56 protein-coding genes, 2 tRNA genes and 1 other RNA gene (1 of these 59 only partly in view) are annotated in these 55,410 nt (G+C 64.8%); 29 read left to right on the top strand and 30 right to left on the bottom strand.

The genetic code is table 11. The features are described 5' to 3' along the window. On the bottom strand, positions 1-561 hold the 5' portion of the coding sequence (locus tag B2P87_RS00625; RefSeq protein WP_141890723.1) for a pirin family protein. The gene continues 372 nt to the left of window position 1, outside the view; the window shows 561 of its 933 coding nt (coding positions 1-561); it begins with the start codon at positions 559-561; the stop codon falls past the left edge of the window. A gap of 84 nt (positions 562-645) precedes the next feature. Next, positions 646-1,248, bottom strand: coding sequence for a LysE/ArgO family amino acid transporter (locus B2P87_RS00620; RefSeq protein ID WP_141890724.1), 603 nt, complete (start codon positions 1,246-1,248; stop codon positions 646-648). Between the two features lie 89 nt (positions 1,249-1,337). Here B2P87_RS00620 and B2P87_RS00615 point away from each other — a divergent pair, with 89 nt between their 5' ends. Continuing rightward, positions 1,338-2,222 (top strand): LysR family transcriptional regulator ArgP, encoded by an 885-nt coding sequence (locus B2P87_RS00615; protein ID WP_141890725.1) that lies wholly within the window; start codon positions 1,338-1,340, stop codon positions 2,220-2,222. Positions 2,223-2,323: 101 nt separating this feature from the next. Next, on the top strand, positions 2,324-3,172 hold the full coding sequence (locus tag B2P87_RS00610) for a hypothetical protein (RefSeq protein WP_141890726.1): 849 nt from the start codon (positions 2,324-2,326) through the stop codon (positions 3,170-3,172). 133 nt (positions 3,173-3,305) lie between these two features. On the opposite strand, the gene B2P87_RS00605 is transcribed toward B2P87_RS00610, so the two are convergent. After that, positions 3,306-4,046 (bottom strand): YebC/PmpR family DNA-binding transcriptional regulator, encoded by a 741-nt coding sequence (locus tag B2P87_RS00605; RefSeq protein ID WP_141890727.1) that lies wholly within the window; start codon positions 4,044-4,046, stop codon positions 3,306-3,308. Between the two features lie 123 nt (positions 4,047-4,169). Here B2P87_RS00605 and B2P87_RS00600 point away from each other — a divergent pair, with 123 nt between their 5' ends. Next, positions 4,170-5,945, top strand: coding sequence for an SLC13 family permease (locus B2P87_RS00600; RefSeq protein ID WP_141890728.1), 1,776 nt, complete (start codon positions 4,170-4,172; stop codon positions 5,943-5,945). 290 nt (positions 5,946-6,235) lie between these two features. On the opposite strand, the gene B2P87_RS00595 is transcribed toward B2P87_RS00600, so the two are convergent. The 4 genes from B2P87_RS00595 to mgtE all read right to left on the bottom strand — a co-directional run bounded on the left by B2P87_RS00595 (position 6,236) and on the right by mgtE (position 11,117). Then, a complete protein-coding gene (locus B2P87_RS00595) occupies positions 6,236-8,014 on the bottom strand; it encodes an SLC13 family permease (RefSeq protein WP_058285811.1) in 1,779 nt (592 codons plus the stop codon). A 213-nt stretch (positions 8,015-8,227) separates the two neighbouring features. Next, complete coding sequence (locus B2P87_RS00590; protein WP_058285812.1) at positions 8,228-9,040, bottom strand: TIGR00282 family metallophosphoesterase; 813 nt, start codon at positions 9,038-9,040, stop codon at positions 8,228-8,230. A 115-nt stretch (positions 9,041-9,155) separates the two neighbouring features. Further along, the gene (locus B2P87_RS00585; RefSeq protein ID WP_141890729.1) at positions 9,156-9,719 is read right to left on the bottom strand and encodes a 5-formyltetrahydrofolate cyclo-ligase; all 564 of its coding nucleotides are present in this window, start codon (positions 9,717-9,719) and stop codon (positions 9,156-9,158) included. Between the two features lie 9 nt (positions 9,720-9,728). Then, positions 9,729-11,117, bottom strand: a complete 1,389-nt coding sequence (gene mgtE / locus B2P87_RS00580) for a magnesium transporter (protein WP_141890730.1) — start codon at positions 11,115-11,117, stop codon at positions 9,729-9,731. Between the two features lie 146 nt (positions 11,118-11,263). Between mgtE and guaD the strand changes: the two genes are divergently transcribed. Then, positions 11,264-12,559 carry a guanine deaminase gene (guaD, locus tag B2P87_RS00575; protein WP_141890731.1) on the top strand — a complete coding sequence of 432 codons (1,296 nt, stop codon included), beginning with the start codon at positions 11,264-11,266 and terminating at the stop codon, positions 12,557-12,559. A 10-nt stretch (positions 12,560-12,569) separates the two neighbouring features. Here guaD and B2P87_RS00570 read toward each other — a convergent pair whose 3' ends face one another. The 4 genes from B2P87_RS00570 to B2P87_RS00555 all read right to left on the bottom strand — a co-directional run bounded on the left by B2P87_RS00570 (position 12,570) and on the right by B2P87_RS00555 (position 15,731). Then, positions 12,570-13,010 carry a CAP domain-containing protein gene (locus tag B2P87_RS00570; protein WP_141890732.1) on the bottom strand — a complete coding sequence of 147 codons (441 nt, stop codon included), beginning with the start codon at positions 13,008-13,010 and terminating at the stop codon, positions 12,570-12,572. 4 nt (positions 13,011-13,014) lie between these two features. Continuing rightward, the gene (locus B2P87_RS00565) at positions 13,015-14,352 is read right to left on the bottom strand and encodes an 8-oxoguanine deaminase (protein ID WP_141890733.1); all 1,338 of its coding nucleotides are present in this window, start codon (positions 14,350-14,352) and stop codon (positions 13,015-13,017) included. A 118-nt stretch (positions 14,353-14,470) separates the two neighbouring features. After that, positions 14,471-15,262 (bottom strand): histidinol-phosphatase, encoded by a 792-nt coding sequence (gene hisN / locus B2P87_RS00560; protein ID WP_141890734.1) that lies wholly within the window; start codon positions 15,260-15,262, stop codon positions 14,471-14,473. A gap of 97 nt (positions 15,263-15,359) precedes the next feature. Then, positions 15,360-15,731, bottom strand: a complete 372-nt coding sequence (locus B2P87_RS00555; RefSeq protein WP_058285819.1) for a helix-turn-helix domain-containing protein — start codon at positions 15,729-15,731, stop codon at positions 15,360-15,362. A 352-nt stretch (positions 15,732-16,083) separates the two neighbouring features. Here B2P87_RS00555 and B2P87_RS00550 point away from each other — a divergent pair, with 352 nt between their 5' ends. Further along, positions 16,084-17,052 (top strand): NADPH:quinone oxidoreductase family protein, encoded by a 969-nt coding sequence (locus tag B2P87_RS00550; RefSeq protein WP_141890735.1) that lies wholly within the window; start codon positions 16,084-16,086, stop codon positions 17,050-17,052. 247 nt (positions 17,053-17,299) lie between these two features. On the opposite strand, the gene B2P87_RS00545 is transcribed toward B2P87_RS00550, so the two are convergent. Beyond that, entirely contained in the window at positions 17,300-18,181 is an 882-nt protein-coding gene (locus tag B2P87_RS00545; RefSeq protein ID WP_141890736.1) for a LysR family transcriptional regulator, read from the bottom strand. Between the two features lie 126 nt (positions 18,182-18,307). Here B2P87_RS00545 and B2P87_RS00540 point away from each other — a divergent pair, with 126 nt between their 5' ends. The 3 genes from B2P87_RS00540 to B2P87_RS00530 all read left to right on the top strand — a co-directional run bounded on the left by B2P87_RS00540 (position 18,308) and on the right by B2P87_RS00530 (position 20,062). Further along, on the top strand, positions 18,308-18,529 hold the full coding sequence (locus tag B2P87_RS00540) for a DUF1127 domain-containing protein (protein WP_141890737.1): 222 nt from the start codon (positions 18,308-18,310) through the stop codon (positions 18,527-18,529). A 196-nt stretch (positions 18,530-18,725) separates the two neighbouring features. Continuing rightward, entirely contained in the window at positions 18,726-19,502 is a 777-nt protein-coding gene (locus tag B2P87_RS00535; protein WP_141890738.1) for a Bax inhibitor-1/YccA family protein, read from the top strand. Positions 19,503-19,588: 86 nt separating this feature from the next. Beyond that, complete coding sequence (locus B2P87_RS00530; protein ID WP_141890739.1) at positions 19,589-20,062, top strand: GNAT family N-acetyltransferase; 474 nt, start codon at positions 19,589-19,591, stop codon at positions 20,060-20,062. Positions 20,063-20,090: 28 nt separating this feature from the next. Here the strand turns inward: B2P87_RS00530 and B2P87_RS00525 are convergent, their stop codons facing one another. The 7 genes from B2P87_RS00525 to gatC all read right to left on the bottom strand — a co-directional run bounded on the left by B2P87_RS00525 (position 20,091) and on the right by gatC (position 24,933). Further along, positions 20,091-20,516: a hypothetical protein gene (locus B2P87_RS00525; protein WP_141890740.1), complete on the bottom strand. Its 426-nt coding sequence runs from the start codon at positions 20,514-20,516 to the stop codon at positions 20,091-20,093. Between the two features lie 218 nt (positions 20,517-20,734). Next, positions 20,735-20,902: a 50S ribosomal protein L33 gene (gene rpmG / locus B2P87_RS00520; RefSeq protein WP_008554190.1), complete on the bottom strand. Its 168-nt coding sequence runs from the start codon at positions 20,900-20,902 to the stop codon at positions 20,735-20,737. A gap of 119 nt (positions 20,903-21,021) precedes the next feature. Beyond that, positions 21,022-21,456, bottom strand: an RNA gene (gene rnpB / locus B2P87_RS00515) — RNase P RNA component class A. Between the two features lie 192 nt (positions 21,457-21,648). Then, positions 21,649-22,344 carry an N-acetylmuramoyl-L-alanine amidase gene (locus B2P87_RS00510; protein ID WP_141890741.1) on the bottom strand — a complete coding sequence of 232 codons (696 nt, stop codon included), beginning with the start codon at positions 22,342-22,344 and terminating at the stop codon, positions 21,649-21,651. Then, positions 22,344-23,111, bottom strand: coding sequence for an excalibur calcium-binding domain-containing protein (locus tag B2P87_RS00505; RefSeq protein ID WP_141890742.1), 768 nt, complete (start codon positions 23,109-23,111; stop codon positions 22,344-22,346). Before B2P87_RS00505 ends, B2P87_RS00510 begins: the two co-directional genes overlap by 1 nt. Before the next feature lie 41 nt (positions 23,112-23,152). Next, entirely contained in the window at positions 23,153-24,640 is a 1,488-nt protein-coding gene (gatA, locus tag B2P87_RS00500; RefSeq protein ID WP_141890743.1) for an Asp-tRNA(Asn)/Glu-tRNA(Gln) amidotransferase subunit GatA, read from the bottom strand. 5 nt (positions 24,641-24,645) lie between these two features. After that, positions 24,646-24,933 (bottom strand): Asp-tRNA(Asn)/Glu-tRNA(Gln) amidotransferase subunit GatC, encoded by a 288-nt coding sequence (gatC, locus tag B2P87_RS00495; protein ID WP_008553297.1) that lies wholly within the window; start codon positions 24,931-24,933, stop codon positions 24,646-24,648. Between the two features lie 186 nt (positions 24,934-25,119). Between gatC and B2P87_RS00490 the strand changes: the two genes are divergently transcribed. Continuing rightward, the gene (locus B2P87_RS00490; RefSeq protein ID WP_141890744.1) at positions 25,120-25,812 is read left to right on the top strand and encodes a metal-dependent hydrolase; all 693 of its coding nucleotides are present in this window, start codon (positions 25,120-25,122) and stop codon (positions 25,810-25,812) included. A 105-nt stretch (positions 25,813-25,917) separates the two neighbouring features. Here the strand turns inward: B2P87_RS00490 and B2P87_RS00485 are convergent, their stop codons facing one another. From B2P87_RS00485 to B2P87_RS00465, 5 genes are all read right to left on the bottom strand, one after another. Further along, the gene (locus tag B2P87_RS00485) at positions 25,918-26,541 is read right to left on the bottom strand and encodes a DNA-3-methyladenine glycosylase I (protein ID WP_141890745.1); all 624 of its coding nucleotides are present in this window, start codon (positions 26,539-26,541) and stop codon (positions 25,918-25,920) included. Beyond that, entirely contained in the window at positions 26,538-26,831 is a 294-nt protein-coding gene (locus B2P87_RS00480; protein WP_141890746.1) for a YciI family protein, read from the bottom strand. Before B2P87_RS00480 ends, B2P87_RS00485 begins: the two co-directional genes overlap by 4 nt. A 21-nt stretch (positions 26,832-26,852) precedes the next feature. After that, positions 26,853-27,434 carry a TetR/AcrR family transcriptional regulator gene (locus B2P87_RS00475; RefSeq protein ID WP_141890747.1) on the bottom strand — a complete coding sequence of 194 codons (582 nt, stop codon included), beginning with the start codon at positions 27,432-27,434 and terminating at the stop codon, positions 26,853-26,855. Positions 27,435-27,510: 76 nt separating this feature from the next. Further along, complete coding sequence (locus B2P87_RS00470) at positions 27,511-28,335, bottom strand: aminoglycoside phosphotransferase family protein (protein WP_167510254.1); 825 nt, start codon at positions 28,333-28,335, stop codon at positions 27,511-27,513. Then, the gene (locus B2P87_RS00465; protein ID WP_141890749.1) at positions 28,319-28,789 is read right to left on the bottom strand and encodes a nucleoside deaminase; all 471 of its coding nucleotides are present in this window, start codon (positions 28,787-28,789) and stop codon (positions 28,319-28,321) included. The genes B2P87_RS00470 and B2P87_RS00465 overlap by 17 nt, the downstream gene beginning before the upstream one ends. A 62-nt stretch (positions 28,790-28,851) precedes the next feature. Here B2P87_RS00465 and B2P87_RS00460 point away from each other — a divergent pair, with 62 nt between their 5' ends. The 6 genes from B2P87_RS00460 (at position 28,852) to B2P87_RS00435 (ending at position 35,576) form a co-directional block, all read left to right on the top strand. Continuing rightward, a complete protein-coding gene (locus B2P87_RS00460; protein WP_244940719.1) occupies positions 28,852-29,931 on the top strand; it encodes a pseudouridine synthase in 1,080 nt (359 codons plus the stop codon). A 174-nt stretch (positions 29,932-30,105) separates the two neighbouring features. Continuing rightward, positions 30,106-30,999, top strand: a complete 894-nt coding sequence (locus B2P87_RS00455; protein ID WP_141890751.1) for a 5-bromo-4-chloroindolyl phosphate hydrolysis family protein — start codon at positions 30,106-30,108, stop codon at positions 30,997-30,999. Positions 31,000-31,017: 18 nt separating this feature from the next. Beyond that, a complete protein-coding gene (locus tag B2P87_RS00450) occupies positions 31,018-32,208 on the top strand; it encodes a toxic anion resistance protein (protein WP_141890752.1) in 1,191 nt (396 codons plus the stop codon). A 53-nt stretch (positions 32,209-32,261) separates the two neighbouring features. Further along, positions 32,262-33,155: a DUF2927 domain-containing protein gene (locus B2P87_RS00445; protein WP_167510285.1), complete on the top strand. Its 894-nt coding sequence runs from the start codon at positions 32,262-32,264 to the stop codon at positions 33,153-33,155. Between the two features lie 26 nt (positions 33,156-33,181). After that, complete coding sequence (locus tag B2P87_RS00440; RefSeq protein WP_141890754.1) at positions 33,182-34,366, top strand: SPFH domain-containing protein; 1,185 nt, start codon at positions 33,182-33,184, stop codon at positions 34,364-34,366. A gap of 88 nt (positions 34,367-34,454) precedes the next feature. After that, entirely contained in the window at positions 34,455-35,576 is a 1,122-nt protein-coding gene (locus B2P87_RS00435) for a TFIIB-type zinc finger domain-containing protein (protein ID WP_141892088.1), read from the top strand. A gap of 104 nt (positions 35,577-35,680) precedes the next feature. Here the strand turns inward: B2P87_RS00435 and B2P87_RS00430 are convergent, their stop codons facing one another. Next, entirely contained in the window at positions 35,681-36,100 is a 420-nt protein-coding gene (locus tag B2P87_RS00430) for an Hsp20/alpha crystallin family protein (RefSeq protein WP_058285839.1), read from the bottom strand. 130 nt (positions 36,101-36,230) lie between these two features. Between B2P87_RS00430 and B2P87_RS00425 the strand changes: the two genes are divergently transcribed. From B2P87_RS00425 to B2P87_RS00380, 10 genes are all read left to right on the top strand, one after another. After that, complete coding sequence (locus B2P87_RS00425; protein ID WP_141892089.1) at positions 36,231-36,911, top strand: nitroreductase; 681 nt, start codon at positions 36,231-36,233, stop codon at positions 36,909-36,911. Positions 36,912-36,933: 22 nt separating this feature from the next. Beyond that, positions 36,934-37,380 carry a D-aminoacyl-tRNA deacylase gene (gene dtd / locus B2P87_RS00420; RefSeq protein ID WP_141890755.1) on the top strand — a complete coding sequence of 149 codons (447 nt, stop codon included), beginning with the start codon at positions 36,934-36,936 and terminating at the stop codon, positions 37,378-37,380. A 405-nt stretch (positions 37,381-37,785) separates the two neighbouring features. Then, entirely contained in the window at positions 37,786-39,369 is a 1,584-nt protein-coding gene (locus B2P87_RS00415; RefSeq protein WP_058285841.1) for an ABC transporter substrate-binding protein, read from the top strand. Continuing rightward, positions 39,370-40,326, top strand: coding sequence for an ABC transporter permease (locus tag B2P87_RS00410; protein WP_058285842.1), 957 nt, complete (start codon positions 39,370-39,372; stop codon positions 40,324-40,326). It begins immediately after the preceding gene. Then, the gene (locus tag B2P87_RS00405) at positions 40,323-41,138 is read left to right on the top strand and encodes an ABC transporter permease (protein WP_058285843.1); all 816 of its coding nucleotides are present in this window, start codon (positions 40,323-40,325) and stop codon (positions 41,136-41,138) included. The genes B2P87_RS00410 and B2P87_RS00405 overlap by 4 nt, the downstream gene beginning before the upstream one ends. Beyond that, positions 41,135-42,772: an ABC transporter ATP-binding protein gene (locus B2P87_RS00400; RefSeq protein ID WP_058285844.1), complete on the top strand. Its 1,638-nt coding sequence runs from the start codon at positions 41,135-41,137 to the stop codon at positions 42,770-42,772. The genes B2P87_RS00405 and B2P87_RS00400 overlap by 4 nt, the downstream gene beginning before the upstream one ends. 215 nt (positions 42,773-42,987) lie before the next feature. Beyond that, positions 42,988-43,629 carry a DUF1326 domain-containing protein gene (locus B2P87_RS00395; protein ID WP_141890756.1) on the top strand — a complete coding sequence of 214 codons (642 nt, stop codon included), beginning with the start codon at positions 42,988-42,990 and terminating at the stop codon, positions 43,627-43,629. Then, complete coding sequence (locus B2P87_RS00390; protein ID WP_244940721.1) at positions 43,613-44,461, top strand: DUF2182 domain-containing protein; 849 nt, start codon at positions 43,613-43,615, stop codon at positions 44,459-44,461. Before B2P87_RS00395 ends, B2P87_RS00390 begins: the two co-directional genes overlap by 17 nt. A 133-nt stretch (positions 44,462-44,594) precedes the next feature. Beyond that, entirely contained in the window at positions 44,595-45,431 is an 837-nt protein-coding gene (locus B2P87_RS00385) for an alkaline phosphatase family protein (RefSeq protein ID WP_141890757.1), read from the top strand. Positions 45,432-45,500: 69 nt separating this feature from the next. Next, positions 45,501-46,058, top strand: coding sequence for a DUF4453 domain-containing protein (locus tag B2P87_RS00380; protein ID WP_141890758.1), 558 nt, complete (start codon positions 45,501-45,503; stop codon positions 46,056-46,058). 6 nt (positions 46,059-46,064) lie between these two features. Here the strand turns inward: B2P87_RS00380 and B2P87_RS00375 are convergent, their stop codons facing one another. From B2P87_RS00375 to B2P87_RS00360, 4 genes are all read right to left on the bottom strand, one after another. Next, positions 46,065-46,991, bottom strand: a complete 927-nt coding sequence (locus B2P87_RS00375; protein WP_141890759.1) for an alpha/beta hydrolase — start codon at positions 46,989-46,991, stop codon at positions 46,065-46,067. 120 nt (positions 46,992-47,111) lie between these two features. After that, positions 47,112-49,007: an acyl-CoA synthetase gene (locus B2P87_RS00370; RefSeq protein WP_141890760.1), complete on the bottom strand. Its 1,896-nt coding sequence runs from the start codon at positions 49,005-49,007 to the stop codon at positions 47,112-47,114. Between the two features lie 211 nt (positions 49,008-49,218). Further along, positions 49,219-51,018 carry an ABC transporter transmembrane domain-containing protein gene (locus B2P87_RS00365; protein WP_141890761.1) on the bottom strand — a complete coding sequence of 600 codons (1,800 nt, stop codon included), beginning with the start codon at positions 51,016-51,018 and terminating at the stop codon, positions 49,219-49,221. A gap of 196 nt (positions 51,019-51,214) precedes the next feature. Next, positions 51,215-51,288 (bottom strand) — tRNA-Gly (locus B2P87_RS00360). Between the two features lie 174 nt (positions 51,289-51,462). Here B2P87_RS00360 and B2P87_RS00355 point away from each other — a divergent pair. From B2P87_RS00355 to B2P87_RS00340, 4 genes are all read left to right on the top strand, one after another. Next, a complete protein-coding gene (locus B2P87_RS00355; protein ID WP_141890762.1) occupies positions 51,463-52,170 on the top strand; it encodes a CbiX/SirB N-terminal domain-containing protein in 708 nt (235 codons plus the stop codon). Between the two features lie 124 nt (positions 52,171-52,294). Then, positions 52,295-52,368: transfer RNA gene (locus B2P87_RS00350), tRNA-Cys, on the top strand. A gap of 223 nt (positions 52,369-52,591) precedes the next feature. Beyond that, positions 52,592-53,284, top strand: a complete 693-nt coding sequence (locus tag B2P87_RS00345; RefSeq protein WP_141890763.1) for a hypothetical protein — start codon at positions 52,592-52,594, stop codon at positions 53,282-53,284. A gap of 29 nt (positions 53,285-53,313) precedes the next feature. Next, on the top strand, positions 53,314-54,699 hold the full coding sequence (locus B2P87_RS00340; protein WP_208764489.1) for a hypothetical protein: 1,386 nt from the start codon (positions 53,314-53,316) through the stop codon (positions 54,697-54,699). Between the two features lie 2 nt (positions 54,700-54,701). Here the strand turns inward: B2P87_RS00340 and B2P87_RS00335 are convergent, their stop codons facing one another. Further along, the gene (locus tag B2P87_RS00335) at positions 54,702-55,262 is read right to left on the bottom strand and encodes a hypothetical protein (protein ID WP_141890764.1); all 561 of its coding nucleotides are present in this window, start codon (positions 55,260-55,262) and stop codon (positions 54,702-54,704) included. Positions 55,263-55,410: the final 148 nt, after the last annotated feature.

Below are 55,410 nucleotides of genomic sequence, written 5' to 3'. Positions count from 1 at the left end.
ATAAAGGGTTGCCGGCGCCTTCTCTCCCCAAGCGGTGCCGAGGATCAGACGGGCGGCCTTGCCCTCGCCCTCCAGCAGCGGCAGTGCCTCCTTGCCGTGGTGTTCAAAGCTTGCGGGCGCATCCTCGTGGCTTTCGGGTAGCGCGATCCAGGTCTGGATGCCAAACAGGCTGCTGGCCCCTTTTCGGGTCGCGGCGGAGGTGCGCTCGGAATGGGTGACGCCCTCGCCCGCCACCATCCAGTTCACCTCGCCCGGGTAGATCATCTGGTGGGTGCCCAGGGAATCGCGGTGTTCGAACTCGCCCTCGTAGAGGTAGGTAACTGTGCCGAGGCCGATATGCGGGTGCGGGCGCACGTCGATGCCCTGGCCGGTCAAAAACTCCGCCGGTCCGGCCTGGTCGAAGAAGATGAAGGGCCCGACCATCTGGCGGCGCGGCGCAGGCAGCGCGCGGCGGACCTCGAAGCCGCCGATGTCGCGGGCGCGCGGGATGATCACCGTTTCGATCGCGTCGAGACCGCCCGCATCGGGGCATTGCGGTTCCAGTGCCGGGTTCCAGCTCATCCTTCCCTCCTGTCGGTGGCTACAGGGAAAAGGTAGCGCAATTCCGCGCAGGCGTTAGGGCGAGACGCGCACAGGCGCTGTTCGTCACATCAGGAGCAGCTTTACCGCAATGGCCCACATGGTCAGGCCGACAACGGCGTCCAGCACCTGCCAGGCGCGCGGGCGGGCAAAGACCGGAGCCAGCAGGCTGGCACCATAGCCGAGCGTGAAGAAGAAGGTGAAGCTGGCGATTGTGGCGCCGGCGGCAAAGACCAGGGGCTGCGGATACTGGGCGGAGATTGAGCCGAGGAGCACCACCGTGTCGAGGTAGACATGCGGGTTCAGCCAGGTGAGCGCCAGCACGGTGGCCAGCACCGGCAGCAGCGCTGCGCCTGCGCCCTCCTGCGCTGCTTCCAGCTTCTCCCCGCCCTGCCAGGCGGCCCGCAGGGCGCGGGCGCCGTACCAGATCAGGAAGGCCGCACCGCCCCAGCGCATCGCCTGCTCGAACCACGGTACCGCCAGCGCCAGGGAGCCGAACCCGAAGACGCCCGCGGTGATCAGCACCGCGTCGGAGCCCGCGCAGGTGAGGCAGATCCAGAACACATGCTGGCGCCGCAGCCCCTGCCGCAGGACAAAGGCATTCTGGGCGCCGATCGCCATGATCAGGCTGAGGCCAAGGGCAAATCCGGCGAGCAGGCTGGGGGGCATCGGTGTCTCCATTCATGTGCTGGTGTTTGACTAAAACCTCGCTCGGGATTAATCCAGTTAAAGAGGTTTAAGTCAGATTAGAGTTGCTAATGCAGATGGATCCCAGCCAGCTGGCAGCGCTGAGCGCGGTCTTGCGCCTCGGCGCGTTTGAGGCGGCGGCGCATGCGCTGTCGGTGACGCCTTCGGCCATATCCCAGCGGATCAAGGCGCTGGAGGACCGCACCGGCACCGCGCTGGTGCTGCGGGGATCGCCCTGCACCGGCACCGCGGCGGGGCTGCGGATCGCCAAACATGCCGAAGATATCGGCCTCTTGGAGGCGCAGCTGGCGCGCGAGCTTTCGCTGGAGGCGGACCAGGGCCCGGTGCGGCTGCGGATTGCGGTCAATGCCGACAGCCTGGCGAGCTGGTTCATCGGGGCGATGGCGGCGGTGGAGGGGGTGCTGTTCGACCTGCTGGTGGATGATCAGGACCACAGCGCGGAGTGGCTGAAACGGGGCGAGGTCTCTGCTGCGGTGACTGCCAGTTCCAAGCCGGTGACCGGGTTCGAAGCCTATCCGCTGGGCACGCTGGATTACGCGGCGACTGCCAGCCCGGCGTTCATGGCGCGCTGGTTTGCACAGGGGGTAACGCCCGAGGCTGCTGCAAAAGCGCCCTGTATGATCTTCAACGCAAAAGACAATCTGCAGCGGCTGTGGCTGGAGCGCAATGTGGCGCCCGGCCTGTCGCCGCCCGCCCATTTCCTGCCGTCGACCCAGGCGTTCATCGACGCTGCCGCGGCGGGTCTGGGATGGGGCATGAACCCGCTGCCGATGGTGGCGGAGGACATCCGCAGCGGCCGGCTGGTGCCGCTGATTGCGGGCAGCACGCTGCCGGTGCCGCTGACCTGGCAAGTGGCGCGGGTAATGGCGCCCGCCCTTGCCGAAGTCACCCGCGCCGTGCAGAAATCGGCAAGACAGTATCTGACGCAAAACTAGCCTGCCGCGCCGGAAAGGGCCGCGATGTTTTCTGAAGGCAAACCGCTGCCCGTCCTGCAGCTGGCGCCTGCCCCGGCCAAGGCGGCGGCAGGGCTGAACGGATGAGCGCCCTGCCCCCGTCTCTGCCGCGCAGCCTGGCGCTGCAGGTGGTGCTGCCGCGGGGCTGTCTGGTGCTGGGATGGCTGGCGCTGAACCAATGGGTGCGGCTGCCGGTGCCGCTGGCCTTTGTGCTGATGGCGGCGGACGGGCTGTTTCTGCTGTGGCAGGCCCGGGCGTTTCAGCTGAGCGCCGATGCGCATGTGCGCAGCACCGGGGCTATGATGGCGGTCTGGGGCGGTTATCTGGTGCTGCTGTTTGCAGGGTTTGCGGCGGTGATCCTGTGGTGGGACGCGCTGCTGATTGCCCGGGCGGTGGAGGCGCCCGCCTATGCCGAGCAGCGGCGGCTGGAGCGCGAGGCCCAGTACAGCCTGAGCGTATCCGAAGACGGGCTGGTGCTGGTGTTTGACGGCGAAATCACCCATGGGCTGACCCGGCGGATGGAGGCGCTGCTGGCCGCCGCGCCGGAGGTGCGCCGGGTGCGGCTGGCGGGGCCTGGCGGGCTGATCTACGAGGCCCGCGGCGCGGCAAAGCTGATCCGGCGGCATCAATTGGATACCGAGGCCGCGGCGCTGTGCGCCTCTGCCTGCACGCTGATGTTTGCCGCCGGGCGCACGCGCCGCCTGGCCGCCGGCGGGCAACTGGGGTTTCATAGCTATGCACTGATGTTCGAAGGCGGGCTGCCGCAGGTGGATCTGCTGAAGGAACAACGGAAGGACCTGGCCTTTTTCCGGCAGCAGGGCATCCGCGCGGCATTTGCACGCGAGATCTTTGCCGTTGGCAACGGGGCGCTGTGGATCCCGTCACGCCCCGAGCTGCGGGCGGCCGGGGTGCTCACAGGCGAGGCGTTCTGAGGGGGCGCGCCCTCGTCCCCTTGGGCCTCACACCCGGGGACATTTACAGCCCCAAGAAGCGGTCTTGCGGGGCTGAGCTACGAAAAAGGCCCGCCGGGATGGCGGGCCTTGATGGATCGCGCAGGGCGGCGGCTTAAAGCTGCGCCATGACCTCGTCGGAGGCCTCGAAGTTGGTGGTGACGCGCTGCACGTCGTCGTCGTCTTCCAGCGCATCGACCAGCTTCATCAGCTTCTGCATGCCGTCCAGGTCCAGCTCGGTGGTGGTGGTCGGTTTCCACACCAGCTTGGTCGACTCGGATTCGCCCAGCTCCGCTTCCAGAGCGCTGGACACGTCATTCAGGTCGGTGTCGGCGCAATAGATGATGTGGCCGTCCTCGGAGCTTTCGACATCCTCGGCGCCGGCTTCGATCGCCGCCATCATCACGGTGTCCGCATCGCCGGCGGAGGCCGGGTAGGTCACCTCGCCCTTGCGGTCGAACATGAAGCCGACCGAACCGGTTTCGCCCAGGTTGCCGCCGTTCTTGCCGAAGATCGAGCGCACGTTGGAGGCGGTGCGGTTCTTGTTGTCGGTCATCGCCTCGACGATCACCGCAACGCCGGCCGGGCCGTAACCCTCATAGCGGATTTCGTCATAGTTCTCGGCGTCGCCGCCGATGGCCTTCTTGATGGCGCGTTCGATCACGTCCTTGGGGACGGACTGCGACTTGGCTTCCTTGACGGCCAGGCGCAGGCGCGGGTTCTTGTCGGGATCGGGGTCGCCCATCTTGGCGGCCACGGTGATCTCCTTGGCCAGCTTGGAAAACAGTTTTGACCGCGCCGCGTCCTGACGGCCCTTGCGGTGCTGAATGTTAGCCCATTTTGAATGGCCTGCCATGGTGCATCCTTGCTGCTTAATATCCGAATTGGCGCTCATATAGCCCGTGCCGGCACCTGCTTTCAAGCGCCCCTGCCCCGGCTTCGCTCTTGTTCCCTTGTTTTGGATGGCTAAGGTGGCGGTATGACATTCGATCAAGCCGTTTTATTTGCCCTTTTTGCCGCCGTTTTCGGCCTGCTTCTGTGGGGGCGCTGGCGCTACGACCTGGTGGCCTTTGCGGCGCTGCTGGCGGGCGTGGTGCTGGGGGTGGTGCCCGCGGGCGAAGCGTTTTCCGGTTTCGGGCATCCGGCAACGCTGGTGGTGGCGCTGGTGCTGATCGTCTCTGCCGGGCTGGTGCGCTCCGGCGCGGTGTTCCTGATCACCCGGACGCTGGTGGATTCCGCCCGCGGCCTGGGCGCCCATATTGCGCTGATGGGCGGCGTGGGCGCGGTGCTGTCGGCCTTTATGAACAATGTGGCGGCGCTGGCGCTGTTGATGCCGGTGGACATCCAGACTGCCCGCAAGGCAGGCCGCGCGCCGGGGCTGAGCCTGATGCCCCTGTCCTTTGCCACCATCCTGGGCGGCATGGTCACGCTGATCGGCACGCCGCCCAACATCATCATTTCGGCGATCCGCGAGGAAACGCTGGGCGAGCCGTTCCGGATGTTCGATTTTGCCCCGGTGGGCGGTGCCGCGGCGCTGGCAGGGCTGGCGTTTGTGGCGCTGATCGGCTGGCGGCTGATCCCGGCGCGGGAAAATGCCGCCGGCGCCTCGGAGGCGCAGCTGGCGCCCTATATCGCAGAGCTGACGGTGGGCGAAGAGTCCGGTCTCATCGGCAAGCGCCTGGGAGAGCTGGATGAAGAGGCCGAGAAGGCCGATGTCGCCATTCTCGGGCTGATCCGCGATGGCAAGCGGCGCTACGGGCGTTCTGTCGCGGCCATTCTGCGGGAGGGCGACGCGCTGGTGATCGAGGCCGAGCCGGAAGCGCTGGATGAATTCCGCAGCGCGCTGAAGCTGGATTTTGCCGATGCCGCGCGGCAGGAAAAGCTGACTGCAGCGGGCGAAGGGCTGGAGCTGCTGGAGCTGGTGGTGCCCGAGACCGCACGCATCCGCGGCCGCAGCGCCCAGGCCATCGGCCTGTCCTGGCGGCAAAGCGCGGTGCTGCTGGGCATTTCCCGGCAAGGCCGCCGGATCACCCACCATATCCGTCAGACCAAGATCGAGGCGGGGGATATCCTGCTGCTGCTGTGCCCGCGCGGGCACAGCGCCGATGTCGCCGACTGGCTGGGCTGCCTGCCGCTGGCCGCCCGCGGCCTGGCGGTGACGTCCAATGACAAGACCTGGGCCGCCATCGGGCTGTTTGCCGCCGCAGTGCTGGCGGCCTCTGTGGGGCTGCTTTATCTGCCGGTCGCTCTGGGGCTGGTTGCGGTGGGCTACGTGCTGCTGAAGATCCTGCCGGTGGCGGAGATCTATGACCATGTGGAGTGGCCGGTGGTGGTGCTCCTCGGCTCGATGATCCCGCTGGGGGCGGCGCTGGATTCCTCGGGCGGCACCGCGCTGATTGCCGGAGCGCTGACCACGCTGACAGAAGGCCTGCCGGCCTGGGCGGTGCTGACGGTGCTGATGGTGGTCACGATGACGCTGTCGGATGTGCTGAACAACACCGCCACGGCAATTGTCGCGGCCCCTGTGGGCATCCAGATGGCGGACACCCTGGGGGTCTCGCCCGATCCGTTCCTGATGGCGGTTGCGGTGGCGGCCTCCGCGGCCTTCCTGACGCCTATCGGGCACAAGAACAACACGCTGGTGCTGGGGCCAGGCGGCTACCGCTTTGGCGATTACTGGCGCATGGGCCTGCCGCTTGAGGTGCTGGTCATCGCCGTGTCGATCCCGGCCATTCTGGTGTTCTGGCCGTTGTGACGGGGCGGCGCAGAACTTTTACACAAAAGTTCTGCTATAAAATTCTTCACAAGAATTTTGCCGCCTGCACCGCAGCCACCACCGCCTGTCCCGCATCGGACGCCCAAGCCTGCGACACCAGCGCGATGACCGTCGAACCAGCAAGCACAACAAACAAGAAAATTCTCCGCGTCTCCATGATACCCCCTATGAACACTCACCCTGTTCTATATGGGGCCCGCACTGCTAATTTCCCGTAAAGACTTGCCCGCCCGGCGGCTGTCCGCCGCGTCCGGCTCACTCTCCGGTGGTCAGAGCGGCCAGATGAACGGAATGATCAGCGACGCCAGCATACCGACGGTCAGGTTCAGCGGGATGCCGACACGCAGGAAATCGGTGAACTTATAGCCGCCAGGGCCGTAAACCAGCGTGTTGGTCTGATAGCCGATCGGGGTGGCAAAGGAGGCCGAGGCCGCCACCATCACCGCCACCACCAGCGGCCGCGGGTCGACCCCCATCGCCTGGGCGAGACCGATGGCAATCGGGGTCACCACCACCGCCACCGCATTGTTGGACACCAGCTCAGTCAAGACCGACGTCAGCAGGTAGACCGCCCAGACCAGCAGGAACGGCGGCAGCATCGACAGGGCCGGCGCGATGGCGTTGACGATCAGGGCAACCGCACCGGAGCTTTCCAGCGCCGCGCCAATCGCCAGCATCGAGAAGACCAGCGCCAAGAGCCGCCCGTCGACAAAGGAAAACGCCTCATCCGCGTCGATGCAGCGGGTGATAAAGACCAGCGACACCATCAGCACCGACAGCATCAGGATCGGCGCCACGCCAAAGGCGGCCAGCACCACGATGCCCAAAAGCGCGGCAACCGCAATCGGCGCGTGACTGCGGCGGTAGGCGCGCTGGGTCGGCTGCGAGACATCCGCCAGGTCCATGTCGGCGGCCAGACGCTGGATGTCGGCGGGCGCGCCCTCCAGCAGCAGGGTGTCGCCGATCCGCACCACCAGATCGTCGAGCTGCACGCCGATGTTCTGGTTCCGCCGGTGCACCGCCAGCGTGTAGACGCCGTAACGGCGGCGCAGGCGCAGGGCGCCGAGCGAGCGGCCCACCATGCGGCAGCCCGGGGTGATTAGCACTTCGACAGTCTGGGTTTCCACCGCGGAAACCTGGTCGACCCGCTTCAGTTCCTTGTTGGTTTGCAGGCTCAGAAGCTCGGTCATCCGCGTGCGCAAGACAACCCGGTCGCCGACTTGCAGCTCAACCCCTTCGAGGTTACGGCGCAGGGACTCGTCGCCGCGGATCACGTCGATCAGCCGCACGCCCGGGCGCTTGAACAGCTGCACGCCGGTGACTTCGCGGCCGATCAGGTTGCTTTCCGGCGGGATCACCGCCTCAGTGAAGAACTTCATCCTCGACTTGTCGCTCAGCATGGCCGCCATGCTGTCGCGTTCCGGCAGCAGCCGCGGCGCGATGAAGCGCAGGTAAACCATGCCGTAGGCGATCAGGATCAGGCCCAGCGGGGTGACTTCGAAAATGGTGAAGGGGGCCAGCCCCTGCGCCCGCGCGACACCATCCACCAGCAGGTTGGTCGAGGTGCCGATCAGCGTCAGCGTGCCGCCCAGGATTGCCGCATAGCTGAGCGGAATCAGCATCTTGGAGGCCGAAACGTTCAAGATCCGGGAGATCTGGATGAACACCGGAATCATCACCACAACCACCGGCGTGTTGGAGACCACAGCCGAGGCGGACACCACAAACGCCATCAGCAGCGCCACGGCGAGCCTTGGATTGACCTCCGCCTGTTTCTTGGCGATCTGAGTGAAGGCATCCAGCGCGCCAGTGCGCACCAGCGCGCCCATGATGATAAACATCGCTGCGATGGTCCAGGGCGCCGGGTTGGCCAGCACCGGCAGCGCCTCGCCGTAAGGCAGGACGCCGGTGGCCAGCATGGCAGCCACGCCGGTCAGCGCCACCACCTCGGTCGGGTAGGTCTCCCGCAGGAACGCCACAAACATGGCCAGGACAATCGCAAGCGCCAGGAAGGGGCTGCCGGTGTCACCAAATTGGAAAAACTGCATGTGCCGTGACTATGCCCATATTGTTTAAGGCGGGTTTAGCGCGCGGGACAGCGCTCTGCCATCGCGCAGTTTCCCTGAAACCCTTTGGCGGAGCAAGAAATTCCGCACCTGCTCAGGCGCGCCCGGTGCCATTCGGGAGAATCCGCAGCAATTCCCGGCAATTCCGGCCGGGCTTCCCGCCTCAGCCTGCCGGCGGCAGCCAGCGGCTGCCGCTCAGAGAGCCGATTCCTGCAGCAGTCCGCCGTTGCGCACCATGCGAATCTGTTTGGCGGCGCCAGTGCGGTCGTCGGTCTCGACAAAGACGCCGGACAGGGTGGCTTCTCCGTCTGCGGGGGAAAAGCGCGTCTTCGGCATACCGGTCAGGAAGCGGCGCATCGGTTCGGCCTTATCCATGCCGATGACCGAATTGTAATCGCCGCACATGCCCGCATCGGTCAGATAGCCGGTGCCTTCGGACAGGATCTGCGCATCCGCGGTCGGCACATGGGTGTGGGTGCCTGCAACCAGCGAGGCGCGGCCGTTGCAGAAATGGCCCATTGCCATCTTCTCGGAGGTGGCCTCGCAATGCATGTCGACGATCACCGCCTGCGCCAGCCCGCCGCGCGGATGCGCCTTCAGCACCGCCTCCACCGCGCCGAAGGGGTCGTCAAAGGCGCGTTTCATGAACACCTGGCCCAGCGCCTGCACCACCAGCACCTTGCGCCCGCCCGGCGCGTTGAACAGGCGGTAGCCGCGGCCGGGGGCACCCTTGGCAAAGTTCAAGGGCCGGATGATGCGCGGCTCTTTCTCGATGTACTGCAGCATGTCCTTCTGGTCGAAGGCATGATCGCCCAAGGTCAGGCAGTCGACGCCTGCGTCCAGCAGCAGCTTGGCGTGCTCGCCGCTCAGCCCCATGCCGTTGGAGGCGTTCTCGCCGTTCACCACGACAAAATCGAGCCGCCAGTCCTGCCGCAGCCGCCGCAGATTTTCGGTGATGGCACGGCGCCCGGCGCGGCCCATCACATCGCCTAAAAACAGAATTCGCATTACGGCGTGGTACGCGGATGCGCCCGGCAGGACAAGTCCCGCCGCAGGCGCGCAAAACTTTTCTGAAACGTTTTGCCAGGATTTTTCACAAAAATACTGGCCGCCCAGGGCGGCGTCAGCGTGAAAACTGCAGGATGCGGCTTTCGGTGACGATCATGTCGAGCGGCTGGTCGGTGGGTTCCAGCGGCAGGTCTTCGGCCTCTTGCGCGTCAAAGGCGAACCCGATCGCCAGCGTGGCGCGCTTGCTGCGCAGCAGTTCCAGCGTGCGGTCGTAAAAGCCGCCGCCATAGCCAAGCCGCCCGCCGTTGGCATCAAAGGCAACCAGCGGCACAATCAGGATTTCCGGTTCGAAGAAGTCGTCCACTTCCGGCACCATGGCGCCAAAGGGGCCTTCGCGCAGCGGGCCTTCGGGCTGCCAGCGGCTGAACTTCAGCGGCTGACCCGCCCCCAGGATCACCGGCACGCCGACGGGGCCGTGCGCCGCCGCCTCGGCCATCGCGGGCACGGGATCAATCTCTGTACGGATCGGCATGTAGCCCGACAGCGGCACACCGCGGTAGCCGGCCAGCACCTCTGACAGGCGGCCTGCGGCGCCGGGGATGTTGCGGTCGAACGCCCCCTTGCGGCGGGCAAAGGCGGCTTTGCGGGCGGCGGCCTTGATTTCAGTCAGATCCGTCATGGCGGTCTCCTACAGCAGTACGGCGGCGGCCAGGCCGAGGAAGGCAAAGAAGCCGACCACATCGGTCACCGTGGTCACAAAGGCGCCGGAGGCAAGCGCGGGGTCAACTCCGGCTTTCTCCAATAGAACCGGGATCACCGTTCCCGCCAGCCCCGCCACGACCAGATTGACCACCATAGCGACGGCAATCACCACACCCAGCATCGGAGAGCCGAACCAGGCCAGCCCCACCAGCCCCATGACGATGGCAAAGATCACCCCGTTGACCAGCCCCACCAGCACCTCCCGCCGGATCACCCGCCAGACGTTGGAGCCGGTCAGGTCGCGGGTGGCAATGGCGCGCACCGCCACCGTCAGCGACTGGGTGCCGGCATTGCCGCCCATGGAGGCGACAATCGGCATCAGCACGGCCAGTGCCACGATCTGGGCAATCGCGGCTTCGAACTGGGCGATGACCAGCGAGGCCAGCACCGCCGTCACCAGGTTGACCGCCAGCCAGGGGAAGCGGCGCTTGGTGGTCTCGATCACCCGGTCTGCCAGCGAGCTTTCCTCGCCCACACCGGCCAGGCGCAGGATGTCCTCCTCGTGCTCTTCGTCCAGCACGATCATCGCGTCGTCGATGGTGATCACCCCGACCAGGCGGCCCTCGTCATCGACCACCGGCGCGGAAATCAGGTGGTACTGGTTGAAGGCATAGGCCACGTCTTCCTCATCCTGATCCGCCGGAATGACCTGAAAGGTGTCTTCCATCAGATGGGTCAGCGGCACCTCGCGCTTGGAGGCCATGATCCGCCCAAGGGTGACATTGCCGACCGGATGGGCGCGCGGATCGACCACCACCACGTGATAGAACTGTTCCGGCAGATCGTCGGATGCGCGCATGTAATCAATGGCCTGGCCGACGTTCCAGTGTTCCGGAGCCATCACCACCTCGCGCTGCATCAGGCGCCCGGCGGAGCTTTCCGGATAGCTCAGCGATTGCTCGACCGCGACCCGGTCGGCATCCTCCAGCACCTCCAGGATGGCTTCCTGCTGCGGCTCTCCCAGGTCTTCCAGGAGGTCGACCACGTCGTCGCTTTCCAGCTCCCGCACCGCCTCGGCCAGAACCGCGGGGTTGAGGATGGAGATCACTTCCTCACGGATGCTTTCATCCAGTTCCGAGAGGATTTCGCCGTCGAACTCGCGGTCGTAGAGGTGGATGAGCCGGGTGCGCTCAGCAGACTCGATCTGCTCCAAAAGGTCGGCGATGTCAGCCGCGTGCAGATCTTCCAGCAGGCCGGTCAGGGTCTGCTGGTCGCCCTGCTCCACCGCCTCCAGAACCTGGGCCACCAGCTTGCGGTCGAGGTGGTAGGCGTCGTCCTGAGACACGTCGCCGCTGATGTTGTCGCCGCTGCTCATGTGATGCCCCCGGGTTATTTTGTGAGTATTTGCCTGCAAAATAGAAGAAGCCGCTACCGGAAAACAATGACATTGGCATAATCTGTCCGAAGCTGATGCGGCGGGTATCCTGCATGGTCCGAATTTGCAAGGAAAGGGTTGGAGAAATGGCCACCGGTTTCATCCTGAAGGGGCAAGTTCTGTCCTTCTCCGGCTCCCCCTTTGGCGGCGGGCAGCCGGAAGACGCGGCCCGTCTGCAGGAGGCGGTGGCGGTGCGGGACGGGCTGATTGCAGGCGCCGGCACGCTGGCCGAAATGCAGGCGCTGCTGCCGGAGGCTGAGGTCCGCGAACACGGGCAAAGCCTGATCCTGGCCGGCTTTGTCGATGCCCATGTGCATTACCCGCAGACCGCGATCATCGCCAGCTGGGGCAAGCGGCTGATCGACTGGCTGAACAGCTATACCTTTCCGGAAGAGATGCGGTTCAGCAACCGCGGCTATGCTGATGAAATCGCGGGGCGCTACCTGGATTTGACCGCGGCGCATGGCACCACCACGGTCTGCAGCTACTGCACCATCCATCCCGAAAGCGCGGATGCGTTCTTTGCCGCGGCGCAGGCGCGCGGGCAGCGGGTGGTCGCGGGCAAGACCTGCATGGACCGCAACGCACCGGAGGGGCTGCGGGACACCGCGCAGTCGGCCTATGACGACTCGGAGGCTTTGATCGAACGCTGGCACAGGGTGGACCGGTTGGAATACGCCATCACGCCGCGGTTCTCCCCCACCTCAACGCCAGAGCAACTGGAGGCAATCGGGGCGCTGTGGGCCAAGCATCCGGAATGCCTGATGCAGACGCATCTGAGCGAGCAGACCGATGAGATCGCCTGGGTCCGCGAACTGTTCCCGCAGGCGCGGGATTATCTGGACACCTATGAGGAATTCGGCCTGCTGGGCGCCAAGGGATTGTACGGCCACGCCATCCACCTGGAGGAGCGCGAGCGGCACCGCCTGCGCGAGTATGGCGCCGCGCTGATCCATTGTCCGACCTCGAACACCTTCATCGGATCCGGGTTGTTCGACATGGCCGGGCTGATGGCCGAGGGGCAGCGGATCGGCCTTGCCACCGACACCGGCGGCGGGTCGAGCTTTTCGATGCTGCGCACCATGGCCGCGGCCTATGAGATCGGCCAATTGCGCGGCACGCCGCTGCATGCGGCGCAGCTGTTGTGGCTGGCCACCAAGGGATCGGCCGCGGCGCTGCGGATGGACGGCAAGATCGGCAATATCGCAGCAGGCATGGAGGCGGATCTGGTGGTGCTGGACCTCGCTTCCACCCCGGCCATTGCCCAGCGGGCGGAACGGGCAGAGGATCTGTGGGAGGCGGTGTTTCCGACCATCATGATGGGTGACGACCGGGCGATTGCAGAAGTCTGGATCGGCGGCAGGCGGGTAACGGGCGGATAAATGCGCCGCCTCAGCAGCCCGGGCGCGCCAGCACCATCACCCAGATATTGCCAGCGCCGCGGGCGATGGCGAATTCGGTCACTTCGCGGCTGAGCATGTTTCTGCGGTGGCCGCGGGAGGCCTGCCAGCTGGCCATCACCTCCGCCAGGCCGGGCTGGCCCTTGGCAATATTCTCGGCCGCCGCACACCAGCCGTACCCGGCACCTGTCAGACGGGTGCCAAGAGTGCTGCCGCTGCTGCCGGTGTGAGAGAAGAACCCTTTGCGCGCCATGTCCCCGGCATGGGCGTGCGCGGCCTGTTCCAGCCTGGCGGAATAGGCCAGCGGCGGCAGGCCGGAGCCTGCGCGCAAGCTGTTGACGCCGGCCAAGGCGGCGGACCGGTCCACATCTTCCGCCTGGGCCTGCACGGCCCACAGGAGGAGGAAGGCTGCGGCAAGCCGCCGTTTCTTCATGGCGTCACCCCTCCATCAGCCGCTGCGCCAGCCCGCGGTGGCGCTCCAGCAGCCGGGGCAGATCCACCGTGGTCAGCTCGCCGCCGCGGATGACCTGCCTGCCCTCGACAAACAGGTGCTTGACCCGGGTTAGGCCGGCCAGCAGCAGGGCGGCGGCGTCCCAGCTGCCGCTGGAGGCAACGCCGGTGGTGTCCCAGATGGCGATATCGGCGCGTTTGCCCGGTTCCAGACGGCCGCAGTCCGGGCGGCCCAGAACATCCGCGCCGCCACGGGTGGCGATCTCCAGCGCTTCATAGGCGCTCATCGCGTCCGCGCCATAGGCGACCCTTTGCAGCAGCATGGCCTGCCGCGCCTCGGCGCTGAGGCTGGCCATGTCGTTGCTGGCGGAGCCGTCGACCCCCAGCCCCACCGGCACCCCGGCGTCGCGCATCGCGCGCACCGGCGCGATGCCGCTGCCGAGGCGGCAGTTGGAACATGGGCAATGGGCAACCCCGGTGCGGGTTCTGGCAAAAAGATCAATCTCTTGCACATCAAGCTTAACGCAGTGCGCGTGCCAGACGTCATCGCCGGTCCAGCCCAGTTCTTCGGCATATTGGCCGGGACGGCAGCCGAATTGCGCCTGGGAGTAGGCGATGTCCTCGTCGTTCTCCGCCAGGTGGGTGTGCAGCATCACGCCTTTGTCGCGGGCCAGCAGCGCGGTATCGCGCATCAGCTCGCGGCTGACCGAAAACGGCGAGCACGGCGCCAGGCCAACCCGGCACATGGAGCCTTCGGAGGGATCATGGAAGGCATCCACCACCCGGATCATGTCGTCCAGGATGGCGCGCTCATCCTCGACCAGGCTGTCCGGCGGCAGGCCGCCGTCGCTTTCGCCGATGCTCATGGCGCCGCGGGTCGGGTGGAACCGCAGGCCGATGCTGCGGGCCGCGTGAATGGTGTCCTCCAGCCGCGCGCCGTTGGGATAGAGGTACAGGTGGTCTGCGCTGAGCGTGCAGCCCGACAGCGCCAGTTCGGCAAGGCCCAGCTGGGCGGACACAAACATCTCGTCCGGGGTGAAGCGCGCCCAGACCGGATAGAGCCGCTGCAGCCAGCCGAACAGCAGCGCGTCCTGCGCGCCCGGCACAGCGCGGGTCAGGTTCTGGTACAGGTGGTGATGGGTGTTGACCAGACCAGGCGTCACCACGCAGCCGCGGCCGGAGACAGTCTCGCCGCTGGTCTGAAGCCCCTGCCCCACCGCAGCGATTTCGCCGCCGCGGATCAGCACATCCGCATCGTGCAATACGCGCCGCGCATCATCCATCGTCAGGACGGTACCGGCATTTTGAATCAGGATTTCTGCCATCTTCACACACTCCTTTTGGCAGCCCGCTTCAGTGGAATGTGCGATTGGCCGATGGAAAACGGGCGAAGAACCGGCCTGCCGCGCAGACTACAGGCAGGCTCCGCCGGTTTCAAGCCCGTCAGGCCTGGCGCAGAAGCTCCAGCGCGGCGGCGTGAATACGGGCATTGGCCGCCGCCAGCGCCCGCCCGCCCTGATGGGCCGGGTTGCCCTGCCAGTCGGTGACGATGCCGCCCGCCGCCTGGATCAGCGCAATCGGCGCCTGGATGTCATAGGCGTTGAGACCGGCTTCGATCACCAGGTCCACCTGCCCTGCGGCCACCAGCGCATAGGCATAGCAGTCGGTGCCGTAGCGGGTCAGCTTGGCGCGGGCAGACACCCGCTCGAAGCCGGCACGCTCCTCGGCGGTGCCGACCTCAGGGAATGTGGTGAACAGGATGGCGTCTTCCAGCGCAGCCGTGGCGCGGGTTTCCAGCGGCCGCTCGCCCAGCGGGCCGGTCATCATGGCGGTCTCAGGACCGCCGCAGAAGCGCTCGCCGGTGTAGGGCTGGTCGATCACGCCCAGGAACGGGCCGTTTTCATCTGCAAGCGCAATCAGAACGCCCCAGGTCGGCGTGCCGCTGATAAAGCCGCGGGTGCCGTCGATCGGATCCAGCACCCAGGTGCGGCCGGAGGTGCCGGGCTCAGCGCCGAATTCCTCGCCCAGGATGCCGTCCGCGGGGCGCAGCTCTGCCAGCACGGCGCGCATCGCCTGCTCCGCGGCGCGGTCGGCCACGGTGACGGGATCAAACCCTCCAGCCAGCTTGTTTTCGGTGCTGAGAGAGGTGGTGCGGAAATGCGGCAAGATGGCAGCGCGGGCCGCGTCTGCCATCCTGTGAGCAACATCGAGATCGGAAAATGCAGCTTGTGTCATGCTTGAACGGGTGCCACCCGGCCGGTGTCAATGCAAGCGCAAATCCCGCCGCAAGGCCGGTTTTGCGCCGCAAGGACCGTCAGGACCCGTCCAGCTTTCAGGCGGCGTCGCTCAGCACCCGCGCCAGTTCGAACAGGCGGCGGCGCTGGTTTTCCGGAATTGCGTAGTAGGACCGCACCAGATCGAGCGCTTCCTTGTCGCCCATCAGGTCCTCCGGCACAGCGGTTTTATCGGCCGCGGCCTTGCCCTCTTCCTGCAGGCCTTCGAAGAAAAAGCTCACCGGCACTTCGAGGGCGTCGGAAATATCCCACAGCCGCGATGCGCTGACACGGTTTGCACCGGTTTCATACTTCTGAATCTGCTGAAATTTGATGCCGACTTGTTCGGCTAGCTGCTGCTGCGTCATGCCGATCAGCCACCGGCGGTGGCGGATGCGCTTTCCCACATGCACGTCAACGGGATGAGCCATGCGTTTCTCCTAAGTCTCAAAATCCGGCTGCACCCCGGACCGCTTCATTCCTATAACCTGTTCTGGCGCCTTCAAATCTTTGCCGGAACACGGTTCCCCATCAGAGCGATCTGAGATCAACCTCTGCGCAAAAGTGTACAACCCTTGCGTTTGATTGCAAGACTGCCGTCGCCCCCGGCGGGGTCCGCAAGCTCAACCGCATGATTTCATGTATCATTTTTCTAAACGTTTTATTGCCAAGCGGCTGCCGATCGCGTACCTCCCCAAAAATAGCGAGGTGTGCCCGGGTGTGGAGGCCCGGCAGTGTGCTCCTGCGAATCACCCCGATTCCCGCAGAAGGTGAGGAGAAATTATGCTGGCTTATCAAGTTTCCGCCTTTGACAAACCGGCGGCCCTGACGGAAACCGCATGCCCGTCTCCGGCGCCCGGACAAGCGGCTGTTGCGCTGCGGGCCTGCGGCCTGAATTTCGCCGACCTGCTGATGATGAAGGGCAGCTATCAGGACACCCCTGAACCACCCTTCACCCTGGGGCTGGAGGCGGCCGGCGTGGTGACGGCGCTTGGGGAAGGCACCGAAGGATTTGCCGCCGGCGACCGGGTAGCGGTGTTTGGCGGCTGCGGCGGGCTGGCCGAGGCGGGCGTGTTTGATGCCGCGCGGCTGATCCGGATCCCCGATGCGATGAGTTTTGAGCAGGCCGCTGCGATACAGATCGCCTATGGCACCAGCCACATGGCGCTGGACCATTGCGCCCGGCTGCAGCCCGGCGAAACCTTGCTGGTGACAGGCGCTGCGGGCGGTGTCGGACTGACCGCGGTGGAGATCGGCAAGCTGATGGGGGCAACGGTAATTGCCCAGGCCCGCGGCCAGGAGAAGCTGGAGGTGGCCGCAGCCGCCGGGGCGGATCATCTGATCGACGCCGGTGAAGACCTGCGCAGCACGGTCAAGGCGCTCGGCGGCGCTGATGTGGTTTACGACGCCGTGGGCGGCGACGTGTGGAAGGCCGCCTTCCGGTCCGCCAATCCCGGCGCGCGGTTGCTGCCGGTGGGCTTTGCCGGCGGCGAGGTGCCGCAGATTCCGGCCAATCATCTGCTGGTGAAGAACCTGACCGTGATCGGCTTTTATCTGGGCGGCTACATGAAGTTCCGCCCCGAGGCGGTGCGGCGCTCCTTTGAGACGCTGTTTGCCTGGCACAGCGAGGGCCGCATCAAGCCTCACATCAGCCATGTATTGCCGCTGGAACGGGCCGGCGAAGGGCTGGAGCTGCTGCGCAGCCGCAAGTCCACGGGCAAGGTCGTGATCACGACCAGCACCAGCGGCTGACAGCACGAAACCTCTGACAGAAGAACGCCTGGCGCCGGGGCAGCTCCCGCCCGTCGCCGGTGCATCTGAACATGCACCGCTCCCGTTGGGTCAGGCTCAGCGCCCTTGGCGCTGAGCCTGACCCAAGGCCGCTAGGGTGCGCTGGCGCAGCCAGGGCACCCCGCGGGCGCGGGAACCCTTGCCGGTCAGCCCAAGCCTGTGCTTGTCCTGCAAACCGGTCAGACGTCCCGGCCCGTGCTGCCGGGACTTAACTCGCGGCCCGCATCGGTGCCGACCACAGCCCCTGGAAGCCCTGACGGATGAACTCGGCCAGCTCTTCGACATAGGGCGCGCGCACCCGCTCTGCCCCGTAGAGGTTGATGTGCTGCATCGGCAGGTCCGGCAGGCCGCAGCTCTGGCCGATCAGCTCCTGAAAGCCGGGCTGAGTGCCCTCCAGCAGCACGCCCACGGCAAGGTCGGCGCTGACCGTCGCCTCCACCGTCCGGTCGGAATCGCTGTCGAGCGCCATCTCCCATTCGATGCCCGCCTCGTCCAGCGCCGCCGTGGCCACCGGACGGAAACTGCAGTTGCGGCAGAAACCCAGCCGCAGCGGGCGCTGCCGCCAGACCGACCCGTCCGGCGCGCCGACCCAGCGCAGCGGCATGCTGTGGATCGTCTCGCCGCCCTCGCCCGCACCGGTCTCGGTGGTCAGGATCAGGTCAAAGGCGCCGCGCCCGAACTCTGTCTTGAGATCGCGGGTGTTGGAGGTGCAGAGGTTCACATTCACCCGCGGATAATTGAGGTTGAACCGCTTCAGAACCGCCGGGATCACCGGGTGCACCACGTCATGCGGCACCCCGAGCAGCACCTCCCCCTCATAGGCCTGATCCGTCAGCCTGCCGATCACCTCGTCATTCAGCGCCACCATCCGGCGGGCATATCCCAGCAGCTGCTCGCCCTCCGCCGTGAGCGCGATGGTGCGGCCGGAGCGGTCCAGCAGATTCACCCCCAGCAGCTCCTCCAGCCGCTTCAGCTGCATGGAGACCGCCGACTGGGTCAAATGCAGAAAACCCGCCGCCCGGGTCACACCTCCATGGTCCGCCACCGCCGCAAATGAGCGGAGCGTGGTGATATCGAGATTCCTTACCATCACAACACCTGATGCATTTCATCAAAAACATTCGTTTTCAATATATGGCACAGAGCGCCATATTCATCAACAGAATTGATCACCCACAAGGGAAGCATCACAAACGCAACTGAAGGACCCGCCGACATGACCCATGCAACAGCCTCCTGCCCCGCCAGCTGCCGCCCCCAAAAGCCGCACCGCTCGCTGCTCAGCCGCCTGCGCCTGCTGTGGACTGTCCGGCGCCAGAGGAATCAACTTGCCGCGCTGGACGAGCGGGCGCTCAGGGACATCGGGGTGACCCGGGCAGAGGCGGATGCCGAAGCCCGCCGCGGGTTCTGGAGCGCACCCTCGCACTGGCTGCGCTGAGCGGGAAACCCGCCCGCACCCGGCTTTTCCGGCGGGCCGCTGAAAAGCGGCCCGTTTACTTGCCTTTTTCATGTATTTCTTGGTCCGGAATACTTGAACCGCAAGGCGCTTCGCCCGATATTTAGCGGGAAAGCTGCCAGCCGCGGCGAAATTCGCGCGCAGGCAGCAAGGGAGTAGATTACGGAGACCATTGAGAATGGCACAGTTTGACACCATCCGGTCTGCAGCCGGCGCCCGCGCCGCGCAGATTGATGAGGGCCTGCGCGCCCACATGAACAAAGTCTACGCCACCATGGCGGCAGGCACGTTCATCACCTTCCTGGCCGCCTGGGCAGTCGCCGGGCTGGCTGTCACCACCGACCCGGCCAACGCCGTGGCGCAGCTGAGCGCTGACAAGTATCTGACCAACGTCGGCTATGCGCTTTATGCCTCGCCGCTGAAGTGGGTGATCATGTTTGCGCCGCTGGCCTTTGTGTTCGGCATCGGCGCCGCGGCCAACCGCATGTCCGCAGCGGGCGTGCAGCTGCTGTTCTACGCCTTTGCCACCGTGATGGGCCTGTCGATCAGCTCGATCTTTCTGGTCTTCACCGGCGAAAGCATCGTGCAGGTGTTCCTGATCACCTCCATCGCCTTTGCGGGCCTGTCGCTGGTGGGCTACACCACCAAGAAGGACCTCAGCGGCATGGGCGCCTTCCTGATCATGGGCCTGATCGGCCTGATCGTGGCGTCGATCGTCAACATCTTCCTGGCGTCGTCGGCAATGGCCTTTGCGATCTCGGTGATCGGCGTGCTGATCTTTGCGGGCCTCACCGCCTATGACACCCAGCGGATCAAGAACGACTACCTGCAGATGGCCCACGCGGGCGACCAGGAGTGGCTGGCGAAGTCCGCGATCATGGGCGCGCTGAGCCTGTATCTGGACTTCATCAACATGTTCATGATGCTGCTCCATCTGCTTGGCAACCGCGAATAAGCGCACCTCAATTTCAGGCACGGCAAGGGGCGGATCGGATTGATCCGCCCCTTCTTTTTTTCAACAACAATAAAAAGGTTTATCCCATGAAAATAATTGAGGTTCCCGCCGCAGACGCAGAGCGCCTGGTGCCGCTGCTGCAGGATCTGCACGCGCTGCACGTTGCCTACCAGCCGGAGCGCCACATTCCGGCGCCGGGCAGCGATGGCCTGGCCGGGTGGCTGCAGGGCTGGCTGGGCGCAGAGACTATTTTTGCCTTGGCAGCGGAAAGCACGCAGGGCACCCTGCTGGGGTATCTGATTTATGAGCTGCAGGACCGCCCTGCCCTGCCCCTCCGTCCGGCCGAGACACGCGCCATGCTGCATCATATCTCGGTCACCGGGGCCTGGCGGCGGATGGGCGTCGGCAAGGCGCTGGTGGAAGCGATGAAAGCCCGCGCGCTGGACGCCGGGGCCACGGTGATCGCGGCCACCTATGCGCCCTTCAACACGGCCTCAGCCGCGCTGATGAAGGGAATGGGAATGGAGCCGGTGCTGATCATGGCGGAATGGCGCGCCTGAGGCGCGCCAAAGGCTCAGCGCCCTGAATTCAGGACTCCGCGCCCGAGCAGTCCAGCCCTGTGGAAATCGCAATGGTCCCGCGGCTGCTCGCCACTTCGCGGATATCGCCTTCCAGGCGGCAGCCCGACGCCCTGACCACCAGGCCGCGGAAGTCCGCTTCGGCGATATCCGGCAGGCTGTTCACCGCACTGTGCTCAGGCACGCTCAGCACGGCCATTCCCGCGCTGCCGGACCGGACCAGGCTCAAGGAGAGCTCCCGCCCCTGGATCTGCACGGTTCTGTCCACCACAGCCCTGCCTGCGGGCTCCGCCGCCGCAACCGGGGCTGCCGGCGCGGCATGCAGGTGAACCGCCGTGACCGCTGGCGGCAGCGGCACTGCCGCCCCTGCATCAAAGGAACTTGAAACCGGCGCCGCGGCCGCTGTCAGCGCCGCGGCAATCAGTAGTGTTTTCACAGCTCATCCACCCGCTTGCTCATTAACCCACAAGGTCCAGGCTAGAGCGGAATTGCGGCGGAAAGATGCCGCATCGTCCGGCAGATACGGACAATCAAAACCGCATTTACCGGTAATTGACGGCAATCCCCCCGGGCGCCGCCGGGGCCGCTCTCTGCAAAAGAAAACGGGCCGCGACTGGCGCGACCCGTTTCCGGAAATCATCCCGAAGGAAAGGCTTACTTGATTTTGCCTTCCTTGTACTCGACGTGCTTGCGCACAACCGGGTCGTACTTCCGCACAACCATTTTTTCGGTCATGGTGCGTGCGTTCTTCTTGGTGACATAGAAGTGGCCGGTGCCCGCGCTCGAGTTCAGGCGGATCTTGATGGTGGTCGGCTTCGCCATGGTGCTTCTCCTGCGTCCGAAAAGGCAGGGGCCTCTCGGTAAATTCCTATCTGAAGCCCGGCTTTTACCCGCCTCAGCCCCCAAGTCAATAGGATTCTCCCCCATTCCCCAAGGGATTTATGCGCAGAAGGCCTGTAAGCCGGATCCTGTCCCCCCGGGACCGTAATCCCGGGTTCGACGGCCATTCATCTAGGCGGCGCATTGCTGCGCCGCTCAAGCTGCCAACCCGGCCCCTCTCGGCTGAAGCGAACCTAGCGGCGGTTTCCCGGTTGCCCGGGACCTGCCCGCGCGGGGGCCCTATTTGGCATTGCTCCCGGTGGGGCTTGCCGTGCCGCCGCTGTTGCCAGCAGCGCGGTGGGCTCTTACCCCACCGTTTCACCCTTACCCGCGCGGATGCTCCTTTGGCGGACCTCCGGTCCGGCGGGCGGTTTGTTTTCTGTGGCGCTTTCCGTCGGGTTTCCCCGCCCGGGCGTTACCCGGCACCGTTGCTTCATGGAGTCCGGACTTTCCTCGTGGGGCGCTTGCGCGCCCCGCGCGGCCGTCCAGCCTTCTGCGCGACTGGAGGCGTAGAAAGATCGGTGAGCGGCGTCAAGCGGATAGTGCGGATTGAGGGGCTTTGCCCCTCTTGGCCCCGCCTTTGGGCCGGGGCCAATTCACCCCAGGATATTTGCGGCCAGAAGAATAAAGGATCCAAACTTCTTCTGGCCGCAAATATCCCGGAGCGCGAGGCAGAGCCTCGCATCATATCAGGCGTTAAGCGCGTCCGGCCCAAGAGCGGCGAAATCCGCTGGCGACAACGGGCCATGCGCCCAGGGCCGGAAGCGCAGGCGGACGGCGGCCAGAAGCGCCTCGTCCTCCGCCTCCGCAGTAAAGCCGGCGGCCGCGGCGGCGCTGCGGAACTGATCAAAGGAAGGGGTGCGCGGCACCTGGCCCTTGCCCGGCCCGGCTGCCAGGCCCTGCCGCGCCAAGCGGTTCCAGTCAAACCGCGGGCCCGGGTCGAACTTGCGCCCCGGCGCCATGCAGGAATGCCCGATCACCCCTGGCGCCGGGATGTTCCAGCGCTGCATCACGCCGCGCATCAGCTCCTCCAGCGCGGCCATCTGCGGCGTGCTGAACGGGTGCGTGCCGAGGTTGTCGAGTTCAATGCCGATGGAGCGGGAGTTGATGTCCGCATGCCCGTGCCACGCGCCGGCGCCGGCGTGCCAGGCGCGGTGCTCTTCCGCCACCATCTGCCACAGGGTGCCGTCAGCGCCGATCAGATAGTGGGCGGAAACCTCCGCCGCCGGATCGCAGAGCCGCTCAAGCGCGGCCTGCGCGCCCTGCATGGCGGTGTAGTGCAGAACGATCAGGGACGGCTTCAGTCCGTCCCTGCGCGGCCCGAAGTTCGGGCTGGGATGCCAGAGGGCGCCCGGCTGATCAGCCCCGCGCGGGTCCGCCGTCATCAGTTCTGGACAGCCAGCCGGTAAGGGGCCGGGTCCCACCCGCAGGCATAGCCGTCGCCATCCGGGTCCAGCGCCTTGCGGTCGCGCTCCGGCCCGCCGGTGGCGAGAAAGGCGACCTGGGCCTGGTCGGGGGAGGCAAACTCAGCGCAGTTGCGCTGGTTGCGGGCCTTCAGGTTGATGCCGGTGCGGCTGTAGACCCGCACGCCCTTGGGATTGCTGGTGCCGAGGGCATAGCGCACGATGTTGGGGCCTGTGTCCTCTGTGCGCTCGGGCACCGCCACCGGCTGCACCTGCTGGTATTGCGCCCGCTGGCGCTCCAGCCGGGCGGCATCGCTTTCGATCGACTGCCGGGCAGCGACCGCCTCAAAGTCGTTCTCATCCGAAATCCGGCCGTCGCCAGCCAGCTGCGGTGCCGGGTTCGAGGGGTTCGCCTGCAGCGGCTCACCGCCGGAGCCGGTGCTGGAGACGGCCAGCGCTGCCGCGGTTTCGCGGGCGATGTCCGCGCCGCTGGCAGCGGTGCTGGCCGTGGTGAACGTGCCCGCCGCAGCCGCCGAGCCGGGGCTGCGCGGTGCTGCCGCGGGCTGGACCGGTTCTGACGATACCCGCGCCGGCGGCACTAGCGGTTCGCCGGTGATGGTGGTGCCCGCGGCGGGCGGCGGCGCGAAGGGATCGCCGTCAATGCCCGCGGCACTGTCCGGAACCTGTGGCGAACAGGCAGCCATAACCAAAAGGCTGCCTGCGGCGGCGTAAGATGCGAATGCGCGCATGGGGTTACCTGTCTGCTCTGCTCAAGTGCTGAGGCAGAGGATTACCACCATTGCTGCGGCTTGGCTACAAAGCCGGCCGCATTTTCCAGAGCATAGGCAGTGTTCAGCAGATCGCCCTCTTCCCAGGGCTTGCCGATGAGCTGCAGACCCAGCGGCAGGCCCTGTTTGTCGAGCCCTGCCGGCACCGCAATGCCCGGCAGGCCCGCCAGGTTCACGGTGACGGTAAAGACGTCGTTCAGGTACATCTGCACCGGATCCGCCTCGGTCATCTCGCCCAGGCCAAAGGCCGCCGACGGGGTGGCCGGGGTCAGGATGGCGTCGACACCGGCGGCAAAGACGTCCTCGAAGTCCTTCTTGATCAGGGTGCGGACCTTGCGGGCGCGATTGTAGTAAGCGTCATAGAAGCCAGCCGACAGCACGTAGGTGCCGACCATCACGCGGCGCTGCACCTCATGGCCGAAACCTTCGGCGCGGGTCTTCTCGTACATCTCGGTGATGCCGTCGCCGGCCTCCAGCGTGGCGCGGCGGCCATAGCGGACGCCATCGTAACGGGCGAGGTTCGAGGACGCCTCGGCCGGGGCGATCACATAATAGGCGGGCAGCGCGTATTTGGTGTGGGGCAGCGAGATGTCGACGATCTCCGCCCCTGCCGCTTTCAGCATTTCGGCGCCATCGGACCACAGCTTCCCGATTTCTCCCGGCATGCCGTCCATGCGGTATTCCTTGGGGATACCAATCTTCTTGCCGCGGATGTCGCCGGTCAGCATCGCCTCGAAATCCGGCACCGCCAGTTCGGCAGAGGTCGAATCCTTGGGGTCGTGGCCGCACATGGCTTCCAGCATGATCGCCGCGTCGCGCACCGATTTGGTCATCGGGCCGGCCTGATCCAGCGAGGAGGCAAAGGCGACGATGCCCCAGCGCGAGCAGCGGCCGTAGGTCGGCTTGATGCCGACGGTGCCGGTGAAGGCGGCGGGCTGGCGGATCGAGCCGCCGGTGTCGGTGCCAGTGGCCGCAAGGCAGAGGTCAGCTGCCACGGCAGAGGCCGAGCCGCCGGAGGAGCCGCCGGGGGTCAGCTGGGCGTCGTCATTGCCGCGGCGCCAGGGGCTGACGGCATTGCCATAGACGGAAGTTTCGTTGGAGGAGCCCATGGCGAACTCATCCATGTTCAGCTTGCCCAGCATGACGGAGCCCGCGTCTGCCAGCTTCTGGCTGACGGTGGATTCATACTCCGGCTTGAAGCCTTCGAGGATTTTGGAGGCTGCCTGCGAGGGCACGCCCTTGGTGCAGAACAGATCCTTGATGCCGATCGGCAGGCCGCACATGGAGGGCGCCTCGCCCGCCTTGATGCGCTCATCCGCAGCCTTGGCACGTTCCATCGCGATCTCGGGGGTCTTGTGCACGAAAGCATTGAGCGCATCAGCTGCGTCGATTGCTTTGAGGCAGGCCTCGGTCAGCTCGACGGAAGTGGTGTCGCCCTTGCGCAGCGCGTCGCGGGCCTCTGCCAGGCCCAGTTTGTTCAGATCGCTCATGTCTCTCACTCCACGACTTTGGGCACTGCGAAAAAGCCTTCGCGGGCGTCCGGCGCATTGGCCAGGATCTTGTCCTGCTGATTGCCGTCGGTGACTTCGTCCTTGCGGCGCTTGAGGCGCTGCGGGGTGACGGAAGTCATCGGCTCGACGCCCTCGACATCCACCTCGTTCAGCTGCTCGATGAAGCCCAGGATATTGTTGAACTCGTCTGCCAGCGCCGGAAGTGCTGCGTCCTCAACCTTGATCCGGGCCAGTTTGGCCACCTTGGCGGCAGTGCTTTGGTCAATCGACATGGAAACCCTCATCTGGTGTTGGGTAGGCATTTACCGCCGCGCCGCCTGCGCTGCAAGCCGGCATGGGGTGTTCGCTGCGTTGCGCGGGCTTGCCGCGGCAGGCGCGGTCAAATTTCCGAAGGCTTCAATTCCATTTCGCATCAGGCCTGTTAGGCTTCCGCCAAAGACAACGCGAGGAGAAAACCGATGAAGATCATTTGGCTGGGCCACGGCTCATTCCGCATAGAGACCGGCGGCCTGGTGCTGCTGGTGGACCCCTGGCTGAGCGGCAACCCGGTGCTGCCTGAAGACCAGCACGAAGCGGCGATTGCAGGCGCCACCCATATCCTGCTGACCCATGTGCATTTCGATCACGTGGTGGATGTGCTGCCGCTGGCCAAACGGCTGAAGGTGCCGGTGATCGGGCAATACGATCTGATGGGACTGTGGGGCGAGACCGAAGGGGTTGAAACCACTGGCTTCAACAAGGGCGGCACGGTGGATCTGGGCGGCGTGCAGGTGGCGATGGTGCCGGCCTCGCACAGTTCCACTTTCAGCACCGAGGACGGACTGCGCACCGGCGGCTCGGAAGTGGGTTACATGCTGATGGCAGAGGGCAAGACGGTTTACCTGTCCGGCGACACCGCGATCATGGCGGACATGGAGTGGATGGGGGATTATTACAAACCCGATGTAGGCATCCTGTCGGCGGGCGGCCATTTCACCATGGACATGAAACAGGCAGCCTATGCGGCCAAGCGGTACTTCAACTTCAAAACGGTGATTCCCTGCCACTACAAGAGCTTCCCGGTCCTGGAGCAGGACGCCAAGGACCTGATCGAGGGGCTGCCTGGGGTGGAGGTGATCGAGCCGGAAGTGATGACGGCAATCGAGGTCTGAGCCGCGCAGGCTGGCGCGGCGTCTCCCGCCCGTCGCCGGATCTGCCGGGCAGATCCGCTCCCGTTGGGCATGGCGCCGGGCCTGACGGCCCGGCGCAGGCGGCCCTCAGGCCGCCGGTTTCATCTGCGGCACAGTGAAAGCCGCGCGCGCCGCGTCGGCCTTCTGGCGGCAGATGCAGCCGCGGGCGTGGTCATTGATCAGCCCCATCGCCTGCATGAAGGCAAAAACCGTGGTCGGGCCGACGAATTTCCAGCCGCGTTTCTTGAGTGCCTTCGACAGCGCCACGGACTCGGGGCTGGTTGAGGCGGTCTGCGGCTCCGGCAGCTCTTCCGGCTTTGGCTCATAGCTCCAGAAGAACGCCGCCAGCGAGCCCGCCTCTGCCACCAGTTCCTGCGCCCGGGCAGCATTGCTGATCACCGCCTCGATCTTGCCGCGGTGGCGGATGATGCCCTTGTCCTGCACCAGCCGATCCACGTCCGCCGCGCCGAAATCCGCCATCTGATTAAAATCGAACCCGGCGAAGGCGGCGCGGAAGTTCTCGCGCTTGTCCAGAATGGTGCGCCAGCTGAGGCCGGACTGGAAGCTTTCCAGGCAAACCTTCTCAAACAGGCGGATGTCGTCGCCAACCGGGTAGCCCCACTCCTCGTCGTGGTAGCGCAGGAAATCCGGGGCCGAGGCGGCCCAGGCGCAGCGGGGCTGGCCGTCGGCGGCAGTGAAGGTGCGGCTCATTCCCCGCCCCGCAGGAAATCAAGCCGGGGGTCCATCATGGTGGGCGCCACGCCGATGATTTCCGGCTCCACCACACCGCCGGTCACAAAGGGATCCTGCGCGACGCGGGCGGTCAGGTCCTCTTCGCTTTCCCCAACGGCAAGGATCGCACCGCCTTCGCCATCGGTCATTGACCCGGCCGCAAGGAATACCCCGTCCTCAAACCCCTGCTGCAGCCAGGCCTTGTGGCCCTCCAGAAATTCGGCCAGCCGGTCTGTCTGCGCCGCAAATGTCAGCAATATGAAATACATGTTCGTCTCCTGTGATGCGTTCTAAAGGGGATGCTCCGGCGGCAGCTGATCCCTGAGCCAGTCCTGCATCAGCGCCACCTCGCGGTTGATGAAGTCCGTGTCGCCAAACGCCTGCGCCAGCGTCGCCACACCCTGGCTGCGGGCCAGCAGATGCATCGCCAGCCCGCCGGACCGCGCGCCGCACCCCAGCGCCTGAAACTGCTGGCTGAGCCAGTCCTGAAACAGCGTAAAGAGTGCGGCAGCCTGCGCCTGCGCAGCGTGGTTCAGCTTGCCCAGCTCGGTGACCAAGGACCCGACCGGGCAGCCATAGAGGGTGATCTTGGCCTGGTTGGCAATCAGGATGCGGATGAAGCAGGTGATCCGCTGCGCGGGGCTTGCGCTCTGCGCCTGCCAATCGTTCAGCATGGCACGGGTACTGGCCATGCGGCGCGCGATCACCGCCTCAAGGATCTCGTCCTTGGTCTTGAAATGGTAATAGAAATTGCCGCGCGAGATGCCCACCGCCGCAGCGATATCCGCAAAGGACGCCGCGTCAAATCCGCGTTCATAGAACAGCTGATCCGCAGCTTCTGTAATCCGGTCCCTGGTTGTTTCCTGCACCACCTCAGCCCTCTAGGACAATTGACCTACAAACCGCAGATTAGGACGATCAACCTAACTCATCAAGCGCGAATGCAAGCTATCCTTCTGCAGCGTTGAGAAGAGCCCCGAGCAGGTGGAGTTCCGGATCATTCCCGAGCCGGCCGCCGTTTCGCCAGGCAATCGAGAGCGCGCATTTCGCAGCCGCCCATTGCAGGAGCCGCCTTCGCCCCACTTGGAACTCCTGCGACCAAAGGGTCGCCAGGAATCTGATGCGCTCTGGCTCACGCACCAGATCCGGCGCCCCGCGCGGGTGGCGAAAAGCATTGGCAAGTTCATAAGCGCGCTCACCCAGAACTCCCTTGGCATCAAAGGCGCAATAGCCGCGATCGCCTAGACGGATGTTGCTGTGATGCAGATCGCCATGCAGCGCACGCACGTCCTGCGGATCAGCCAGAAGCCGCCGCGCGAGCGCCTGGCTGCGAAAGATGTTTGTGCGTGCATCCTCGGAAGCCCCGGCTGAAACCGTCAACGAAAACAGCGCCGTAAACCAGTCTTCGAGCCGCGGATAGCCTGCTTCGGGGATAGCACTCGCATGCAGCCCGTTGGCGACCTGCACCAGCTCCGCCGCGGCTTCGGCATCCCTGCCGGCGCGGCTGAGATTCCCCAGTGGCGGCCCGCTGAGCCACTCTATCAACGCAGCCGACGCCGTGACTTTGTAGACCTTGGCCGCCGGACCGCCCGCAGCAGCGAGAAACCGGAACCCCTCGGACTCGTTCCGCATCCCCTTGGAACCGTAGATCTTGAGCACCGCAGGGCTGCCATCGGCGCGACACACCTTCCAAAGAACTGCAAGCCCTGTTTCCTCCACCAGTTCAGGTGCGGAAACGCCAAATTCAGCTAGAATTTTAGGCGCCGGGTTCATTCGGCAGCCTTTTGCCAGCAAAAAATTCCTTAAGCAGCGCGCTGGCCTCGCCTTCCGCGATCCCGTCATAGACTTCCGGCGTGTGATGCGCCTGCGGATGAGAGAACACGCAGGCGCCATGCGCCACCCCGCCGGACTTGGGATCGGCGGCGCCGTAGTACACCCGGCGGATGCGGGCGGCGGCGATGGCGGCGGCACACATGGCGCAAGGCTCCAGCGTGACATAGAGGTCGTAGCCGGTCAGCCGCTCGCTGCCCAAAGCGGCACAGGCTTCGCGGATGGTCAGGATCTCGGCATGCGCGGTGGGGTCGTTCAGCTCACGGGTTCGGTTGCCTGCCAGCGCCGCCACCTGCCCGTCCGGCGCAATCAGCGCAGCGCCAACCGGCACCTCGCCGCGCGCTGCCGCCGCCCGCGCCTGTTCCAGCGCCTTGTCCATATGCGATTTGAATGCCATGCCCCTTCCTGCCCGCGATTGCCCGCTTTCGCAAGGCAGCGGAATGCTCTATGGCACGAGGCATGAGCAAAACACCCGCATCCCCCAAGGGCAAACCGGCCCCGAAATCCCAGCCCCGCAAGGCCACCGCAAAACCGGAGGGCGCCGCGCCTGAGGGCGACCGCATCGCCAAGGTCCTGTCGCGCGCAGGCGTCGCCTCGCGCCGCGAGGCTGAGCGCATGATCGCCGAGGGCCGCGTGTCGGTGAACGGCAAGAAGATCGACAGCCCGGCGCTGAACGTGACCGCGAAGGACCGCATCAGCATTGATGGCCAGCCCCTGCCGGAGGCGGAGGCGCCGCGGATGTGGCTGTATTACAAGCCCATCGGGCTGGTGACATCGAACAGCGACGAGAAGGGCCGCACGACAATCTTTGACGAGCTGCCGGAAGACATGCCGCGGGTGATGACGGTCGGCCGCCTTGACCTCAACTCCGAAGGGCTGCTGCTGCTGACCAATGACGGCGGCATCAAGCGCAAGCTGGAGCTGCCTGCCACCGGCTGGCTGCGCCGCTACAGGGTACGGATCAACGGCCGCCCCAAGGACGAGGATTTTGCCCCCCTGCGCAAGGGCCTGGTGATCGAGGGCGAGAGGTTCCAGCCGATGACCGTGTCGCTGGACCGGCAGCAGGGCGCCAACGCCTGGCTGACCGTCGGCCTGCGCGAAGGCAAGAACCGCGAGATCCGCCGCGCGATGGAGGATATCGGCTTCAGCGTGAACCGGCTGCTGCGGGTATCTTACGGGCCGTTCCAGCTGGGCAATCTGAAACCGGGCGAGGTTGAGGAACTGCGCGCCCGCGTGGTGCGCGACCAGCTGGGGCTGGCGGAGGAAGAGGAAATACCGGCGGCCCGCCCGACCCGCGCGCGCGGCGGCAAGCCCGCAGGTAAACCGATGGGCAAGCCTGCAGGTAAACCGATGGGCAAGCCTGCAGGCAAACCGATGGGCAAGCCCGCAGGCAAACGGGTCGGGAAACAGGCCGCGCAGCCTTCGGGCAAGCAGGGCAACCCGGGCAGAACCGCAGGCAAAGCTCCGCCCGCACGCGGCACCCGGCCGGATCAGCGCGGCGGCGGCAAACGGCCCGCCGGCAAGAATCCCCGCCGCTGAGCCATTTCCCGCGGACTTCCCCCTAGCAACAGCGCCAGCTATCCCCTAGATTTCCAATCAGTTAATCTTCGCTGGCCGTTCCTGGGGGAGCTTGCGTGCAAAAAATTGCTTATGTCGCCCTTTTGATCCTGATGTTCGGGCTCAGCACTGGCTGGATCGTGGGGGGCTGAGCGGATGGCACAGCGCTACGGCGGCAAACACAGCCCTGGCAAAAAAACCGGGCCGCACGGCTCCGCTCCGCAGCAGACTTACCGCAACGCGCAGGTGGATCCGGTCGGGATGCGCGCCAACGTGCTGTTTGTGCCGCCTGCCCTCCTGGCCCTGCTGTCGCTGAATGACGGCGCGGCCGGGCTGGCCTTGGGGCTGGCCGGCGCGGGGCTGTGGACAGGCGGCGCCTTCCTGCTGCGCGAAGGGCTCAAGGCCGAAGCCGCCTATGCTGCCCGCAAGGTGGCCCGCAGGCCCGCCCTGCCCCGCAAGATCCTGGCAGCGCTGCTGGCAGGCGCCGGCGCTGCGCTGGCGGCGTGGAAAGGGGAACCCGGCCTGCTGAGCGCCGTGATCTATGGCACGGCGGCGGCCGGCCTGCATCTTGCGGCCTTTGGCATCGACCCGCTTCACGACAAGGGCGCGGAAGGCACCGACACCTTCCAGCGGTCCCGGGTGGCGCGCGCGGTGGATGAGGCCGAACAAAACCTTGCCGCCATGAAGGACGCTGCTCTGCGCGCCCGCGACCGCACGGTGGAGGCACGGGTGGAGCAGTTCCAGTCGGTTGCGCGCGAGCTGTTCCGCACGGTTGAGGAAGATCCCCGTGACCTGACCGCGGCGCGAAAGTACCTGACCGTCTATCTGCAGGGCGCCCGTGACGCGACGGTGAAATTCGCCGATATTTACGCCCGCAGCCAGGACGCCCAGGCCCGCGAAGGCTATTTGGCGCTGCTGGATGATCTGGAACAGAACTTTGCCGCGCGCACCCGCAAGATGCTGGTGGAGGACCGCACGGACCTGACGATTGAGATTGATGTGCTGCGCGACCGTTTGCAGCGCGAGGGGGTCCATCTGGACCGGAACTGATTAGCGAGGAAGCCGTTCATGTCTGAAGCTGTGCAACAGAAGGCCGCCCAGGCCGAGGCCCTGGTTCAAGAGGTCACCGCCATCGAACTGCCGGAACCCGTGGCGGAAGTGCAGCCGCTGGAGCAGGCCGACGCCCCCACCAGCGAAGCCATCCGGGTGCGGATGGACCGGATCGACATGGCCGATACCAATTCGATCATCCATTTCGGCTCTGCCGCGCAGGCGGAGCTGCAGACGATCAGCCAGGCGATGCTCTCGGATGTGCGCAACAAGGATGTGGGGCCTGCGGGCGACAGCCTGCGCAATATCGTGACCACCATCCGCGGCTTCTCCGTTTCCGAGCTGGACATCCGCCGCAAGCCGACCTTCTGGGAGCGGCTTTTGGGCAGGGCCGCGCCCTTTGCCAAGTTCACCGCGCGCTATGAAACCGTGCAGGAGCAGATCGACAGGATCACGGATGATCTCCTGGGCCACGAGCACCGGCTGCTGAAGGACATCAAGTCGCTCGACCTGCTGTATGAAAAGACGCTGGGCTTCTATGACGAGCTGGCGCTTTACATCGCGGCGGGCGAGGCCAAGCTGGCGCAGCTGGACAGCGCGGATATCCCGGCCAAGGAGGCCGAGGTGCAGGCCGCCGCAGAAGGCGATAAGGTCATGAAGGCCCAGGAGCTGCGCGACCTGCGCGCGGCGCGCGACGATCTGGAGCGGCGGGTGCATGACCTGAAGCTGACCCGCCAGGTCACCATGCAGTCGCTGCCTTCGATCCGGCTGGTGCAGGAGAACGACAAGTCGCTGGTGACCAAGATCAACTCCACCCTGGTCAACACCGTGCCGCTGTGGGAGACCCAGCTGGCGCAGGCGCTGACCATCCAGCGCTCGGCCCAGGCGGCCGCCGCGGTGCGCGATGCCAATGACCTGACCAATGAGCTGCTGACTTCCAACGCCGCCAACCTGCGGCAGTCGAACGAGATGATCCGCCAGGAGATGGAGCGCGGCGTCTTTGACATCGAAGCGGTGAAACAGGCCAATGCGGATCTGATCGGCACCATTCAGGACAGCCTGCGGATTGCCGATGAGGGCAAGGCCAAGCGCGCCGCCGCCGAGGCCGAGCTGGTGAAGATGGAGGCCGAGCTGCGCGACACGCTTGCCGCGGCGAAGGCCCGCCGCGACGGGACCGGCGACACGGCCGGCACCGCGGTGCCGAACTGAAGGCGGTGGCAGGCCTGCAGGCATATAAGGCGGTTTGGAAAGGCGGCGCGGCGCTGGCCGGCCTGGCAGCCCTGGCGGCATGCCTGCCAGCTTCCCAGCCGGAATCGCTTGTGCCGCAGCCCCGCCCGGCGGTGCCGCAGCCTGCGGTTTACAAACCCTCCGCCGACAGCGCGCAGCTGGCCTATTACTACAACGCCCTGCAGCGCGACCTGCTGACCCGCGGCCTGCTGCGCACCGATGGCGGCGGCCCGGACACGCCCTATGACGCCGAGGATCTGGCGGAGAGCTTCGAGGCGCTGGCGTTTTACGACGAATACGGCGGCTCCGGCATTTCCGGCGGCTTGGGCCGCTGGGCAGGCCCGGTGCGGATCGCGGCGGAGTTCGGCCCTTCGGTGCCGGCCGCCCGGCGCGCAGAGGACCGCGAGACCCTCAGCGCCTATGCCGCCCGGCTGGCCCGGATCACCGGCCATCCGGTCGCCACCGTGGCCGCGCGCGGCAACTTCCACGTGATCTTTGCCAGCCTCGACGACAGCGCCTTTGTCGCCGAGCGGGTGCGCGAGCTGCTGCCTTCGATCAGCGCCAGGGACCTGTCGCTGCTGGCCGCGCCGCCGCGCAGCTTTTACTGCCTTGTGGTGGCGGGCGGGCCGCAAAGCGACCCGCTGTCCTACACCCGCGGGGTGGCGCTGATCCGGGCCGAGCACCCGGACCTGGTGCGCAGAAGCTGCGTGCATGAGGAAGTGGCGCAAGGGTTGGGCCTGAGGAACGACAGCCCGCGGGCGCGGCCCTCGATCTTCAACGACGATGACGAATTTGCGCTGCTGACCAGCTTTGACGAAAAACTGCTGCAGATGCTGTATGATCCAAGACTGACAACTGGGATGAGCGCCGAGGAGGCCCGCCCCATCATCCGCATTCTCGCCCGCGAGGCGATGGGCCAGGAACTGTAGGCCGCCAAAGGAAGAGGACCTGAAACATGGGTATTTTCGATTTTCTCAAAGGCGAATTCATCGATGTCATTCACTGGGTAGATGACACCCATGACACCATGGTCTGGCGGTTCGAGCGTGAAGGCCATGCGATCAAATACGGCGCCAAGCTGACGGTGCGCGAGGGCCAGGCGGCGGTGTTCGTGCATGAGGGCCAGCTGGCGGATGTGTTCACACCCGGTCTCTACCTGCTGGAGACCAACAACATGCCCGTGATGACCACGCTGCAGCATTGGGACCACGGCTTCCAGTCCCCGTTCAAGTCGGAAATCTACTTTGTCGACACCACCCGGTTCAGCGACCTGAAATGGGGCACCAAGAACCCGATCATCTGCCGCGACCCGGAATTCGGCCCGGTCCGGCTGCGCGCCTATGGCACCTATACGATCAAGGTCGCCGACCCGGCGCGCTTCCTGTCGGAGATCGTCGGCACCGATGGCGAGTTCACCATGGACGAGATCTCCTATCAGATCCGCAACATCATCGTGCAGGAGTTCTCCCGCGTGATTGCCGGCTCCGGCATTCCGGTGTTGGACATGGCCGCCAACACTGCCGATCTGGGCAAGCTGGTGGCGGCGGAAATTTCCGGCACCCTGGCGGAGTACGGGCTGATGATGCCGGAGCTCTACATCGAGAACATCTCGCTGCCGCCCGCGGTGGAGGAAGCGCTGGACAAGCGCACCCAGATGGGCGTGCTGGGCGATCTGGGCCGTTACACCCAGTTTTCCGCCGCCGAGGCGATGACCGCCGCGGCCAGAACCCCGAACAGCGGCATGGGCGCAGGCATGGGGATGGGCATGGGAATGGCGATGGCCCAGCAGATGGGCCAGGCCCTACAGGGAGGCGCCCCCTCTCAGGCAGCGGGTCAGCCGGCCGGGCCATGGGGCGCACGGCCCGCACCCGCTGCGCCGCAAGCGGCTGCGCCCGCGGCACCGCCCCCGCCGCCGGTGGAGCATGTCTGGCACATCGCGGCGGACGGTCAGACCTCCGGGCCGTTTTCCAAGGCTCGGATGGGGCGGATGGCGCAGGACGGCAGCCTGACGCGGGACACCCACGTCTGGACGCCGGGCCAGGACGGCTGGAAACGGGCGGGCGATGTGATGGAACTGGCGCAGCTGTTCACCATCCTGCCGCCGCCGCCCCCGCCCCCGCCGGCCCCGCCAGCCGGCTGAGCCTTGGCTGCGGCGGTGTCCGGACCGCGATCCCGCCGCGCTCATTCCTTCTGTTGAATTATCACCGCAGGTTTCCCTCCCCGTGACGATGCCCCCGCCGCCGCCAGCCGCCAGCGCGCCCTCTGCCCAGGAGGACAGCCACCGCTTCCCCTGCCCCAATTGCGGTTCCGATTACCGTTTCGACCCGAACGCAGGCGCGCTGATCTGCGATCACTGCGGCCACCGCGAAGAGGTGCGCAGCGGGCCGTGGAAGGGCTCCGCCCTGCGGGAGCTGGACTTCCGCACTGCCGTGGCCGAGCAGCTGCCGGAGGCAGAAATCGAAGTCACCCGCGTCTCCGTCTGCCCGAACTGCGCAGCCCAGGTCGAGTTCGACCCGGACACCCACGCCAAGGAATGCCCCTTCTGCGCCACACCGGTCGTGACCGGCACCGGCGAAAACCGCCACATCAAGCCGAAGGGCGTGCTGCCCTTTGCGGTCACGGAGCGCGTCGCGCACAAGGCGATGACCGATTGGCTGGGGCAGCTGTGGTTCGCACCCGGCGGGCTCAAGGACTATGCCCGCAAGGGGCGGCGGATGCAGGGGATCTATGTGCCCTATTGGACTTATGACGCCCAGACCCGCAGTTCCTATACCGGTCAGCGCGGCACCGTTTACTATGTCACCGAAACCTTCCAGCGGGACGGCAAGATGCAGACCCGGCAGGTGGCCAAGGTGCGCTGGCGGCCCGCCTCCGGCCGGGTGCAACGGTTCTTTGACGATGTGCTGGTGCTGGCTTCCAAAAGCCTGCCGAAACGCTATACCGAGGCGCTGGAGCCCTGGGACCTGTCACAGCTTGAACCCTATCAGCCGCAGTATCTGGCCGGCTTCCGGGCCGAAGCCTATGCGGTGGAGCTGGAGGCTGGCTTTGCGGAGGCAGGACAGAAAATGGAGCGCGTCATCGAGCGCGATGTGCGGTTTGACATCGGCGGCGACCGGCAGCGCATCAGCAGCATCGACACGCAGATGTCCGGTGTGACCTTCAAACACATCCTGCTGCCGGTCTGGCTGGCAGCCTACAAGTACCGCGGCAAGACCTACCGTTTTGTGGTCAACGGGCAATCAGGCCGGGTGCAGGGCGAGCGGCCCTATTCCGCGTGGAAGATCGCCATTGCGGTCATTCTGGCGCTCGCCATTGCTGCGGGCATCGCCCTGCTGGCCAGCCAGCAATAACCCCTGAACATGCGGAAGGGGGAGCTGCCTCCCCCTTCCTGACCCGGCCAATGCCTGTTCCCGGCTGCTGGCGGGAACCAAGACCGCTCCCTGTCAGCCTTCTGTCAGCCCTTACTGATCTCGATCTTGCGGGCGGTCTCTGGCTGCTCCAGCGCCTTTTTCGGCACAGAAATATGCAGCACACCGTCCTCCATTCTGGCAGAAGCCGCCTGACCGTCAGCATCTTCCGGCAGGCGGAAGGAGCGGCGGAAGGCACCATACTGGCGTTCGCTGAAATACCAGGTGTCGCCTGTCTTCTCGGACTGGGTTTTCTTCTCGCCGCGGATCGTCAGCACGCCGTTGTCCACGGTCAGCTCAACATCGCCCAAGGCAACGCCCGGAAGCTCCATCGCAATATCGTAGGCTTCCTTGCCCGAAGAGGCCTCAGTCGCGGGATTGAGCCAATCGGCGAGACGGGTTCCGAAGCTTCGGAACGGATCATAAAGCGACGGCCAGAAACCGCCATGTTCGGTTTTTTCCACCATAGTCCAGCCTCCTTTCCTGTTACGGCCCATAGTAGCTCTGACGCTGCGGCACGGCTTTGATCCGGCGCAAGCGGGGCGCTTGCGCAAAAGAAATTCTGACGCCAGTCTGGCCGTCAGCCGCCTGGAGGGACTGGACGTGACACCGGATTTGCAAAGCCTGAACACCCTGTTTGACGCCCGCCACAGCTGCCGGGCCTTCCGCCCGGAGCCGGTGCCGCGCGCCGTGATCGAAGACATCCTGCGCACCGCGCAAAAGGTGCCGTCCTGGTGCAACGCGCAGCCCTGGAAGGTGACGGTCTGCAGCGGTGCCGAAGCAGATCGCCTGCGGGCCGCCCTTCTGAAGGCGGCGGAGGGCGGCGGCCACAGCCCGGACCTGCCCTTTCCCGATGGCTACTCGGCTGAGTACCAGCAGCGGCGGCGGGACTGCGGCTGGGCGCTTTATGAGGCGGTCGGCGTGCAGAAAGGCGACCGGGCCGGGTCGGCGCGGCAGATGATGGAGAATTACCGGCTGTTCGGCGCTCCGCATTGCGCAATCCTCTCCTCCCCGGCAGAGCTGGGGTCCTACGGCGCGATGGATTGCGGCGGCTTTGTTGCCGCCTTCACCCTGGCTGCCCGGGCGGCTGGGGTTGCCAGCATCCCGCAGGCGGCGGTTGCCTCCTTTGCGCCGCTGCTGCATGAACTGCTGGAGATACCGGACGACCGGATCATCCTCTGCGCCATTTCCTTTGGCTATGGTGACGAGGACCACCCGGCCAACAGCTTCCGCACCAGCCGGGCGGCGCTGGAGGACTTTGCGGACTGGCGCGGCTGAGGCAGGACAAGGACGGGCACACATGCGGGCATTGATACAGCGGGTCAGCGAGGCCTCGGTCACGGTGGATGGCGAGACCCTGGGAGAGATCGGGCCCGGCCTGCTGATCCTGGTCTGCGCCATGCAGGGCGACAGCGAGGCGCAGGCGGATCAGCTGGCGGCGAAGATCTCCAAGCTCAGGATCTTCAAGGATGAGGACGGCAAGATGAACCGCTCGGTGCTGGACACCGGCGGCAGCGCCCTGGTGGTCAGCCAGTTCACCCTGGCCGCAGACACCCGGCGCGGCAACCGGCCCGGATTTTCAGCAGCCGCCGCCCCGGCTGAGGGCGAGCGGCTGTATGAATACTTCGCCGGCCGGCTGGCACAGCTTGGTTTGGAAACAGCCAAGGGACGGTTTGGCGCCGACATCAAAGTGCGGCTGCTGAACGACGGCCCGGTGACCATCTGGATGGACACCGAACAGCTCTGACAGGCCCGCGCAGCCCTGCCCCGCCCGGCCCGTCTGAACCGCACTGGCGGCCGCTTGATCCAGGCGCCGGAGGCGGCGTTTTCAGGCCAGAAAGCATCGATTCTCCCCCAGTTACCGCCAACACTTGGCACCATCCCGGCCAATTCATAAAAAATCCGTCATTCTCGCGCACAAAAATTTCTTGTCGCATTCCAGATGTTTTTTTGATTTACACCCGGCATGGCAGCCAAAAACGGCACCTTGCTTGAGAAAGGCGACCTGCCTTCTACGGGCCTCACCGGCGTGTATGCCGCCTCACCAAGCGCTCCGCGAATAACGCTTGCTAGGTTGCGGCAAATGCGCAAATCTTGAACCATCAATCAAAAAACAGGTGCCTGGAGCACCGCAACCAATCGGGAGAACTCAATGAACAGACACATGCAGTATCTGGCCAGTCAGGCTGTGGCGGGCAAACTTTCGCGCCGTGACTTCCTGGGCAAGGCCGCCGCACTGGGCTTTACCGCTGTATCCGCCAACCTGCTGCTGTCCAGCGCCGCCAAGGCGGCCGGCCCGCAGAAAGGCGGCACTATCCGTCTCGGCCTGCAGGGCGGGTCCACCACCGACAGCCTGGATCCGGCGCTGGTCACCAATACCGTTGGCCTGATGGTCACCCGCCTGTGGGGGGAAACGCTGGTCGAGCTGGCAGAGGACGGCGGCATCGAAGGCAAGCTGGCCGAAAGCTATGAAGCCTCGGCCGACGCCAAGACCTGGACCTTCAAGCTGCGCTCCGGCGTGACCTATTCGAACGGCCAGAACGTGACCGCCGAAGATGTGGTCAAGACGATGGAGCGCCACAGCGGCGAAGACACCAAGTCGGGCGCCCTGGGCATCATGCGCGGCATCAAGGACGTGCGCGCGGACGGCGACAGCGTTGTCTTCGAACTGGACAGCCCGAACGCCGACCTGCCCTATCTGCTGGCCGACTACCACCTGATCATTCAGCCGGGCGGCGGCATGGACGATCCGGCAGCCGCCATCGGCACCGGCCCCTACATCATGAAGTCCTCCGACATGGGCGTGCGCTTCGTGGCCGAGAAGAACCCGAATTACTGGGGCGATCTGGGCAACGCGGACACCGTGGAAATCATCGTCATCAACGACGACACTGCCCGCGTCGCGGCGCTGCAGTCCGGCCAGGTGGATGTGATCGACCGGGTGCCGCCGCGCACCGCGAAACTGGTGGACCGTGCGCCGAACATCACCGTGCATTCGACCTCCGCGGCCGGCCATTACGTGTTCATCATGCATTGCAACACCGCGCCGTTCGACAACAACGACGTGCGCCTGGCGCTGAAATACGGCATCAACCGCCAGGAAATGGTCGACAAGATCCTGAACGGCTACGGCACCGTCGGCAACGACACCCCGATCAACGCCTCCTATCCGATGTACACCGAGCTGGAACAGCGCCAGTTCGACCCGGACAAGGCGATGCACCACCTGAAGAAGTCCGGCCACGACGGCTCGATCCTGCTGCGCACCTCGGACAACTCCTTCCCGGGCGCGCCGGACGCGTCTGCGCTGTTCCAGCAGTCGCTGGCAGGCGCCGGCATCAAGCTGGACGTCAAGCGCGAGCCGAACGACGGCTACTGGTCGGAAGTCTGGAACAACAAGCCGTTCTGCACCAGCTACTGGGGCGGCCGTCCGACACAGGACCAGATGTTCACCACCGCTTACCTGTCCACCGCGGACTGGAACGACACCCGGTTCAACAACGAGCAGTTCGACCAGATGCTGGTGGCCGCACGCGGCGAACTGGACGTTGCCAAGCGGACGCAGATGTATGCCGACATGTCGACCATCCTGCGCGACGAAGGCGGCCTGATCTGCCCGATGTTCAACGACTTCGTCGAGGCAACCACCGACAAGGTCGACGGCTTTGTCGAGGGCATCCCGGGCCAGGTTCTGATGAACGGCTATGCGGCCAGCAAGCTGTGGGTCAAAGCCTAAATGTCCCCGGTTGTAAAACTTTTGGCTCAGCGCATCGCGCTGAGCCTCCTGCTTCTTTTGCTCATCTCAGTGGTGATCTTTGCCGGCACGATGGTGCTGCCCGGCGATGTCGCCCAGTCGATTCTGGGCCAGTCGGCAACCCCGGAAGCGCTCGCCAACCTGCGGGCAGAGCTGGGTGTCAACGATCCGCCCGTGCAGCGCTATTTCGCCTGGCTGTTCGGTGCCATCCAAGGCGACCTGGGAACTGCGCTCACCAGCGGCCAGGATATTTCCGAAGCCCTCGCCAGCCGCTTCTGGAACACGCTGTTCCTCGCATTCTGGGCTGCCGTGGTGGCGGTGCCGCTGGCCATCTTCCTGGGCCTGGTCGCCGTCCGCTTCAAGGACCGCTGGCCCGACAAGCTGATCTCCGGCGTAACCCTCGCCTCGATCTCCATCCCCGAATTTCTGATCGGCTATGTGCTGATGTATCTCGTCGCAGTGAAGCTGCGATGGTTCCCGTCGGTGGCGATGATCAACGACAACATGAACCTGTTCGAAAAGCTCAACGCGATCGCCCTGCCCATCGCCGTGCTCACCCTGGTTGTGCTGGCGCATATGATGCGGATGACGCGGGCCGCGATCCTGAACGTGATGCAGTCGGCCTATATTGAAACAGCCGAGCTGAAGGGCCTCAACGCCTTTCAGGTGATCTACCGCCATGCTTTCCCGAACGCCATTGCCCCGATCGTCAACGTGGTGATGCTGAACCTCGCCTATCTGGTGGTCGGCGTTGTGGTGATCGAGGTGGTGTTCGTCTACCCCGGCATGGGCCAGTATCTGGTTGACCATGTGTCCAAGCGGGACGTGCCTGTGGTGCAGGCCTGCGGCCTGATCTTTGCCGCTGTCTATATCGGTTTGAACATGATCGCTGACATCGTCGCCATTCTGAGCAACCCGCGCCTGAGGCACCCGAAATGAAGAATATCCCCATTTCCGCACTCATCGGGCTGTTCTTCACGGCCCTGTACTTTCTCGGCGCGATCTTTGCGCCGCTGCTGGCCCCCTATGGGGTGGGTGAAGTGGTTGGCGACGTCTGGGAACCCGCCAGTTCCGACTTTCTCCTGGGCACCGACAACATCGGCCGGGATCTGCTGACCCGGATGATCTACGGCGGCCAAACCACGATCTTCATCGCCACCGCTGCAACCTTGCTGTCTTTTACGACCGGATCCATTCTGGGCTTCATCGCCGCCGAGGCCGGCGGCTGGCTGGATCAGGCGATGTCGCGGTTTGTCGACCTGATCATGTCGATCCCGACGCTGATCTTTGCCCTCGTCGTGCTATCGGTCATGCCGGTGACCATCCCGATCCTGATCGTGGTGATGGGTCTGCTGGACTCGACCCGGGTCTACCGGCTGGCGCGGGCGGTTGCGGTCGATATCGAGGTGATGGACTACGTCGAGGCCGCGCGCCTGCGCGGCGAGAAGACCTCCTGGATCATCTTCCGTGAAATCCTGCCCAACGCGCTGTCGCCGCTGGTGGCCGAGATGGGGCTGCGGTTCATCTTTGCGGTGCTGTTCGTCTCCACCCTGTCCTTCCTGGGCCTGGGTGTGCAGCCGCCGGCAGCCGACTGGGGCGGCATCGTGAAGGAAAACAAGGACGGCATTGTCTACGGCATTCCTGCGGCCCTGATCCCGGCCTTTGCCATCGCCACCCTGGCGATCTCGGTCAATCTGGTGGCTGACTGGGTGCTGAACCGGACCACATCGCTGAAAGGAGGCCGCGGATGAGCGATACCCTGTTGAAAGTCCGCGACCTGAAAATCGGCGCGACCATCTATCCGCCGGGCGAAAAGCCCCGTGATATCGAGATCGTGCACGGGGTCAGCTTTGACCTCGCGCCCGGCAAGGTGCTGGGGCTGATCGGGGAATCCGGTGCCGGCAAATCGACCATCGGCCTGGCCTCCATGGCCTATGGCCGCGGCGGTGTGAAGATCACCGGCGGCGAAGTCTGGGTCAACGGCCGCGACGTCCTCAAGTCCAAGCTTGGCGACATCCGCAAGCTGCGCGGCGGCGAGGTCACCTATGTGTCGCAATCCGCGGCAGCCTCCTTCAACCCGGCCAAGAAAATCATGGAGCAGGTGGTCGAGGCCGCGGTGGAGCAGAAGAAGTTCTCCCGCAAGGAGGCCGAGGCGCGGGCACGGACCCTGTTTGCCAAGCTGGGCCTGCCGGATCCGGAGAACATCGGCGAGCGCTACCCCCACCAGGTGTCGGGCGGCCAGCTGCAGCGCTGCATGACCGCGCTGGCACTGTGCCCGGAGCCGGATCTGGTGGTGTTCGACGAGCCGACAACCGCGCTCGACGTGACCACCCAGATCGACGTGCTGATGGCGATCAAGGAAGCGATCCGCGACACTGGCGTTGCCGCGCTCTACATCACCCACGATCTGGCAGTCGTGGCGCAGGTCAGCGACGACATCATGGTGCTGAAGATGGGCAACACGGTCGAATACGGCCCTGTCGACCAGATCATCAACAACCCGCAGGAGGAGTACACCCAGGCGCTGGTCTCGGTGCGCTCCATCGAGCATGAGGAAAAGGCCCCCACCGCGGAGCCGGTGCTGAGCGTGCGCAACATCACCGCGCGCTACAAGGGCACCCAGTTCGACGTGCTGCACAATGTGAACGTCGATCTGTACCCCGGCCAGACCCTGGCGGTGGTGGGCGAGTCCGGCTCCGGAAAGTCCACCCTCGCCCGCGTGATCACCGGCCTTCTGCCGCCGCGCGAGGGTGAGATCGAATTTGCCGGCCGCACCCTCTCGCCCGACCTCAAGGGCCGCAGCCGCGAAGACCTGCGCGAGCTGCAGATGATCTACCAGATGGCGGACGTCGCGATGAACCCGCGCCAGACCGTCGGCACCATCATCGGCCGCCCGCTGGAGTTTTACTTCGGCATGCGGGGCAAGGAGAAGCGCAAGCGGATCATCGAGCTGCTGGACGAGATTGAGCTGGGCGAGAAGTTCATGGACCGCTATCCGGCAGAGCTGTCCGGCGGCCAGAAGCAGCGTGTCTGCATCGCCCGCTCGCTGGCGGCCAAGCCCAAGATGATCATCTGCGACGAGGTCACCTCGGCGCTGGACCCCTTGGTGGCGGACGGCATCCTGAAGCTGCTGCTGGAGCTGCAGAAGATCGAGGATGTCGCCTATCTGTTCATCACCCACGATCTGGCGACTGTGCGGGCCATCTCCGACAACATCGCGGTGATGTATCAGGGCAAGGTGCAGCGCTACGGCAGCAAGTCCAAGGTGCTGAGCCCGCCGTTTGACGATTACACCGATCTGCTGCTCAGCTCCGTTCCGGAAATGAAGCTCGGCTGGCTGGAAGAGGTGATCGCCCACCGCAAGATGGAAAGCGCCGGCAACTGATTCCACCGCTGGATGCAAAGCCCCTGCCCCGCTGCGGGCGGGGGCTTTTTCTTTTTTCCGGCGTTTCTGTTTTGTGGTACTTTGTCGCCACTGGGAGAGTGCGGCGATACCAGCCGCAAGCAAGAAAATCATGACCGAGCGCAGCTGATTTCCTGCAGGCCGGCCCCGAAACCTCCGGGCAGTTTTGCTTTTCACGCAGAACAGGAGGGAATGTCATGACGGATTGGGCCATTCACGGACAGGAAATCGGCAACTGCAACTGCAATCCCGGGTGCCCCTGCCAGTTTTCCCAACTGCCCACGGACGGCACTTGCGAGGCTTTGCTGACCTACCGCATCGACAAGGGGCATTACGGCAGCGTCAAGCTGGACGGCCTGTATGCTGCGGTTCTCTATAAATGGCCGGGTCCGGTGCACGAGGGCAACGGCCAGATGCAGATGATTATCGACGAACGCGCAACGGACGAGCAGCGCGCAGCGCTGGAAGCGATCATGACAGGCAAAGACACGGACGAATTTGCCACCATGTTCTCGGTGTTCAGCCTGATGAGCCCGACCCGGCACGAGACGCTGAGCGCGAAAATCTCACTGGACTATGACGCGGAGAGCGGCACCGGCACCGCAACAGTGGGCAGCTATGCAGAAACCAAGGTGCAGCCGATCCCGAACATTGTCTCCGGTGATCCGCATTTCATCAGCATCACGCTGCCGAACGGGTTTGAGTTTTCCAAGGCCACCATGGCATGCGGCACCACCCAAACCCGCAATGCAGCCATCAGCCTGGAAAAGAACAGCGGAACCCACGCCCATATCGCCGAGTTGCACCTGACCGGCAGAGGCGTTGAGCGCGCGGCCTGAGAACGCCACGCCGCGAGCCCAGCACAGCACGGGGCCCGCGGAATGGCTGGCGCGCCGTGGCGAAGCCGTGGTGCTGGGCGCCGCGGCCATCGTTGTTGCGCTCAGCGCGGCCTATACGGTGCTTGGCGCGGGCATGGAAATGACCGCGGTCGAAATGACCCGGATGGCCGGCCCCATCGGCGAACCGATGCAGATGGGACCCGGCACCGCCTGGACGGCGGGCTATGCCGGTCTGATCTTTCTGATGTGGTGGCTGATGATGATCGCCATGATGACCCCCAGCGCGGCCCCTGTCCTGCTGCTGTTCACCGCCCTCAAGAAAGCCGGCTCAAGCCCCGCACGGGCACCGCTGCTCAGCCTTTTGTTCCTGAGCGGCTACCTGCTGGCCTGGGCAGTCTTTTCACTCGCCGCCACCGCTGTGCAGTGGGGGCTGGAAACCGCTGGCCTGTCAAACGGGCCTATGATGTCGCTCAGCAGCCGTGCCCTTGCGGGGGCGCTGCTGCTGGCGGCGGGCGCCTATCAGTTTACCCCCTGGAAGCACGCCTGCCTCTCCCACTGCCGGACGCCGGTTCAATTTCTGACCGCGCACCACCGCACAGGCATGGCTGGTGCTGTACTGATGGGCGCCCACCATGGCGCATACTGCCTGGGCTGCTGCTGGGCGCTGATGCTGCTGCTTTTTGCGGGCGGGGTCATGAACCTGTACTGGATCGCCGGTATTGCGCTCTACGTGCTGGCCGAAAAGCACCTGGCGCGCGCCCGGCTGTTCGCTCCGGCCGCTGGCCTCCTGCTGATGCTTGCCGGCGCCAGCCTGCTGGCCACCGCGTTCTGAGCCGCGGCAGGCCTGCCCTCCCCCAACATGGTGCCGGTTTCAGACCATCCCTTCGCTTTTTGAATGGCGCTTCAGGAAACTGACATCAAAATGGGGCACCGAAGCCACTGCAAGGCAAAGAGGGATTCGGGCCATGGACACAAAACTTCTGCTCATCATTCTGGACGGCGTGCCCTGGCGCAACTTCCGCCGCCTGTTCGGCAACCTGGAAGGCTGGGTGGACAGCGGCGACGCCCGCGTGTGGAAGCTGCGCAGCGTGCTGCCGTCGATTTCCGCCAGCTGCTATGCCTCGATCCACACCGGCGTGGCCCCCGCCGTTCACGGCTGCACCGGCAACGCCAACGTGTTCCGGCTGAAGGAGAAGGACGTGTTCAGCCAGGTCCGCGCGGCAGGCGGCGTCACCGGGGCCGTGGCGCACAGCTTCTGGTCGTCCTTCTTCAACCGCCACCCGTTCGACTGCGTGCGCGACATCGAATATGACGAACCGGAGAGCAAGACCATCAGCCACGGCCGGTTCCACACCATGACCGGTTACGGCAAGGACAATCAGATGACCCCGTCAGATGTTGACCTGTTTGGCACGCTGACCAATCTCTGCCTGCGCTTCGGCCTCGACTACGGGATGCTGCACACCTGCACGCTGGACAGCATGGGCCACCGCTATTTCCACGACTGCCAGGAGATGGACCACGCCTGTTTCGTGATGGATGAGATGCTGGCACCCTTCATCACCCGCTGGCGCGATCTGGGCTATGAGGTGATCGTCACCGCCGACCACGGCCAGGACGAGCGCGGCCATCACGGCGGCCGCAGCCCGCTGCAGCAGGAAACCGCGCTCTATTACTTTGGCGAGGCCGACGGCCCCGACCACAGTGACGTCATCGACCAGCGCCAGCTGGCCCCGACCATTCTTAAGCGGCTGGGCGCGCCCATTGCCGAAACCATGAAGGCAGAGCCGTTCCTGAGGTAACGCGATTACGGCGGCCCGTGTGCTATTATGGCCCTCAGCCGCCGTTTTCAGTTGCCGGAAAGGACTGCCATGAAATCCCTTGCTGCCGCCTTCTGCCTGTTTGCCGCGCCGGTTCTGGCCGGCGACACCTGCCACGACCTTTGGTTCACCCGGAACGCGGTGATCGACCGGGCCGGCTACTGCTTCGGCTCGCCGCTGGGCCAGGCCGTCTTTGACAACCGGGGCTGCCTTGGCAAATCCGTTTCGCTGCCGCCGCAGGACGAAAGGCTGGTGGCACAGGTCAAGCAGATGGAGGCCCGCATCGGCTGCCGGGTGAACAACAAGCAGACCTACCTGAACCTGCAAGACCTCCATCTGCGCTACCAGCTGTGGGACCTGCCGGTGCATGACGAGTTCGAAGGCGCCTGCCTGGGCTGGCTGGGGCCGGCGATGGGCCTGCGGGCCGGGCACCGGCCGGATGCCCCGCTGGTCGGGCGGATCAATCCCGGCGACTACGTCAAGTTTTCCCATATCCCGGTGGGCAGCTGGACCTATGTCACCACCTCCGGCCCGGACTGGCAGGTGATCAGCGGCGGCTGGCTGGATACGTCGCAGTACGAGGAGCGGTGCCGGGATTTTGCCGGCTAGGCGTTCCTAATCGTCATAGGCCCAGATGCCCTGCCCCAGCGCTTCGATGGCAACCGAGATCCGCTCAAAGCTGTCACGGGCGCGGCTGACGCTGTGGCGGGCGCGCAGATAGCCGTGGATCAGACCCGGCTCGTTGATCCAATGCGCCTTGCCGCCGTCACCGAGGATGCGGTCCCGGTAATCGCGCGAGTCGTCGCGGACCGGATCGCAATCGGCTGTCACCAGAACCGTCGGCGGCAGGCCGGAAAAATCGCTGTCCTGAAGCGGTGCAAACAGCGGATCGCTCTTGGGCGCTGCGCGGTCCGTGCGGATGTTCATGTAATACAGCACATCCTCGCGGGTCAGCATCGGCGCCTGGGCGTGTTCGATGTAGGAGCCCTGGTCCGTATCACCGCCAAAGACGCCGTAGATCAGCACCTGACCCAGCAGCGCATCGGTCCGGCCCCGGGCGTGGTGCGCCACCGCAGCGCAGATGTTCGCCCCGGCGCTGTCGCCCGCCAGCACAATCCCCTTGCCATAGGTCTTTTCGACCCAGTTCAGCACCGTCCAGGCATCTTCGAATGCGGCGGGGTGCTTGTGCTCCGGGGCCAGCCGGTAATCCACCGCCACCACCCTGTAGCCGGTCTGGGCACAGAGCTCGGCGCAGATGTCGTCGTGGCTGTCCAGCCCCCCCACGACAAAACCGCCGCCGTGGCAGAACAGCACCGTGCGGGTGGGATCGCCCGCTGTATAGATCCGCACGGGCACCCCGCCGGCCCGGGCGTCCTTGAAGGTGACGAAGTCCGGGCGCGGCGCCCGGAACTCCCGGGCCATGCAGTCATAGATGCGGCGCTGCTCGTCTATGGACATGTCCGTGGCGTCATCGGGATAGAGCTCGCCGGTCTTCTGGATGAAATCCCAGGTCTCCTCGTCGATCAGCCGTTCATAGTCCATCTGCGAGCCTCCCTGCACGCCGCGTTTTCCCGAGCCTAGGCAGAGATTCCCGCAAATGGAATGCCTGAATGGAAAAGCGCCCCGCAGGGCGCCCTTTGATGTTGCATCGGATGACAGCGGTCACGCTGCCGCGGCAGGCTCCCACGGCCGGGTGAAGCTGTTCAGAACACCGTTGATATCCGCCTCCGAGCTGCCGTTGGCGGCGACCTGCGCCACCAGCCCCCGCTTCTTGTCATCAATCACGCTGACAACCCGCGCAGCGATTCCAGCCTGTTCCAGCGCCCCGTTGTAGACACGGGTGATCGCCAGTTTGCGCAGATCAGGCTTGAACACCTTGCCCACCGCAGTTTTCGGCAGCTCATCCAGCACCGTCAGATGCTTGGGGATCGCCGCGCGCTCATGCACGTGGATCTTGCAGTATTCCAGCAGCTCCTTCTCGCTGACCGAAGCGCCATCGACCAGTTCGACAAAGGCGCAGGGCAACTCTCCGGAATGGGCGTCCGGCTGGCCGATCGCGCCGGCAAAGGCCACCGCGGAATGCCCCAGAAGCGCCTCCTCGATCTCAGCCGGGTCGATGTTGTGGCCTCCGCGGATGATCAGATCCTTGGCGCGGCCGGTGATCCACAGGTAGCCATCCTCGTCGATGCGGCCCAGATCGCCGGTGCGCAGGAATTTCTCCTGATAGTAGAGATCCACGTTCTTGTCGGCTTCGGTATAGGTGCTGCCGGCAAAAACCCCGGGGTTGGACACGCAGATTTCGCCCACCTCGTCCACCCCGCATTCCAGCGGGCCGCCGTTGGTCTGTTTGACGATCCGCACGTCCGTATAAGGGAACGGAATGCCGACAGAGCCGACCTTCTTCTCGCCGCCGGGCGGGTTGCAGGACACCAGGCAGGTGGCCTCGGTCAGGCCATAGCCCTCGACTATGGTGACGCCGGAGGCGCTTTCGAACCGCTTGAACAGCTCCATCGGCATCGGGGCGGAGCCGGAAAACGCCGTCTTCACGGTCGAGATATCCGCATCCACCGGCCGCTGCATCAGCGCCGACACCGCGGTGGGCACGGTGATGACAAAGGTGATCTTCCAGCGCTCGATCAGCTTCCAGAAATTGTCGAACACCCCCTCGCCGCGGTAGCCCTGCGGCGTCGGGAACACCACATGCGCGCCAGAGGCCACCGCCGCCATCATGATCACATGCACAGCAAAGACATGGAACAGCGGCAGCGGGCAGATGATGTTGTCTTCCTCGGTGAACAGCAGGGTGCTGCCCAGCCAGCCGTTATAGACCAGGCCCGAATACTTGTGCTGCGCCACCTTGGGCATGCCCGTGGTTCCGCCGGTGTGGAAATAGCAGGCCACCCGGTCGCCGGTGCTGTCCGCAAAGGCCAGCGTCTTGGGGTGTTTCGCCATCTCCTTGGCAAAGCTCATGTAATCGGCATGCGCGGCCTTAGCCTGGTTATCCAGCTTGGGCCGTACCAGCGGGACGATCCAGGATTTCGGCGGCGTCAGATAGCGGTTCAGATCCACCTCCAGCACCGTGTTCACCCCCGGCGCGTGGCGCACTGCCTCGGCCACTTTCTGCGCCACGTCGGTCTTGGGGAAAGGCCGCAGGGTTACAACCACCTTGGCCTTTGTCTCGCGCAGGATCGAGGCGATCTGCTCCGGCTCCAGAAGCGGGTTGATCGGGTTCACAATCCCCGCCACCGCGCCGCCCAGCATGGTCACCAGCGTCTCGTTGCAGTTGGGCAGCACATAGGCCACCACGTCCTTTTCACCGATACCCAGCGCGCGGAACATGTTGGCTGCCTGGCTCACCTGCTCCTTCAGCGTGCGCCAGGTCAGGGTTTCCGCCTTGTCCTTGGGGCCAGAAAAGATCTGATAGCTGACCGCATTGCTGTCCGGATACTTGTCCGCCGTGCGCGACAGCAGCCCATACAGCGTGGCTGGCAAATCCCGCGCCTCGTACGGCATTTCATTCTGCAGCGCGTTACGGTCCGTAATCCCGCTAAAACCCATTCGTCTCCTCCCCGTACCCCCGGTGTCTCGGGGTGTGTTCTCGTTCGCCACAGACTATTGGAAACACGCATTTGCGCAAGCTCCGGCACGGGGTCACGTCAAGGCAGGTTGCGGCATGACGTGACGCCAATTCCACCGGGAACCGGCCTTCTGCCGCAAAAAACGCCCCGGACAAGGTCCGGGGCGCCTGGAATCATGCAAATGGCAGCGGTTACTCCGCGGCCAAACCCTCGGTGAACTGCAGCTTGGCAAGGCGCGCATAAAGGCCGCCCTGCGCCACCAGCTCATCATGGCTGCCGGTGGCGACGATGCGGCCCTGGTCCATCACCACGATGCGGTCCGCCTTCTTCACGGTGGCCAGACGGTGCGCCACGATCAGCGTGGTGCGGCCCTGGCTCAGCTCATCCACCGCGGCCTGCACCAGCCGTTCGCTTTCTGCATCCAGCGCCGAGGTCGCCTCGTCCAAGAGCAGCACCGGCGCGTCCCGCAGGATGGCGCGTGCAATGGCGATCCGCTGCTTCTGCCCGCCCGACAGCATCACGCCCCTTTCGCCGACAAAACTGTCATAGCCGTCCGGCAGCGTGGAAATGAACTCATGCGCCGCGGCAGCCTTGGCAGCGGCTTCCACATCCGCATCGGAGGCGCCGGGGCGGCCAAACCGGATGTTCTCGCGGGCCGAGGCGGCAAAGATCACCGGGTCCTGCGGCACCAGCGCGATATGGCGGCGGAACTCATCCCGCTGCAGGTGTTTCAGCGCCACACCGTCCAGCTTCACCGCGCCCTGGTTGGGATCATAAAAGCGCTGCAGCAGCTGAATGATGGTGGTCTTCCCTGCACCCGACGGGCCGACAAAGGCCACAGTCTCACCGGGCCGCACCGTCAGCGACACATCCTCCAGCGCTGAGACGTCCGGCCGCGACGGATAGCGGAAGGAGACATTCTCAAATGCGATCTCCCCCCTGACCGGCGCAGGCAGCACCTGCGCGGCCGCCGGATCCACCACGGTGTCCTCGGCGTTCAGCAATTCCACCAGCCGCTCGGTTGCCCCGGCGGCCCGCTGCAGCTCGCTCCAGATCTCCGACAGCGCCGCCACCGAGCCAGCAACCAGAACCGCGTAGATCACGAACTGGATCAGCGTGCCCTCGGTCATCACGCCGGCGCGCACGTCGTTGGCCCCCATCCACAAAACGCCGACAATGCCGGAAAACACCAGGAAGATCACGATCACCGTCAGATAGGCCCGCGTCCGGATGCGGCGGCGTGAGACGTCAAAGGCGGTTTCGGTCATCTCGCCGAACTTCAGGCGGCTGGCGTTTTCATGGGTAAAAGCCTGCACCGTCTGCACCGCCCCCAGCGCCTCGCCCGCGTTTCCGGACGACGCCGCGATCCAGTCCTGGTTCTCCTTGCTGATCGCACGCAGACGGCGGCCCAGGAACAGGATCGGCACGATCACCGCCGGCACGATCAGCAGCACCATCGCGGTCAGCTTGGCCGAGGTCAGCAGCATCAGCACCATGCCGCCCAGGAAAATCAGCAGGTTGCGCAGCGCGATCGACACCGACGAGCCCAGCACCGACTGAATCAGCGTGGTGTCCGTGGTGATCCGGCTCAGCACTTCTCCGGTCATGATGCGTTCGTAGAACTCCGGGCTCATGCCGATCACCCGGTCAAACACCGCCTTGCGGATATCGGCCACCACGCGTTCGCCCAACCGGGTCACCAGCGCGTAGCGCACGCCGGTGCCCACGGCCAGCAGCGCGGCGATGACCAGCGCAGCGCTGAAATAGAGGTTCAGCAGCTCGGAGTCGGAGATCCGGAAATTGTCCACCACCCGGCGCACCGCCAGCGGCAGCGTCAGCGACAGCGCCGCCGTCAGCACCAGCGCGCAGGTGGCTGCAAACATCAGCCCCCGGTAGGGCCGCATGAACGGCCACAGGGCCGAGAGCACGCCAATTTTCCGGGACTTTTCCCGCTCCTGTTCCGCGTTCGGGGCCGCTTGTCTCCGCGCCATTCCGGATCCTTCTGCACTTTTGGTCTTGCGGGCCTGGAACCCGCGCATTTGCCAAGGTTCATGGCCCCGCAGGCTCCGCACGTCAAGCGCAGAGCAGTTTCAAACTGTGTATGAGAATGGCAACGGCCCGCGTCACACTGTATCAGCAAAGGCTTGGTATCAGCGCGGCGCTTGGGCAGGCAGTGCGGGGAAGGTCTGGAGCGGGTAGCGGGAATCGAACCCGCACCTTAAGCTTGGAAGGCTCTTATGATACCATTTCACCATACCCGCTCAGGACATCTGCTGATTTATGGGAAGCGCCGGAGAAGGTCAACCACCTTGAATTGCTTTCTCCCGGGGCGGTCGGAAAATTCTCTGCGGCCCTTGCGGAACGCCCCCCAAGCTCCCCAAATGACAGGATAATCCCGCTGCCCGGCAGCCCCCTCAACAATCCGGACGCACGCTGTGACCCAAAGCCCGCAAACCGCCGTTATCACCGCCCACGGACAGCCCTCCGCCCCCGGGCCCGCCGAAGCGGATCTGGCAAGCCTCGCGGCGGAAGTTGCCGCGTTTTTACCGGGCTGGGACATCCGCTCCGCCACTCTCGCCACGCCGGAGCGGCTGGAGGAGGTGACGGCAAATGGCGCTGTCGTCTACCCGTTCTTCATGTCGCAGGGGTATTTCACCGCCAAGGTGCTGCCAGCGCGCCTGAACGGGATCAGCTGCCGCATCGCGGCGCCTTTCGGCCTGGATGCCGCCCTGCCGCCTCTGGCGGCCCAGGCTGTTCATGAAGCGGCGCAGGCGCAGGGGTGGAATACGGACGGGCTCCACCTGCTGCTGGCCGCTCACGGCTCCGCGCGCGGCCCCAAGGCGGCCGAGGCCGCCGAAGACTTCGCCGCCAGACTGCGCCCGCTGCTGCCCGGCTGCACGGTCACCCCCGGCTACGTCGAACAGGACCCGCGTATTGAAACCGCGGCGGCGCAGCTGCCCGCCCGCGCCCTTTGCCTGCCGTTCTTTGCCCAGGCCGGCGACCACGTGAAAGAGGACATTCCCGCAGCGCTGGAGGCGGCCCGGTTCGGCGGCGCGGTGCTGCCGGTCACCGGCGCGCTGCCGGGCGTTCCCAAGCTGATCGCCGCGGCCATCCGCACCGCAGCCTTGGACGTCGAACCCTGACCAAACCCCGGCCCGGCGGGATTCTACCCAACCGGAAAGAAAAATAATATTCGGCCAGGGCAAAGGCAAAACGCCTCTTGCGCCAGCGCAGTGCATGTGATTAATCACGCCTTACACCACGGATGGCGAGTTGGCGGAGTGGTGACGCAGCGGATTGCAAATCCGTGTACACCGGTTCGATTCCGGTACTCGCCTCCAAAATTTCTCAGCGAAAACATGGACTTATCGGCTGGCGGCAATCAGGTCGATTGTCCGCGAACAGTATAGACACAGTACGGCGCAAAATAATGTTCCTGCGATGCGATCAGCCCAGAGTGGTTCCTCACCGGGCCCCAAGGGCTCAAGCACGCGAAAATTGACTTGGAGGGAACACGCTAGGATAAGTGGGAAAAACAAATTGTTAGATGATTGAGGACTGGCAGTGACGCTCGATATCCGCGGTAGCCTGAAGAACACTCGCATCAGTAAGAACCCACTGGTGGTCGTGGACGAGCTGCTGGCGAACTCGATCGACGCGTTCCTGATCCGAAAGAGGGATGAGGCCGATGCGGTCGCCCTGGACGTGACGCTCCAGGTGAAAGCTACGAAAGCGGACTTGCTGGGCGAGGAGTACGACCTTGAGATCACCTGCGAGGACAACGGTTGCGGTCTTGGGCCAGACCAGCGCAAGGCCTTCCTGACTAAGGACACCTCCTACAAGGACGACCTCAACATCCCTGGCATCGGGAAATGTAAGGGAACCGGTCGCGTCCAGTTCTTCCACCACTTCACGGCTGTCTCACTGTCGTCCATCTACAGAGAGGGGGACGGGTTTAAGCACATCTCCCTGCCTTTTCGGCGCGATCGCAAGACCATCGAAGAGACCGATTTCACGATGGAAGCGCGGGATACGGGCGAAGTCGGGACCCAGATACGCCTATCGCACGTGGTGTCGAGGCTGCGCGAGACCAACCTATCCGTCGCCAGCGTGCATCGGACGTTCACCGCCGAGGCGATCAGACAGCACGTTCTCTTCAATCTGCTGCAAAGGGTCGTCAGTCTTAAGGATGACCTCGGCGAGTTCCAGATCAAGTTCGTCAGTGACCTTGGGGCACCAAGTCCGAACAGACACTGACGCCCACTGACATCCCGGAGCACACGTCCGTGACGCCGATCACCGTCGAACACGTCGAAGGTGAGGACACGGTATCGGCCGACTTCACCATAACGCACTACAAGCTGGACGAGACGCAGTACCCGTTGCCTCGCAACATCATAGGCTTGTGTGCTAAGGCCTCGATCGCTGAACTCATCACGGGTCGCTATCTCAAGACCAAGACGCTCGAGAACAACGCCATTGAAGGCTATTACCACATTGTCCTCGTCGAAGGGGCCCTGTTGGATGACGGTGTGAACGAGCAACGCGATGGGTTCGACAAGATACCTGTAGACGACGGCTCAGGCGACCTCTTCGGAGGGATGCAGGTCACTTTTGAGGACATTTTCTCGGTTCTCGACGACAAGGTGCAGGAGCTCATAACGCCACCTGATTGGTCCAGGGACACGATCGTGAAAGACGTGGCGCAGGACTTCGGCGTCTCTGAGGAGATGCTCTCGTACTCGAACACGCGCGTGAAGTTCGGGGACACGCCGAAAGAGGTCGCGAAGCGTGTCTTGACGAACCTTCAGGAGCAGGTGGTCAACGAGACTTCCAGCCTTTCGGCCATGAAGGAAGCTATCAAGGGGCTTGCACCTGACAGCGAGGACTTCCGGCGCCAGATCGACGACCTGTCGTGGGAATACGCATCTTCGCTCAAGACTATGGACATGGCCAACCTCTCACAGCTGGTCGTTCGCAGGTCAGCTCTGATCGACGTGCTGGACCTAGCCGTGAATGAGGGCCTCAACGTCCAGACCGAACTACCGGACGGACAGCGCCGCAAGAACGAGGCCCTGATACACAGCATCTTTTTTCCAATGCGGAAGGACAGTGAGGAGGTCTCGGACCACGACGTCTGGTTGCTCAGCGAGGAGTATCACTACTACGACTACATCGCCTCCGACATGCCATTAAACCAGATCAAATGGGACAACGGCCAGAACATCTTCGAAGCCGACGTCGATGATGCCGTCGGTGATCTGCTCAATCGGATAGGTGACGAGAACGGGGGCTGCCGCCCGGACATAGCGCTGTTCCACGAAGAAGGCTCCGTCGTGATCGTTGAGTTCAAGGCGCCGGGGGTCAGTCTCGACGAGCACGACAACGACCTGATGGAGTACGCCACACTGCTCGCGGCGAAATCTGGTGGGAAGCTGAAGAAGTTCTATGGTTACCTGATCGGTGACACCATCAACGCGATCCGCCTGCGCGGTTACAATCGTCTGCCCGGCGAGAACGGCTTCTTCAGCACCGACGACGTAAAAGAGCCGCAAAGCCAGGCCACACTTGGTCAACTCTACTCGGAGCTCCTGTTCTACGGGGACGTCGTGGATCGAGCTCGCAAACGTATTGGCGTCTATCGCGACCGGCTGAAGCTGCCGAAGACGTAACGTTACTTTCGCAGAAGGTTCTCTACCTTTGAAAGCAAGCCTAGAGCCTCCTCCCGTCGGCCGAGTTGATCCTCACCGGTTGCGTCGGGAGACCAAGGCGGTCCGCCTTGGGAACGCCGAGCCTCGTCGTCGGTCGGAACGTTTTCCCCGGCACGGATCATGGCGGTGCGTAGGTCCTCGGCGTCCCGATGCTTAAGACGAGCCTCGGGGTAAGCTCGCATAGTCGTATCGTGGACCTGTTCGTTGGTCGATCCGTCCAGGATCAACTCGCGCATCGTCTTTTCGATCAGGAGTTCTTTGGTGGATTTCGGCTCGGTGCTGCCATCTGGCGGCGAAGTTGACAGCTCCAGGCCGGCTTGGCGAGCTGCATTCTTGAGTTCGGTCTCCGTCGGAACATCCTCGCCGTTCGATCTGAGCTGGTTTCTGTACCAAACGATCGACGCCATCTTCGTATTGCCGTCGGGGTGCAGACGCTTGACCTCGTCGAGGACCTCGTGATTTCGCAGACCACGCCTGATCGCGTCGTCCGCGACTTGTCCGATATTCCTAGTGTCTTTCGCCAAAAGCGATCCTCCGCAGAATCACACACCACCACGGGTTGATCCTAGCGGAGGAAACGTTCGCAACAAAGGGTTTAGGGCGCCTTCGTCTTGCGACGCATGGGAACGTCCACGCCCTTTGACCTGCCGCCCGCGAAATCCCTCACCATGA

Source organism: Leisingera sp. UBA4491 (genome assembly GCF_002388965.1).
Lineage (GTDB): Bacteria > Pseudomonadota > Alphaproteobacteria > Rhodobacterales > Rhodobacteraceae > Leisingera > Leisingera aquaemixtae.
This window is presented reverse-complemented; position numbering and strand designations above follow the sequence as displayed.

Excerpts from the sequence above, each read along its gene's own strand:
- guaD (WP_141890731.1), top strand. The coding sequence starts at position 11,264 with ATGGCCACCGGTTTCATCCTGAAGGGGCAAGTTCTGTCCTTCTCCGGC.
- B2P87_RS00430 (WP_058285839.1), bottom strand. The coding sequence starts at position 36,100 with ATGGTGGAAAAAACCGAACATGGCGGTTTCTGGCCGTCGCTTTATGAT.
- B2P87_RS00395 (WP_141890756.1), top strand. The coding sequence starts at position 42,988 with ATGACGGATTGGGCCATTCACGGACAGGAAATCGGCAACTGCAACTGC.
- B2P87_RS00490 (WP_141890744.1), top strand. The coding sequence starts at position 25,120 with ATGAAGATCATTTGGCTGGGCCACGGCTCATTCCGCATAGAGACCGGC.
- B2P87_RS00570 (WP_141890732.1), bottom strand. The coding sequence starts at position 13,010 with ATGAAGAAACGGCGGCTTGCCGCAGCCTTCCTCCTCCTGTGGGCCGTG.
- B2P87_RS00470 (WP_167510254.1), bottom strand. The coding sequence starts at position 28,335 with ATGAACCCGGCGCCTAAAATTCTAGCTGAATTTGGCGTTTCCGCACCT.
- B2P87_RS00485 (WP_141890745.1), bottom strand. The coding sequence starts at position 26,541 with ATGAGCCGCACCTTCACTGCCGCCGACGGCCAGCCCCGCTGCGCCTGG.
- B2P87_RS00540 (WP_141890737.1), top strand. The coding sequence starts at position 18,308 with ATGACCCATGCAACAGCCTCCTGCCCCGCCAGCTGCCGCCCCCAAAAG.
- B2P87_RS00455 (WP_141890751.1), top strand. The coding sequence starts at position 30,106 with ATGGCACAGCGCTACGGCGGCAAACACAGCCCTGGCAAAAAAACCGGG.
- B2P87_RS00615 (WP_141890725.1), top strand. The coding sequence starts at position 1,338 with ATGCAGATGGATCCCAGCCAGCTGGCAGCGCTGAGCGCGGTCTTGCGC.
- B2P87_RS00385 (WP_141890757.1), top strand. The coding sequence starts at position 44,595 with ATGGACACAAAACTTCTGCTCATCATTCTGGACGGCGTGCCCTGGCGC.
- B2P87_RS00600 (WP_141890728.1), top strand. The coding sequence starts at position 4,170 with ATGACATTCGATCAAGCCGTTTTATTTGCCCTTTTTGCCGCCGTTTTC.
- B2P87_RS00550 (WP_141890735.1), top strand. The coding sequence starts at position 16,084 with ATGCTGGCTTATCAAGTTTCCGCCTTTGACAAACCGGCGGCCCTGACG.
- rpmG (WP_008554190.1), bottom strand. The coding sequence starts at position 20,902 with ATGGCGAAGCCGACCACCATCAAGATCCGCCTGAACTCGAGCGCGGGC.
- B2P87_RS00380 (WP_141890758.1), top strand. The coding sequence starts at position 45,501 with ATGAAATCCCTTGCTGCCGCCTTCTGCCTGTTTGCCGCGCCGGTTCTG.
- mgtE (WP_141890730.1), bottom strand. The coding sequence starts at position 11,117 with ATGAGCAGCGGCGACAACATCAGCGGCGACGTGTCTCAGGACGACGCC.
- B2P87_RS00555 (WP_058285819.1), bottom strand. The coding sequence starts at position 15,731 with ATGGCTCATCCCGTTGACGTGCATGTGGGAAAGCGCATCCGCCACCGC.
- B2P87_RS00530 (WP_141890739.1), top strand. The coding sequence starts at position 19,589 with ATGAAAATAATTGAGGTTCCCGCCGCAGACGCAGAGCGCCTGGTGCCG.
- B2P87_RS00435 (WP_141892088.1), top strand. The coding sequence starts at position 34,455 with ATGCCCCCGCCGCCGCCAGCCGCCAGCGCGCCCTCTGCCCAGGAGGAC.
- B2P87_RS00440 (WP_141890754.1), top strand. The coding sequence starts at position 33,182 with ATGGGTATTTTCGATTTTCTCAAAGGCGAATTCATCGATGTCATTCAC.
- B2P87_RS00610 (WP_141890726.1), top strand. The coding sequence starts at position 2,324 with ATGAGCGCCCTGCCCCCGTCTCTGCCGCGCAGCCTGGCGCTGCAGGTG.
- dtd (WP_141890755.1), top strand. The coding sequence starts at position 36,934 with ATGCGGGCATTGATACAGCGGGTCAGCGAGGCCTCGGTCACGGTGGAT.
- B2P87_RS00595 (WP_058285811.1), bottom strand. The coding sequence starts at position 8,014 with ATGCAGTTTTTCCAATTTGGTGACACCGGCAGCCCCTTCCTGGCGCTT.
- B2P87_RS00365 (WP_141890761.1), bottom strand. The coding sequence starts at position 51,018 with ATGGCGCGGAGACAAGCGGCCCCGAACGCGGAACAGGAGCGGGAAAAG.
- B2P87_RS00535 (WP_141890738.1), top strand. The coding sequence starts at position 18,726 with ATGGCACAGTTTGACACCATCCGGTCTGCAGCCGGCGCCCGCGCCGCG.
- B2P87_RS00545 (WP_141890736.1), bottom strand. The coding sequence starts at position 18,181 with ATGGTAAGGAATCTCGATATCACCACGCTCCGCTCATTTGCGGCGGTG.
- B2P87_RS00590 (WP_058285812.1), bottom strand. The coding sequence starts at position 9,040 with ATGCGAATTCTGTTTTTAGGCGATGTGATGGGCCGCGCCGGGCGCCGT.
- B2P87_RS00465 (WP_141890749.1), bottom strand. The coding sequence starts at position 28,789 with ATGGCATTCAAATCGCATATGGACAAGGCGCTGGAACAGGCGCGGGCG.
- B2P87_RS00510 (WP_141890741.1), bottom strand. The coding sequence starts at position 22,344 with ATGACGGCGGACCCGCGCGGGGCTGATCAGCCGGGCGCCCTCTGGCAT.
- B2P87_RS00370 (WP_141890760.1), bottom strand. The coding sequence starts at position 49,007 with ATGGGTTTTAGCGGGATTACGGACCGTAACGCGCTGCAGAATGAAATG.
- B2P87_RS00565 (WP_141890733.1), bottom strand. The coding sequence starts at position 14,352 with ATGGCAGAAATCCTGATTCAAAATGCCGGTACCGTCCTGACGATGGAT.
- hisN (WP_141890734.1), bottom strand. The coding sequence starts at position 15,262 with ATGACACAAGCTGCATTTTCCGATCTCGATGTTGCTCACAGGATGGCA.
- B2P87_RS00415 (WP_058285841.1), top strand. The coding sequence starts at position 37,786 with ATGAACAGACACATGCAGTATCTGGCCAGTCAGGCTGTGGCGGGCAAA.
- gatA (WP_141890743.1), bottom strand. The coding sequence starts at position 24,640 with ATGAGCGATCTGAACAAACTGGGCCTGGCAGAGGCCCGCGACGCGCTG.
- gatC (WP_008553297.1), bottom strand. The coding sequence starts at position 24,933 with ATGTCGATTGACCAAAGCACTGCCGCCAAGGTGGCCAAACTGGCCCGG.
- B2P87_RS00450 (WP_141890752.1), top strand. The coding sequence starts at position 31,018 with ATGTCTGAAGCTGTGCAACAGAAGGCCGCCCAGGCCGAGGCCCTGGTT.
- B2P87_RS00375 (WP_141890759.1), bottom strand. The coding sequence starts at position 46,991 with ATGGACTATGAACGGCTGATCGACGAGGAGACCTGGGATTTCATCCAG.
- B2P87_RS00605 (WP_141890727.1), bottom strand. The coding sequence starts at position 4,046 with ATGGCAGGCCATTCAAAATGGGCTAACATTCAGCACCGCAAGGGCCGT.
- B2P87_RS00620 (WP_141890724.1), bottom strand. The coding sequence starts at position 1,248 with ATGCCCCCCAGCCTGCTCGCCGGATTTGCCCTTGGCCTCAGCCTGATC.
- B2P87_RS00460 (WP_244940719.1), top strand. The coding sequence starts at position 28,852 with ATGAGCAAAACACCCGCATCCCCCAAGGGCAAACCGGCCCCGAAATCC.
- B2P87_RS00410 (WP_058285842.1), top strand. The coding sequence starts at position 39,370 with ATGTCCCCGGTTGTAAAACTTTTGGCTCAGCGCATCGCGCTGAGCCTC.
- B2P87_RS00400 (WP_058285844.1), top strand. The coding sequence starts at position 41,135 with ATGAGCGATACCCTGTTGAAAGTCCGCGACCTGAAAATCGGCGCGACC.
- B2P87_RS00505 (WP_141890742.1), bottom strand. The coding sequence starts at position 23,111 with ATGCGCGCATTCGCATCTTACGCCGCCGCAGGCAGCCTTTTGGTTATG.
- B2P87_RS00480 (WP_141890746.1), bottom strand. The coding sequence starts at position 26,831 with ATGTATTTCATATTGCTGACATTTGCGGCGCAGACAGACCGGCTGGCC.
- B2P87_RS00585 (WP_141890729.1), bottom strand. The coding sequence starts at position 9,719 with ATGACGGATCTGACTGAAATCAAGGCCGCCGCCCGCAAAGCCGCCTTT.
- B2P87_RS00405 (WP_058285843.1), top strand. The coding sequence starts at position 40,323 with ATGAAGAATATCCCCATTTCCGCACTCATCGGGCTGTTCTTCACGGCC.